This window comes from Geodermatophilus arenarius, from assembly GCF_042654585.1.
Lineage (GTDB): Bacteria > Actinomycetota > Actinomycetes > Mycobacteriales > Geodermatophilaceae > Geodermatophilus > Geodermatophilus arenarius.
In genome coordinates this window covers 1-56,694 of the sequence record NZ_JBHSGR010000017.1, presented here as the reverse complement: position 1 = coordinate 56,694, position 56,694 = coordinate 1, and the positions used below count along the sequence as shown (strand labels likewise).

Annotated in this window: 51 protein-coding genes and 1 tRNA gene (1 of these 52 only partly in view); 31 read left to right on the top strand and 21 right to left on the bottom strand. The window is 76.2% G+C overall.

Translation table 11 applies throughout. The annotated features are described in order from the left end of the window. From serS to ACFO3M_RS15560, 4 genes are all read left to right on the top strand, one after another. Positions 1-408, top strand: the final stretch of a protein-coding gene (serS, locus tag ACFO3M_RS15575; RefSeq protein WP_387990550.1) for a serine--tRNA ligase. The gene continues 885 nt to the left of window position 1, outside the view; 408 of the gene's 1,293 nt are visible here — the last part of the coding sequence; the start codon falls outside the window, past its left edge; it ends in the stop codon at positions 406-408. After that, a complete protein-coding gene (locus ACFO3M_RS15570; RefSeq protein WP_387990547.1) occupies positions 405-1,331 on the top strand; it encodes an HAD family hydrolase in 927 nt (308 codons plus the stop codon). The genes serS and ACFO3M_RS15570 overlap by 4 nt, the downstream gene beginning before the upstream one ends. Then, a complete protein-coding gene (locus ACFO3M_RS15565) occupies positions 1,324-2,127 on the top strand; it encodes a Cof-type HAD-IIB family hydrolase (RefSeq protein WP_387990545.1) in 804 nt (267 codons plus the stop codon). The genes ACFO3M_RS15570 and ACFO3M_RS15565 overlap by 8 nt, the downstream gene beginning before the upstream one ends. Positions 2,128-2,196: 69 nt before the next feature. Continuing rightward, complete coding sequence (locus tag ACFO3M_RS15560) at positions 2,197-3,837, top strand: methyl-accepting chemotaxis protein (RefSeq protein ID WP_387990542.1); 1,641 nt, start codon at positions 2,197-2,199, stop codon at positions 3,835-3,837. Between the two features lie 72 nt (positions 3,838-3,909). Here the strand turns inward: ACFO3M_RS15560 and ACFO3M_RS15555 are convergent, their stop codons facing one another. After that, entirely contained in the window at positions 3,910-4,449 is a 540-nt protein-coding gene (locus tag ACFO3M_RS15555) for a bacterial proteasome activator family protein (protein ID WP_387990539.1), read from the bottom strand. A gap of 98 nt (positions 4,450-4,547) precedes the next feature. Between ACFO3M_RS15555 and ACFO3M_RS15550 the strand changes: the two genes are divergently transcribed. Beyond that, positions 4,548-5,777 carry a cysteine desulfurase-like protein gene (locus ACFO3M_RS15550; RefSeq protein ID WP_387990536.1) on the top strand — a complete coding sequence of 410 codons (1,230 nt, stop codon included), beginning with the start codon at positions 4,548-4,550 and terminating at the stop codon, positions 5,775-5,777. Positions 5,778-5,786: 9 nt separating this feature from the next. Here ACFO3M_RS15550 and ACFO3M_RS15545 read toward each other — a convergent pair whose 3' ends face one another. Further along, positions 5,787-6,779, bottom strand: a complete 993-nt coding sequence (locus ACFO3M_RS15545; RefSeq protein ID WP_387990533.1) for an NAD(P)H-quinone oxidoreductase — start codon at positions 6,777-6,779, stop codon at positions 5,787-5,789. Positions 6,780-6,817: 38 nt separating this feature from the next. Next, positions 6,818-7,495, bottom strand: a complete 678-nt coding sequence (locus ACFO3M_RS15540) for an NAD(P)-dependent oxidoreductase (RefSeq protein ID WP_387990531.1) — start codon at positions 7,493-7,495, stop codon at positions 6,818-6,820. 154 nt (positions 7,496-7,649) lie between these two features. On the opposite strand from ACFO3M_RS15540, the gene ACFO3M_RS15535 reads away from it, so the two are divergent. Both ACFO3M_RS15535 and ACFO3M_RS15530 read left to right on the top strand, forming a co-directional pair. Continuing rightward, a complete protein-coding gene (locus ACFO3M_RS15535; RefSeq protein ID WP_387990528.1) occupies positions 7,650-8,624 on the top strand; it encodes an AraC family transcriptional regulator in 975 nt (324 codons plus the stop codon). A 68-nt stretch (positions 8,625-8,692) separates the two neighbouring features. Then, on the top strand, positions 8,693-9,454 hold the full coding sequence (locus ACFO3M_RS15530; protein WP_387990525.1) for a hypothetical protein: 762 nt from the start codon (positions 8,693-8,695) through the stop codon (positions 9,452-9,454). Between the two features lie 60 nt (positions 9,455-9,514). Here ACFO3M_RS15530 and ACFO3M_RS15525 read toward each other — a convergent pair whose 3' ends face one another. The 4 genes from ACFO3M_RS15525 to folP all read right to left on the bottom strand — a co-directional run bounded on the left by ACFO3M_RS15525 (position 9,515) and on the right by folP (position 13,206). Continuing rightward, complete coding sequence (locus ACFO3M_RS15525) at positions 9,515-11,113, bottom strand: AMP-binding protein (RefSeq protein ID WP_387990522.1); 1,599 nt, start codon at positions 11,111-11,113, stop codon at positions 9,515-9,517. A gap of 79 nt (positions 11,114-11,192) precedes the next feature. Further along, positions 11,193-11,615: a PaaI family thioesterase gene (locus ACFO3M_RS15520; protein WP_387990519.1), complete on the bottom strand. Its 423-nt coding sequence runs from the start codon at positions 11,613-11,615 to the stop codon at positions 11,193-11,195. 43 nt (positions 11,616-11,658) lie between these two features. Next, the gene (locus tag ACFO3M_RS15515; RefSeq protein WP_387990515.1) at positions 11,659-12,237 is read right to left on the bottom strand and encodes a universal stress protein; all 579 of its coding nucleotides are present in this window, start codon (positions 12,235-12,237) and stop codon (positions 11,659-11,661) included. 108 nt (positions 12,238-12,345) lie between these two features. After that, positions 12,346-13,206, bottom strand: a complete 861-nt coding sequence (gene folP / locus ACFO3M_RS15510; protein ID WP_387990512.1) for a dihydropteroate synthase — start codon at positions 13,204-13,206, stop codon at positions 12,346-12,348. Positions 13,207-13,292: 86 nt separating this feature from the next. On the opposite strand from folP, the gene ACFO3M_RS15505 reads away from it, so the two are divergent. Next, positions 13,293-13,754: a MaoC family dehydratase gene (locus ACFO3M_RS15505; RefSeq protein ID WP_387990510.1), complete on the top strand. Its 462-nt coding sequence runs from the start codon at positions 13,293-13,295 to the stop codon at positions 13,752-13,754. Between the two features lie 57 nt (positions 13,755-13,811). Here the strand turns inward: ACFO3M_RS15505 and ACFO3M_RS15500 are convergent, their stop codons facing one another. The 3 genes from ACFO3M_RS15500 to ACFO3M_RS15490 form a co-directional block, all read right to left on the bottom strand. Further along, positions 13,812-15,068, bottom strand: coding sequence for a serine hydrolase domain-containing protein (locus ACFO3M_RS15500; RefSeq protein ID WP_387990507.1), 1,257 nt, complete (start codon positions 15,066-15,068; stop codon positions 13,812-13,814). Positions 15,069-15,185: 117 nt separating this feature from the next. Then, positions 15,186-15,470 (bottom strand): HU family DNA-binding protein, encoded by a 285-nt coding sequence (locus ACFO3M_RS15495; RefSeq protein ID WP_387990504.1) that lies wholly within the window; start codon positions 15,468-15,470, stop codon positions 15,186-15,188. Positions 15,471-15,916: 446 nt separating this feature from the next. Further along, the gene (locus ACFO3M_RS15490; protein ID WP_387990502.1) at positions 15,917-17,029 is read right to left on the bottom strand and encodes an EAL domain-containing protein; all 1,113 of its coding nucleotides are present in this window, start codon (positions 17,027-17,029) and stop codon (positions 15,917-15,919) included. Between the two features lie 146 nt (positions 17,030-17,175). Here ACFO3M_RS15490 and ACFO3M_RS15485 point away from each other — a divergent pair, with 146 nt between their 5' ends. Next, entirely contained in the window at positions 17,176-19,908 is a 2,733-nt protein-coding gene (locus tag ACFO3M_RS15485; protein WP_387990499.1) for a SpoIIE family protein phosphatase, read from the top strand. A gap of 73 nt (positions 19,909-19,981) precedes the next feature. Here ACFO3M_RS15485 and ACFO3M_RS15480 read toward each other — a convergent pair whose 3' ends face one another. Both ACFO3M_RS15480 and ACFO3M_RS15475 read right to left on the bottom strand, forming a co-directional pair. Further along, entirely contained in the window at positions 19,982-21,205 is a 1,224-nt protein-coding gene (locus ACFO3M_RS15480; protein ID WP_387990496.1) for a saccharopine dehydrogenase family protein, read from the bottom strand. Positions 21,206-21,233: 28 nt separating this feature from the next. Next, the gene (locus tag ACFO3M_RS15475; protein WP_387990493.1) at positions 21,234-21,965 is read right to left on the bottom strand and encodes a trimeric intracellular cation channel family protein; all 732 of its coding nucleotides are present in this window, start codon (positions 21,963-21,965) and stop codon (positions 21,234-21,236) included. A gap of 103 nt (positions 21,966-22,068) precedes the next feature. On the opposite strand from ACFO3M_RS15475, the gene ACFO3M_RS15470 reads away from it, so the two are divergent. Both ACFO3M_RS15470 and ACFO3M_RS15465 read left to right on the top strand, forming a co-directional pair. After that, positions 22,069-24,066, top strand: a complete 1,998-nt coding sequence (locus ACFO3M_RS15470; RefSeq protein ID WP_387990490.1) for a putative bifunctional diguanylate cyclase/phosphodiesterase — start codon at positions 22,069-22,071, stop codon at positions 24,064-24,066. After that, on the top strand, positions 24,063-24,968 hold the full coding sequence (locus ACFO3M_RS15465; RefSeq protein WP_387990487.1) for an ABC transporter substrate-binding protein: 906 nt from the start codon (positions 24,063-24,065) through the stop codon (positions 24,966-24,968). Before ACFO3M_RS15470 ends, ACFO3M_RS15465 begins: the two co-directional genes overlap by 4 nt. Before the next feature lie 12 nt (positions 24,969-24,980). On the opposite strand, the gene ACFO3M_RS15460 is transcribed toward ACFO3M_RS15465, so the two are convergent. Continuing rightward, a complete protein-coding gene (locus ACFO3M_RS15460) occupies positions 24,981-27,041 on the bottom strand; it encodes an acyl-CoA dehydrogenase family protein (protein ID WP_387990484.1) in 2,061 nt (686 codons plus the stop codon). Next, positions 27,038-27,700 carry a TetR family transcriptional regulator gene (locus ACFO3M_RS15455; RefSeq protein ID WP_387990481.1) on the bottom strand — a complete coding sequence of 221 codons (663 nt, stop codon included), beginning with the start codon at positions 27,698-27,700 and terminating at the stop codon, positions 27,038-27,040. The genes ACFO3M_RS15460 and ACFO3M_RS15455 overlap by 4 nt, the downstream gene beginning before the upstream one ends. Before the next feature lie 90 nt (positions 27,701-27,790). On the opposite strand from ACFO3M_RS15455, the gene ACFO3M_RS15450 reads away from it, so the two are divergent. The 4 genes from ACFO3M_RS15450 to ACFO3M_RS15435 are packed head-to-tail and all read left to right on the top strand — an operon-like array spanning position 27,791 to position 32,517. Continuing rightward, entirely contained in the window at positions 27,791-29,080 is a 1,290-nt protein-coding gene (locus ACFO3M_RS15450; RefSeq protein ID WP_387990478.1) for an acetyl-CoA C-acetyltransferase, read from the top strand. 14 nt (positions 29,081-29,094) lie between these two features. Continuing rightward, complete coding sequence (locus ACFO3M_RS15445) at positions 29,095-30,435, top strand: 3-oxoacyl-ACP reductase (RefSeq protein ID WP_387990475.1); 1,341 nt, start codon at positions 29,095-29,097, stop codon at positions 30,433-30,435. Continuing rightward, positions 30,435-31,286: a MaoC family dehydratase gene (locus ACFO3M_RS15440; protein ID WP_387990472.1), complete on the top strand. Its 852-nt coding sequence runs from the start codon at positions 30,435-30,437 to the stop codon at positions 31,284-31,286. The genes ACFO3M_RS15445 and ACFO3M_RS15440 overlap by 1 nt, the downstream gene beginning before the upstream one ends. Positions 31,287-31,302: 16 nt before the next feature. Further along, complete coding sequence (locus ACFO3M_RS15435; protein WP_387990469.1) at positions 31,303-32,517, top strand: acyl-CoA dehydrogenase family protein; 1,215 nt, start codon at positions 31,303-31,305, stop codon at positions 32,515-32,517. 6 nt (positions 32,518-32,523) lie between these two features. Here ACFO3M_RS15435 and ACFO3M_RS15430 read toward each other — a convergent pair whose 3' ends face one another. Continuing rightward, positions 32,524-33,705: a hydroxymethylglutaryl-CoA reductase gene (locus tag ACFO3M_RS15430; RefSeq protein WP_387990466.1), complete on the bottom strand. Its 1,182-nt coding sequence runs from the start codon at positions 33,703-33,705 to the stop codon at positions 32,524-32,526. A gap of 208 nt (positions 33,706-33,913) precedes the next feature. On the opposite strand from ACFO3M_RS15430, the gene ACFO3M_RS15425 reads away from it, so the two are divergent. From ACFO3M_RS15425 to ACFO3M_RS15410, 4 genes are read left to right on the top strand one after another with little or no spacing between them, the layout of a single operon-like run. Then, complete coding sequence (locus tag ACFO3M_RS15425; RefSeq protein WP_387990463.1) at positions 33,914-34,882, top strand: ABC transporter substrate-binding protein; 969 nt, start codon at positions 33,914-33,916, stop codon at positions 34,880-34,882. Further along, a complete protein-coding gene (locus ACFO3M_RS15420; protein WP_387990460.1) occupies positions 34,879-35,739 on the top strand; it encodes an ABC transporter permease in 861 nt (286 codons plus the stop codon). The genes ACFO3M_RS15425 and ACFO3M_RS15420 overlap by 4 nt, the downstream gene beginning before the upstream one ends. Further along, positions 35,736-36,509, top strand: a complete 774-nt coding sequence (locus ACFO3M_RS15415; protein WP_387990458.1) for an ABC transporter permease — start codon at positions 35,736-35,738, stop codon at positions 36,507-36,509. The genes ACFO3M_RS15420 and ACFO3M_RS15415 overlap by 4 nt, the downstream gene beginning before the upstream one ends. Positions 36,510-36,547: 38 nt before the next feature. Beyond that, positions 36,548-37,369 (top strand): ABC transporter ATP-binding protein, encoded by an 822-nt coding sequence (locus tag ACFO3M_RS15410; protein ID WP_387990456.1) that lies wholly within the window; start codon positions 36,548-36,550, stop codon positions 37,367-37,369. Here ACFO3M_RS15410 and nagA read toward each other — a convergent pair. Then, complete coding sequence (gene nagA / locus ACFO3M_RS15405) at positions 37,366-38,499, bottom strand: N-acetylglucosamine-6-phosphate deacetylase (protein ID WP_387990453.1); 1,134 nt, start codon at positions 38,497-38,499, stop codon at positions 37,366-37,368. The two genes, ACFO3M_RS15410 and nagA, sit on opposite strands and share 4 nt — an antisense overlap. 186 nt (positions 38,500-38,685) lie before the next feature. Between nagA and ACFO3M_RS15400 the strand changes: the two genes are divergently transcribed. The 6 genes from ACFO3M_RS15400 (at position 38,686) to ACFO3M_RS15375 (ending at position 46,052) form a co-directional block, all read left to right on the top strand. After that, on the top strand, positions 38,686-40,449 hold the full coding sequence (locus ACFO3M_RS15400; RefSeq protein ID WP_387990450.1) for a glycoside hydrolase family 2 protein: 1,764 nt from the start codon (positions 38,686-38,688) through the stop codon (positions 40,447-40,449). A 117-nt stretch (positions 40,450-40,566) separates the two neighbouring features. Further along, positions 40,567-42,096, top strand: coding sequence for an ABC transporter substrate-binding protein (locus tag ACFO3M_RS15395; RefSeq protein WP_387990447.1), 1,530 nt, complete (start codon positions 40,567-40,569; stop codon positions 42,094-42,096). Beyond that, a complete protein-coding gene (locus tag ACFO3M_RS15390) occupies positions 42,093-43,037 on the top strand; it encodes an ABC transporter permease (protein ID WP_387990698.1) in 945 nt (314 codons plus the stop codon). Before ACFO3M_RS15395 ends, ACFO3M_RS15390 begins: the two co-directional genes overlap by 4 nt. Further along, the gene (locus ACFO3M_RS15385) at positions 43,034-43,972 is read left to right on the top strand and encodes an ABC transporter permease (protein ID WP_387990445.1); all 939 of its coding nucleotides are present in this window, start codon (positions 43,034-43,036) and stop codon (positions 43,970-43,972) included. The genes ACFO3M_RS15390 and ACFO3M_RS15385 overlap by 4 nt, the downstream gene beginning before the upstream one ends. Next, positions 43,969-44,988, top strand: a complete 1,020-nt coding sequence (locus tag ACFO3M_RS15380; protein WP_387990442.1) for an ABC transporter ATP-binding protein — start codon at positions 43,969-43,971, stop codon at positions 44,986-44,988. Before ACFO3M_RS15385 ends, ACFO3M_RS15380 begins: the two co-directional genes overlap by 4 nt. Then, positions 44,985-46,052: an ABC transporter ATP-binding protein gene (locus ACFO3M_RS15375; RefSeq protein WP_387990439.1), complete on the top strand. Its 1,068-nt coding sequence runs from the start codon at positions 44,985-44,987 to the stop codon at positions 46,050-46,052. Before ACFO3M_RS15380 ends, ACFO3M_RS15375 begins: the two co-directional genes overlap by 4 nt. Positions 46,053-46,056: 4 nt before the next feature. On the opposite strand, the gene ACFO3M_RS15370 is transcribed toward ACFO3M_RS15375, so the two are convergent. Then, a complete protein-coding gene (locus tag ACFO3M_RS15370; RefSeq protein ID WP_387990437.1) occupies positions 46,057-47,820 on the bottom strand; it encodes a helicase-related protein in 1,764 nt (587 codons plus the stop codon). Between the two features lie 214 nt (positions 47,821-48,034). On the opposite strand from ACFO3M_RS15370, the gene ACFO3M_RS15365 reads away from it, so the two are divergent. From ACFO3M_RS15365 to ACFO3M_RS15355, 3 genes are all read left to right on the top strand, one after another. After that, positions 48,035-48,121 (top strand) — tRNA-Ser (locus tag ACFO3M_RS15365). Positions 48,122-48,212: 91 nt separating this feature from the next. Next, on the top strand, positions 48,213-50,771 hold the full coding sequence (locus tag ACFO3M_RS15360; protein WP_387990434.1) for an EAL domain-containing protein: 2,559 nt from the start codon (positions 48,213-48,215) through the stop codon (positions 50,769-50,771). Between the two features lie 103 nt (positions 50,772-50,874). Beyond that, positions 50,875-51,915, top strand: coding sequence for a GGDEF domain-containing protein (locus tag ACFO3M_RS15355; protein ID WP_387990431.1), 1,041 nt, complete (start codon positions 50,875-50,877; stop codon positions 51,913-51,915). Positions 51,916-51,922: 7 nt separating this feature from the next. Here ACFO3M_RS15355 and ACFO3M_RS15350 read toward each other — a convergent pair whose 3' ends face one another. Then, positions 51,923-53,032, bottom strand: coding sequence for an NAD(P)/FAD-dependent oxidoreductase (locus tag ACFO3M_RS15350; RefSeq protein WP_387990429.1), 1,110 nt, complete (start codon positions 53,030-53,032; stop codon positions 51,923-51,925). 80 nt (positions 53,033-53,112) lie between these two features. On the opposite strand from ACFO3M_RS15350, the gene ACFO3M_RS15345 reads away from it, so the two are divergent. Next, complete coding sequence (locus tag ACFO3M_RS15345; RefSeq protein ID WP_387990427.1) at positions 53,113-53,661, top strand: mycothiol transferase; 549 nt, start codon at positions 53,113-53,115, stop codon at positions 53,659-53,661. Here ACFO3M_RS15345 and ACFO3M_RS15340 read toward each other — a convergent pair. Next, entirely contained in the window at positions 53,658-54,227 is a 570-nt protein-coding gene (locus tag ACFO3M_RS15340) for an LOG family protein (RefSeq protein WP_387990424.1), read from the bottom strand. The two genes, ACFO3M_RS15345 and ACFO3M_RS15340, sit on opposite strands and share 4 nt — an antisense overlap. Positions 54,228-54,237: 10 nt before the next feature. Beyond that, complete coding sequence (locus tag ACFO3M_RS15335; RefSeq protein WP_387990421.1) at positions 54,238-54,696, bottom strand: MaoC family dehydratase; 459 nt, start codon at positions 54,694-54,696, stop codon at positions 54,238-54,240. A gap of 93 nt (positions 54,697-54,789) precedes the next feature. Here ACFO3M_RS15335 and ACFO3M_RS15330 point away from each other — a divergent pair, with 93 nt between their 5' ends. Then, complete coding sequence (locus tag ACFO3M_RS15330; RefSeq protein WP_387990418.1) at positions 54,790-55,269, top strand: NUDIX domain-containing protein; 480 nt, start codon at positions 54,790-54,792, stop codon at positions 55,267-55,269. A 2-nt stretch (positions 55,270-55,271) separates the two neighbouring features. On the opposite strand, the gene ACFO3M_RS15325 is transcribed toward ACFO3M_RS15330, so the two are convergent. Beyond that, the gene (locus tag ACFO3M_RS15325; protein ID WP_387990415.1) at positions 55,272-56,075 is read right to left on the bottom strand and encodes an endonuclease/exonuclease/phosphatase family protein; all 804 of its coding nucleotides are present in this window, start codon (positions 56,073-56,075) and stop codon (positions 55,272-55,274) included. Positions 56,076-56,239: 164 nt separating this feature from the next. On the opposite strand from ACFO3M_RS15325, the gene ACFO3M_RS15320 reads away from it, so the two are divergent. After that, on the top strand, positions 56,240-56,694 hold a 455-nt coding region (locus ACFO3M_RS15320), incomplete at its 3' end, for a hypothetical protein (RefSeq protein ID WP_387990412.1).

Sequence of the window (56,694 nt, the reverse complement as noted above, 5' to 3'; positions counted from 1 at the left end):
CTGCGGCTGCTCGCCTGGGAGGAGGAGTTCCTCCAGGCGCTCGAGCTGCCCTACCGGGTGGTCGACATCGCCGCCGGCGACCTGGGCACCAGCGCCGCCCGCAAGTACGACATCGAGGCCTGGTTCCCCAGCCAGGGCACCTACCGCGAGCTGACCAGCACCTCGGACTGCACCACCTTCCAGGCCCGCCGGCTGGCCATCCGCCACCGCGACGAGGACGGGCGGCCGCGGACGGCGGCCACGCTCAACGGCACGCTGTGCGCCATCGCCCGCACCATCGCCTGCCTGCTCGAGGTGCACCAGCGCGCGGACGGCTCGGTGCACGTGCCGGCGGCGCTGCGGCCGTGGCTGGGCGGCCACGAGGTCCTCGCCCCCGGCATGACCCTGGCCGCGCCGGTGCCCGCGTGAGCAGCCAGCCGCCGGCCGCGCTCCCGGTCCCCGGGGCGGCGGTGCCGGAGGCCGGTGACGTCGTCGACCTCGGCGGCGTGCTCGACGAGCTCGGGACGTGGCGGCCACGCCTGGTGGCCACCGACCTCGACGGCACCCTGCTCGACTCCTCCGGCGAGGTCAGCCCCCGCACCCGCGCGGCGCTGGACGCCTGCTGGGCCGCCGGCATCCCCGTCGTCGGGGTCACCGGCCGCGGGCCGCGGCTGGTCGACAGCGTGCGGGCGGCGCTCGGCGGCCGCGGCATCGCCGTCCTCGCGCAGGGCGGCTACGTCGTCGACCTCGAGCGCGACGAGGTGCTGCGCACCGTGGGCCTGCCGCGCTCGCAGGCCGAGGCCGTCGTCGCCCGGATCGAGGAGGTGGCGGGGGACCTCGTGCTCGCCGTCGAGGACGCCGCCGAGCAGGCCGAGGCCCGGGCGGCGCTGCGCGTGCAGCACGGCTTCGACTGGCCCTACCCCGAGCCCGCGCACCTGCTGCCCCGGCACTCGGTCCTCCCCGAGGGGGCGGTGCTCAAGGTGTTCCTCCGCTCGTCCACGCTCGGGCAGGACGAGCTGCTGGCCCGCGCCCGGCGCGTCGTCGACCCGGCCGAGGCCGAGCTGACCCACGCCGGCCTCGGCTTCATCGAGGTGCTGCCGCCGGGCGTCACCAAGGCCACCGGCCTGGCCGTCGCCCTCGACCACCACGGCGTGGACCTGGGCGACGTCCTGGTCTTCGGGGACATGCCCAACGACCTGCCGATGATCGGCGCGGTCACCGACGCCGGCGGGCACGCGGTCGCGGTGGCCAACGCGCACCCGGCCGTCCGCGCGGCCGCCCGGGGCCGCACCGGCGGGCACGACGCCGACGGCGTGGCCCGCTACCTCGAGGCGGTGCTGGCCGGTGTCTGACTGGCGCCCGCGGCTGATCGCCAGCGACATGGACGGCACGCTGCTGCGCTCCGACGACACCGTGAGCCCGGCGACCGTGGCCGAGCTGGAGCGGTGGCGGGCCGACGGCGTCCCGGTCGTCCTGGCCACCGGCCGCCCGCCGCGGTGGATGCACCGCATCCGTCAGGTCCTGGGCCGGGGCACCGCGGTGTGCTGCAACGGCGCGGTGCTGCTGGACCTGGAGACCTTCGAGATCCTCGAGGAGGAGGCGCTCCCGCCCGCCGTGCTCGCCGACGTCACCGAGGGCCTGCGCCGGGTGCGGCCGGACACCTGGTTCGCCGTCGAGTACGGCCTGGAGTTCCGGCACGAGCCGGTCTACCGGCCGCGCTGGGACGTCGACGCGCCCGGCGTCGCCGAGGCGCCGCTGGAGGAGATCGTCGCCGTGCCCGCGGCCAAGCTGCTGGCCCGCCACGAGGACATGGGCCGCGACGAGTTCGTCGCCCTGGTCGAGGACGTCGTCGGCGACCGCGCGACGGTCACCAACTCCTCGTCCGACGCGCTCGCGGAGATCTCCGCCCGCGGCGTCACCAAGGCCACCGGGCTGGCGCGGGTCGCCGCCCGGCACGGCGTCGGCCCGGGCGACGTCGTCGTGTTCGGGGACATGCCCAACGACATCGCGGCCTTCGACTGGGTCCGCGAGGGCGGCGGCCGGGCCGTCGCGATGGCGCACGCCCACCCGGACCTGCTCGCCGCCGCCACCGACGTCACGGGCACCAACGACGACGACGGCGTGGCCGCCTTCCTCGCCTCGCTCTGAGCCGGCTCAAGCCCGCGGCCGGGCTGCCGATGTGGAACGCGACCGATCGCGCGCCACGGAGGGCAGCACATGAGCACCACCCCGACCCGCGTCCCGCAGACGCCTCCTGCCGAGTCCGTGACGGGAGGGTGGGGGCTGCGCACGCGACTGCTGGGCGCGATCCTCGTCGTCGCCCTGACGACGATCGGCATCGGTGCCTTCGGTATCGACCGGATGGCCAGCCTCAGCGACCGGGCCGACCGGGTCTACAGCGACGGCGCGCTGCCGGTGGCCGGCCTGCAGCAGCTGCAGGTCGACTGGTGGCAGCTCATGACCCACACCGCGCGGGCCAACATCGTGACCCTGCCGGCCGAGAGCCGCGCCTCCGCGCAGCAGAAGGCCGGTGAGACCGCGCAGACGCTCACCGAGGACACCGCCGCGGCGGCCGAGCTGCCCATGTCGGCGGAGACCCGCGCGTCCTACGAGGAGTTCGTCGGCGCCTCGCAGGCCTACCTCGCCGACCTGCAGCTGCTGGTCGCCGGCGCGACCCCGACCGGCAGCACCCTGCCCCTGGCGGAGCAGCAGGCGATCATCACCCGCCTCAACGCCAACGAGGCCGTGATCGCCGACTCCCTCGCCGCGGCCACCGAGACCGCCCGGGTCGACGCCGAGGCGACCGCCACCGACGCCGCCGACGCCTACGCCGCCGCCCGCACCCTGACCCTCGTGATCATGGCCCTGGGTCTGGTCGTCGCGATCGTGCTCGCGGTCCTCGTCGCCCGCAGCGTCACCCGGCCGGTCGAGCGGATCCGCGAGGTGCTCGGCAAGGTCGCCGGCGGCGACCTGCGGGTCCGCGCCGGCGAGGCCGGCGGCGGCGAGCTCGGCGAGGTCGCCCGCTCGCTGGACCGGACGCTGGACTCCCTCAGCGGCGTGCTCGTGCTCGTCCGCGACTCCGCCGGCCGGCTGCAGGGTGCCTCCACCCGGCTCGACTCCGCCGCCAGCGGCATCGCCGAGTTCTCCCGCGCCGCCTCCGACCAGACCGACGCCGTCGTCGCCTCCGCCGGTGAGGTGGCCGCCAGCGTCGACACCGTCGCCACCGGCTCCTCGCAGATGGAGACCGCGATCCGGGAGATCGCGCACAACGCCGCCGAGGCCGCCCGCGTGGCCGGTCAGGCCGTGGACGTCGCCGAGACGACGACCCGCACGGTCGGCAAGCTCGGCGACTCCTCGCAGGAGATCGCCACGGTCGTGAAGCTGATCAACGGCATCGCCGAGCAGACCAACCTGCTGGCGCTCAACGCCACCATCGAGGCCGCGCGCGCCGGGGAGGCCGGCAAGGGCTTCGCCGTCGTGGCCAGCGAGGTCAAGGAGCTCGCGCAGGAGACCGCCCGGGCGACCGAGGACATCTCCCGCCGGGTCGAGGCCATCCAGGCCGACACCGCCGGCGCCGTCGAGGCGATCAGCCGGATCAGCGCCGTCATCGGCGAGATCAACGACTTCCAGGCCACGATCGCCGCGGCGGTCGAGGAGCAGACGGCGACCACCAACGAGATGAACCGCAACGTGGCCGAGGCCGCGGGCGGCTCGCGGGACATCGCCACCGCGATCGGCGGGCTGGCCGCCGGCACCCAGCAGACCGGCGCCCGGGTCGCCGACGCCCAGCGCGCCGCGGCCGAGCTCGCCCGCATGAGCGGCGAGCTGCAGGAGGCGGTGGCCCGCTTCGCGGTCTGACCCAGGGCCCGCACCACAGCGGCCCGGTCCCGCCGTCCGCGCGCGGACGGCGGGACCGGGCCGCTGTCGCGTCTAGAGGTACTGGCCGCCGCCGGGGCGGTGCTCGGACGTGCCGCCGGGCAGCGCCCGCCCGCGCCGGATCTCCTCCAGCTGGGCCCGGGCGGCCATCTGCTGGGCGAACAGCGCCGTCTGGATGCCCTGGAAGACGCCCTCCAGCCAGCCGACGAGCTGGGCCTGGGCGATCCGCAGCTCGGCGTCCGACGGGGTCTCGCCCTCACCGAAGGGCTGGGTGATCCGGCGCAGCTCCTCGGACAGCTCGGGCGCCAGGCCCTGCTCGAGCTCCTGGACCGACGAGGTGTGGATGTCCCGCAGCCGGGCCCGGCTGGCGTCGTCGAGGGGCGCGGCGCGGACCTCCTCGAGCAGCTGCTTGATCATCGTGCCGATCCGCATGACCTTGGCGGGCTGCTCGACCATCTCGCCGACGGTGGGCGGGCCGTCGCCGTCGCCGTCCGGGCCGCCGGTGGGCACGGGCATCGTGCCGACCGGACGCCCGTCGGGACCCACGACGACGACCTGCTGCGGACGCTCCATGCCGTTCCCCGGTGCCGTCATGCCTCCATCCTGCCCCTCGCCGTCACCGGCTGAACGCCGGGCGGCGGGGGCCGGGTGCGGCGGCGGTCCGGGTGCGGCGCCCAACTAGGGTCGCCCGCATGCACCCGGGGGAACCACGGCTGGACGTCGCGCGCGTCCGCGGCCTGTTCCCCGGCCTCTCCGACGGCTTCGTGCACACCGACGCCCCCGGCGGCACGCTGATGCCCGAGAGCGTCGTGCACGCCGTCTCCTCGGCGATGCGGGTGCCGGTGGCCAACCGCGGCGGGGTCTTCCCGTCCTCGGCGCGCACCGAGGGCCTGGTGGCCGCGGCGCGGTCCGCCGTCGCCGACCTGGTGGGCGGGGTGTCCACCGGCGTCGTCCTGGGCCCGAACACCACCTCGCTGGTCTACGCGGTCGCCCGCGCGCTGTCCCGCACCTGGCGCTACGGCGACGAGGTGGTGGTCAGCCGCCTCGACCACGACGCGAACATCCGGCCCTGGCTGCAGATGGCCGAGCAGGTCGGCGCCGTCGTCCGCTGGGCCGAGGTGGACATCGAGACCGGCGAGCTGCCCGCCTGGCAGTACGACGACCTCATCACCCCGCGCACCCGCCTGGTGGCGGTGACGGCGGCCAGCAACGCCATCGGCACGCGCCCCGACGTCGCCGCGATCGCCGCCCGCGCGCACGCCGTCGGGGCGCTGGTCTTCGTCGACGCCGTCCAGGCCGCGCCGCACGTGTACCTCGACAAGGCCGCCCTGGGCGCGGACTTCCTGGCCGTGTCGGCCTACACCTGGTGCGGTCCGCACGTGGGCGCGGTGGTGGCCGACCCGGCCCTGCTCGCCGAGCTCGCCCCCGACCGGCTGCTGCCCACGCCCGACCGCGTCCCCGACCGGTTCGAGACCGGCACGCCGCCGTTCGAGCTCTACGCCGGGGTCACCGCCGCCGTCGACCACCTCGCCGGCCTGTGCGACGACGCCACCGGCAGCCGCCGCGACCGGCTGCGCGCCTCCATGGCCGCCGTCGCCGCGTACGAGACCAGCCTGTTCGACTGGCTGGACCAGGCGCTGCGGGCCATGCGGCACGTCCAGGTGGTCGGCTTCCCCGAGCACACGACGCCGACGCTGTCGTTCACCGTGCCCGGCATGCGCCCGCGGCAGGTGGCCGCCGAGCTGTCCCGGCGCGGCATCTGCGCCTGGGACGGCGACTTCTACGCCCGCGAGCTGTTCGACGCGCTCGGCGTCAACGAGCTCGGCGGCGCCGTCCGGCTCGGGCTGGTGCACTACAACACCGCCGAGGAGGTCGGCTACGTGGTCGACTCGGTGGCGGCGCTGCGGGGCGCGCTGCTCTAGGCGCCGTCCCTACGCGTCGGGGAGCAGCAGCACCTTGCCGATGTGCTCGCTGGCCTCGACGACGCGGTGCGCCTCCGCCGCCCGCGACATCGGCAGCCGCCGGTCGACGATCGGCCGGACCACCCCGCGCTCGACGTCGGGCCACACCTGCGCCCGCACCGCGGCGACGATGTCGGCCTTGCCGCCGGGGCCGGTCGGCGGGCGCGAGCGCAGCGCGGTGGCCGCCACCGACGCCCGCTTGGCCAGCAGCTTCGCGATGTCCAGCTCCGCCCGCGTGCCGCCCTGCATGCCGATGACCACCAGCCGCCCGCCGACGGCGAGGGCGTCGACGTTGCGGGCCAGGTACTTCGCGCCCATGTTGTCCAGCACGACGTCGACGCCCGCGCCGTCGGTCTCCTCGCGCACCCGCTGGACGAAGTCCTCGGACCCGTAGTCGATCGTCACCTCGGCGCCGAGCTCGCGGCAGAACTCGAGCTTGGCCGCGCTGCCGGCGGTGGTGAACACCCGCGCGCCGGCCCGGACGGCGAGCTGGATCGCCATCGTGCCGATCCCGCTGGACCCGCCGTGCACCAGGAAGCTCTCGCCCCGGCGCAGGCCGGCGAGCTGGAAGACGTTGGACCAGACGGTGCAGGTGACCTCGGGCAGCGCGGCCGCGGTGGCCAGCTCCACGCCGGCGGGGCGGGGGAGCAGCTGCACCGCCGGGACGGCGACCCGCTCGGCGTACCCGCCGCCGGCCAGCAGCGCGCACACCTCGTCGCCCACCGACCAGCCGGTCACGCCCTCGCCGACCTCGCTGACGATCCCGCTGCACTCCAGGCCGAGGACCTCGCTGGCGCCCCTCGGCGGCGGGTAGTGGCCGGCCCGCTGCAGCAGGTCGGCCCGGTTGACGGCGGTGGCCGCGACGTCGACGACGACCTCGCCGGGACCGGCCACCGGGTCGGGCACCTCACCCCAGCCGAGGACCTCGGGGCCGCCCGGTCCACTCGCGATCACCGCACGCATGCCCCCGACCCTAGGAGGACCCTCCCGCGAGCCCGCTCTCAGGAGCTCGGTGCGGGCGCCACCGACGCCGTGGCGCCGGAGACGGTGAGGCAGCGCCCGCGCCCGGGCTCGGCCACCAGGTCGGCGAGCACCCCGCCCAGCGCCCGCCGCGAGACGTGCATCCCCCCGGTGTCCCCGGCCGGCGAGGTCGCGGCCGGCTCGTCGCCGTCGGTGAGGTACACCGGCTGCACGATCGTCCAGTCCAGGCCGCTGTCCCGGACGACCCGCTCCTGCCGCTCGTGGTCGGCGATCTGCGGCCGCAGCAGGAGGGCGAACACCAGCCGGGCCGACAGCGGCAGCCGCCCCCGCGTCTCCCCGACGCCGTAGGAGGACTGGACGACCAGCCGCGGGACGCCGTGCTCCCGCATCGCGGCGACCACCGCGGCCGTCCCCCGCGAGCGGACGTCGAGCGGGGTGCCGCGGCTGCCCAGCAGGCGCACCCGCAGCGGGTGCTCGCTGATGCCGAGGGCCACCACCACGGCGTCCTGCCCGCGGACCGCCCGCGCCACGTCCCCGGGCGCCGTGGCGTCGCCGTCCACGGCCCGGACGCCGCGACGCCCCGCGTACGCCGCCGACGCCCGCCGGGCGAACGCGGTCACCTCCCGTCCCTGCCCGGCCAGCGCCTCCACGGCCGCCCGTCCGGATCCACCCGTCGCACCCACCACCAGAACGCGCACGTCCCTGCTCCTCCCGGTCCCGCCGGCGCCCGTCGCCGGTCGCCGTCGACACTGGCGGCCGGGGCGGCCGGAGCCCATGACCGCGCGTCCGCGGACGGTGCCCGTTCGTCCGGCGGACCTGGACGCCCGGTGCGGACGCCAGCAGGCTGGGACCGTGCACGCGGACGCCGTGACCGACGGGGACCACGCCCGGCCCTGGGCGCCGGTCGACCCCCTCGGCGGCGTGCTGGCCGACCTCCGCATCCGCGGCACCTTCTACTGCCGGGCGGAGGCGACCGCGCCGTGGGGCCTGGAGATGCCCGCCCTCGCCGGGTGCATGAGCTTCCACGTCGTCACGCGGGGCAGCTGCCTGCTCGAGGTCGACGGCGAGCGGCGCGAGCTCGGCGTCGGGGACCTGGCCCTGGTCCCGCACGGGCGCGGGCACCTGCTGCGCAGCGGCCCCGGGGCGCCGGTCGCCGGGCGCGCCGACCTGCTGCCGCAGCGGTACCTGGGCGACCACTGCTCCGTCCTGCGGCTCGACGGCGGCGGCCCACCGGCGGCGATGGTGTGCGGGGTGGTCGAGCCCGACCGGCCGGGCGCCGCCCACCTGCTCGGCCTGCTCCCGCCGGTCCTGGTGGTCGACGGGTCGGACCCGGCCCGGACCGGCTGGCTGCCGCTGCTGCTCCGGGTGCTCGCCGACGAGGCCGCGGTGGACCGGCCCGGCGCCGAGGCCGTGATCACCCGGCTGGCCGACGTCGTGGTCGTCCAGGCCGTCCGGGCGTGGCTGGACACCGCGGCCACGGGCCCGGGGTGGCTCCGGGCCCTCCGCGACCCCCAGGTGGGGCGGGCCGTGGCGTCGCTGCACCGCGAGCCCGGCTCGGCCTGGACCCTGACCCGGCTGGCGCGGGAGGCCCGCATGTCGCGCTCGTCGTTCGCCGCCCGGTTCACCGAGCTGGCCGGCGAGCCGGCGATGCACCACCTGGCCCGCTGGCGGATGCACCTGGCCACGGTCGCGCTGGGGCAGGGGGCGCGGGTGGGCGAGCTGGCCGGGAGCCTGGGCTACGAGTCGGAGGCCGCGTTCTCGCGCGCGTACAAGCGGATCGTCGGCGTCCCGCCGACCGCGGCCGGGGCGGCCGCGCGACGCTCCTGAGGTCGGTCCCGGCGCCGTCCAAGCTGGCCACAAGCCCGTTGCAGGGGCCCGGCGGCACCGTCCCCACCGTGACCACGACGAGCACCCCTCCGACGAGCACCCCTCCGACGAGGACCCCTCCGACGAGCACCTCCACGACGACGTCCCCCGCCCCCGTCCGCCGCCCGCCCGCCCGCCGCGGCCCGGTCCGCTCCCTGGGCGACCACGCGCTGCTGCACCGGGCGCTGCGCTCGGGCACCCGGGTGGTCGCCGAGGCCCTGACCGGCATCGCCTTCGACGAGTCCTGCTGCCCCGAGCGGCAGCGCGAGCTGGTCCGCTGGACGAGCGGCGTGCTGGCCGAGGTCCGGGCGCACGCGGTGCTGCGCCGGCGGCTGGAGGCCGCGGTGTCGCGCGTCGTGCTGCCCGGCGGGGGCCCGGACGTGCGCCGCCCCGGTGGTGACGCCGCCCTCGACGAGGCGCTCACGCGGGCCGTCCTGGCGCTGCCGCTGTTCGCCCGCGACGTGAGCGCCGGCGCTCCCGCCCTGGCTCTCGCGCTGACCGACCTCGCCGACCTGGTCGCCGCCCGGCTGGACGCCGAGGAGGCCGTCGTGCTGCCGCTGGTCGACGAGCACGTGTCGGCCGCCGAGCGCGGCCGCGCCGAGCGGGCCGCTCGCCGGGGCCTGCCCGCCGGTCAGGCGCTGTTCACGCTGCCGTGGCTGCTGGACGCCTGCCACCCCGCCGAGCGGGTCACGGTGCTGGAGACGGCCTCCCGCCCGGCCCGGCTGGTCCTGCGGTTCGCCGGCGCACGCCACGGGCGCACCCGCGACGCCGTCCTCGGCACGCCCTGGTGACGCCGGGGACGGCAGCGGGCCGGCTCCCCGGGAGGGGAGCCGGCCCGCTGTGGACGACCGCTAGGCGCGGGCCTTGAGGTCCTTGCGCAGGATCTTGCCGGCCGCGGACTTGGGCACCTGGTCGATGAACTCCACCGCGCGGATCTTCTTGTGCGGGGCGAGCCGGCTGCCGGCGAAGTCCATGACGTCCTGCTCGGAGATCTCCGCGCCGGGCGCCTTGACGACGAACGCCTTGGGCAGCTCCTCGCCGCTCTCCTCGTCCTTGACGCCGATGACGGCGGCGTCGGCGATGGCCGGGTTGCTCAGCAGCACGGCCTCGAGCTCGGCCGGGGCCACCTGGTAGCCCTTGTACTTGATCAGCTCCTTGACCCGGTCGACGACGGTGTAGCAGCCGTTCTCGTCGACGACCGCGACGTCGCCGGTGTGCAGCCAGCCCTCGTCGTCGAGGGTCTGGGCGGTCGCCGTCGGGTTGTTGAGGTAGCCCTTCATGACCTGCGGGCCGCGGACCCACAGCTCCCCGCGCTCATCGGGGGCGGCGTCCGTGCCGGTCTCCGGGTCGACCAGGCGGCACTCGGTGTTGGGCAGCGCCAGGCCGACCGAGCCCTTGGGCACCTCGGTGACGCCCTCGGGCAGCCGGGTGGCGTCCGGGGTGGTGTGCGAGACCGGCGACAGCTCGGTCATGCCGTAGCCCTGCGCGACGACGACGCCGTCGGCGGCGCCCTTGCGCAGCCGGTCCTGGGCGGCCTGGGCCAGCGCCTCGTCCAGCGGCGCGGCGCCGGAGGTGATGCTGCGCAGCGAGGACAGGTCGAACTGGTCGACCATCGGGTGCTTGGCCAGCGCCAGCACGATGGGCGGCGCCACGAACGCGCGGGTGATCTTCTGGTCCTGGATCGTGCGCAGGAACTGCTCGAGGTCGAACCGCGGCAGGGTGACCACGGTGCCGCCCCACTGCAGGCCCTGGTTCATGAGCACGGTCAGGCCGTAGATGTGGAAGAACGGCAGGACGGCGATGATCCGCTCGTCGCCCTCGACCAGCTCCACCAGCGGGCGGGACTGGCTGACGTTGGCCACCAGGTTGCGGTGGGTGAGCATGACGCCCTTGGGCAGGCCCGTGGTGCCGCTGGAGTAGGGCAGCGTGACCAGGTCGTTCGCGGGGTCGATGTCGACCTCGACCGACGGGGCGTCGCTGGTGATGAGGTCCAGCAGCGAGGCGTGGCCCTCGGCGCCGTCCATGACGATGACCTCGTCGACCGGCGTCTGCTCGGTGGCCTCGAGCGCGCGGTCGAGGAACGGCGAGACGGTGACGAGCACCTTCGCGCCGGAGTCCTTGAGCTGGTAGGCGACCTCGTGGGCGGTGTAGAGCGAGTTGATCGGGCTCATCACCAGGCCGGCGCGGGCGATGCCGTGGAAGACGACCGGGTACCACATGGTGTTCGGGCACAGCACCGCGACGACGTCGCCCTTGCGCAGGCCGCGGGCGGCGAGGGCGGCCGCGACCCGGTCGACGTAGGTCGCCAGCTGGCCGTGGGTGATCGAGTCACCGGTCAGCCCGTCGACCAGAGCAGGTGCGTCCGGCCGCGACGCCCCGCCGGCGAGGACGAACTCGGGTACCGACTGGTCGGGGATCTCGACGTCGGGGTAACGACTGGCCAGAGCCACGGTGCTCCTCCTCAGGGGTGCGTAGTGGCGCCAGTCTCACACCCCGGGTGTGTCGCGCGACACGCGGGTTACTCGCCGGTCACCTCGGCCAGAGCACCGACTGGGTGCACCGGAACAGGGCGAGGGTCCTCCCGGCGTCGGAGGCGACGACGGCGTCCCAGACCTGCGTGGTCCGGCCGGCGTGCACGTTCGTCGCCACCGTGCGCAGCCGGCCCTCGCGGAGGGTGCCGAGGAAGTTGCTCTTCAGCTCGATGGTCGTGAAACCGGCCGACCCGTCGGGCAGCAGGGCGCGGGTGGCCAGGCCGCAGGCGGTGTCGGCCAGGGCGACGACGGTGGCCGCGTGCAGGTAGCCGTTGGGCGCGAGCAGCTCGGGGCGGACGTCGAGGGCGGCCTCGAGCCGGCCCGGCTCGTGCGCGGTGACGGTCAGCCCGATCAGCCCGGGCAGGGTGCCCGGCAGCAGCGCGTTCAACTCGTCGGCGGTGAGGAACCCGGGAGCGGCCACGGCCGCGACCGTAGCGCCGCGCGAGCGGGGGGACCCGGCCGCGTCAGGGGGCGGCGGAGTCGGTCCTCGCCCGGCGGAAGCGGCGGCGGTGGGTGCGGACCCGCTCGCCGTCGGGGCGGCGGCGCAGGTGCAGCCGCTCGCGGTGCGCCTCGGCCGAGTGGACGACGGTGACCGGGCACGGCGCGTGCAGGACGCACTGCAGGCCCGTCGAGCCGAGCAGCACGCTGGAGAACCCGCCGTGCCCCCGGCTGCCGACCACCAGCAGGTCCGCGCCCACCGACTCCCGGACCAGGCCCTCGGCCGCCGAGCCGAGCACGGCCGTCACGTGGATCACCGGGTGCGGCTCCGGCACCTCGCGCAGCACCTCCTCGACGAACGCCTCGGCCCGCTCCACCGCCGCGGCCTCGGCCCGCTCGTAGTGGACGTCGCCGACGACGTCGAAGTCCATCCACGCCTCGGGCGGGCGGTACACGGTGACCGCCTCGACGGGAACGCCCCGGCGGACGGCGTCGTCGAGGGCGAACCGCAGCGCGGCCCGCGCCCCCGCCGACCCGTCGACGCCCACCACCACCCGCGGCCCGTGGGCCCGGGACTCCTCGACGCCTGCGACCTGCTCGGTCATGACGGCCTCCCCGGCACCGTCCCCGCGGGACCCGGCGCCCCGGCGGGCGACCCGAGCATGATCCGTCCGGCCGCCCGGCGGAAGGGCCCTCCGCCGCGCCCGGTCGGCTCAGGCCAGGCCGCGGGTGGTCCGCGCCGGCGGACGGTCGCCGCGGATGGCGGCGACCATGTCCAGCGTCTGGCGGGTCGCGGCGACGTCGTGGGCGCGGAACACGCGGGCGCCCAGCCACGCGCTGACCGCCGTCGCGGCGAGCGTGCCGGTCAGCCGCTGCTCCAGCGGGACGTCGAGGGTCTCCCCGACGAAGTCCTTGTTCGACAGCGCCACCAGCACCGGCCAGCCGGTGGCCACGAGCTCGCCGAGCCGGCGGGTGGCCTCCAGCGAGTGCCGGGTGTTCTTGCCGAAGTCGTGGCCGGGGTCGACCAGCACCCGCTCGCGGTCCACGCCGGCGGCGACCGCGGCCTCGGCCAGCGCCGTCGTCCGCGCCACGACGTCGGCCACCACGTCGTCGTACCGGACCCGGTGCGGCCGGGTCCGCGGCGGCAGCCCGCCGGCGTGCGTGCAGACGATGCCCGCGCCCGCCTCGGCCGCGACCTGCGCGAGCTCGGGGTCGACCCCGCCCCACGCGTCGTTGACGACGTCCGCCCCCGCGGCGAGCACCTCCCGGGCCACCTCGGCCCGCCAGGTGTCGATCGAGATCGGCAGGTCCGGGTGGGCGGCGCGGATGGCGGCGACCAGGTCCACGGTGCGGCGGATCTCCTCGGCGGGGGAGACCTCCGCGCCCGGGGCGGCCTTCACCCCACCGACGTCGACCACGTCCGCGCCCTCGGCCACCACCCGGTCCACCCGCTCCACCGCGGCGGCGAGCTCGTAGGTCGCCCCGCGGTCGTAGAAGGAGTCCGGCGTGCGGTTGACGATCGCCATGACCACCAGCCCGCCGTCGGGCACGTCCCGCCGGCCCAGTCGCAGCACCCCGTCGCCTCCGTCCCGGCCGATGTGGTGGAGTCAGCCAACCAGACCACCGGCGGTCCGGACCGAGGGACACAGGAGGACAGGCGATGGCGCAGACCACCGTGGACGGGGTCGAGGGCGTGCAGGGGCTCGTGGGGCGGCACCTGGGCCACAGCGACTGGGTCGAGGTCACCCAGGAGCAGGTGCAGCAGTTCGCCGACGCGACCGGCGACCACCAGTGGATCCACGTCGACGTCGAGCGCGCGAAGAAGGAGAGCCCGTTCGGCGGGCCGGTGGCGCACGGCTACCTGACGCTGTCGCTGGTCCCGTCACTGCTGCCGCAGATCGTCGAGATCACCGGCTTCCGGATGGGCGTCAACTACGGCACCGAGAAGGTGCGCTTCCCCTCGCCGGTGCCGGTGGGCAGCCGCGTCCGCGCCGGCGCGACGCTCGCGTCCGCGACGCCCTTCGACGGCGGGATCGCGATGAACATGGACGTCACCGTCGAGGTCGAGGGCCAGACCAAGCCCGCGATGGTCGCCACCGTCGTCTACCGCCGCTACCTGTAGGCCGGGCGGTGCACTCCCGCGGACGTGCCCGGGGCACGTCCGCGGGAGCGCACCGCCTCAGGCGACGATCGACTGGTTGACCAGGGCGCGCAGGTAGGCCCGGATCGGCAGCGTGCTCGAGGGCAGCAGCTGCGTGTAGAAGCTGACGACGACGTCCTCGACCGGGTCGACGTAGAACGCCGTCGACGCCGCCCCGCCCCAGCTGTAGTCGCCGACGCTCGCGACGCCGCCGTAGCGCGCCGGGTCCAGCACCATCGAGAAGCCCAGCCCGAAGCCCACCCCGCGCAGCGGCGTCTCGGCGAACAGCGGCCGCCCGAACGTCTCCAGGTCGGCGTTGCCGGGCAGGTGGTTGCGCACCATGTGCGCCAGCGTCCGCGGGCCGAGCAGCCGCCCGCCGTCGTAGGAGCCGCCGCGGCGCAGCATCTCGCAGAAGCGCAGGTAGTCAGCCGCCGTCGAGACCAGCCCGCCGCCGCCGGACAGGAACGTCGGCTTGCGGTGCGCCGCCTCGCCCATGGCGTCGATCGGCGCGAAGGAGGTGGCCGGGCCGCCGGGCTGCCCGGGGACGGCGGCGTAGAGCCGGGCGAGGGAGTCGACGTCGTCGTCCTCGCGCAGGCCGAAGGAGGTGTCGGTCATGCCCAGCGGGCGGAAGACCCGCTCCGCGAAGAAGACGTCGAGGGTCTGGCCGGAGACGACCTCCACGAGCCGGCCGAGGACGTCGGTGGAGACGCCGTAGTTCCACTCCGACCCGGGCTGGAAGACCAGCGGCACCGACGCCCACTGGCGGCACGCCTCGGCCGAGTCGACGCCGGGCGGGGTGCCCCACTCGTGGCCCATCGCGCGGTACATGGCGTCGACCGGGTGGGCGTGGTGGAAGCCGTAGGTGAGCCCGGAGGTGTGCGTGAGCAGGTGCCGGACCCGGATCGGCTCGACCTGCGGCTGGGTGACCGGCTTCTGCGCCGACCCGGCGACGTACACGCGGGTCTCGGCGAACTCCGGCAGCCACTTCGCGATCGGGTCGGTGAGCTCGAAGGCCCCCTCCTCGTACAGCATCATCGCCGCCACCGAGGTCACCGGCTTGGTCATCGAGAAGATCCGCCAGCGGGTGTCCTCCTCGACCGGGAGGCCGTTCTCGACGTCGCGGGAGCCGTACCGCCCGACGTGGGCCAGCCGGCCGTGCCGCGACACCGTGACGAGGAAGCCGGGCAGCTGCCCGTCGTCGACCCAGCGGGCCAGCCGCCTGTCCAGGCGCTCCAGCCGGCCGGCGTCGAGGCCGACCTCGGCCGGGTCGGTGTCCAGGGTCAGTCCGCTCGCCACGTGCTCCTCCGTCCCGGCACCGCCGCCCTCGGGCGGCGCCTGCCTGCGCATCCTGACCCACGGGACGTGGGCGGGGTCACAGGGGGCAGGCGCCGCCCCGGCGGGGGGCCCGGCGGGTCAGACCGGCACGTTGCTCGCGGCCTTCTTCAGGTTGGAGCCGGCGGTCACCTTGACGGTGTTGGCCGCGGGGATCTCGATGGACTCACCGGTCTGCGGGTTGCGGCCGGTGCGCGCCGAGCGCTGGGTCCGCTCGACGGTGATGAGACCGGAGACGGCCACCTTCTCGCCGCGGGTGATCGCCTCGACGAGCTCCTCCTGCAGGCCGCTCAGCACGGCGTCGACGGTGGAGCTGGGGACGTCGGCGCGCTTCGCGATGGCGGAGACGAGTTCGGCCTTGTTCACGGGGTTCCTCTCAGACGTCGGGGCCCGCGCGGTCTCGGCGGGCCGCCGGGTGGGGTGCCGGCCGCGGGTCCGCGGCGGCGGTCCCGGGCGGGCGCCCGGGACGGACCGGTCCCCGTCGGGGGTCCGGCCCGGGGCACCGTGACACGCCGACGGGGCATCTGGCCAGTGCACGGGCCTGATCACGACCCTACGGACCCGCCGGTACCACCCGTCCCGGGGAGGGGTGGCCCCCCGCGACACGGCGGGAGCCGCGTGCCGCAGGTCCCCCGGGACCGACTCCGCCGTCGGCGACCCGTGCCCGGGCGGTGACGTGTCGGGCCGGAGCGGCGACCCGGCCGGGGTCCCGGCGTCGTCGGCGGCGGTGACGAGGCGGTGCGGCCGGGGACGACGTCCCCCGCGGGTGGAGGTCTCCACCGGGCGGTTCCTCCCGGTGGTCCGGGGTGCGGTCAGCGGGCGGCGGCCGCGGAGGCCAGGTCCTCGACGCGCAGCAGGCCCACCACGGCGCCGGCCGCGTCGGTGCAGACCACGGGGTCGAAGCGCTGGGCCGGCGAGCGGGTCAGCGCCCGCTGCAGGGTGGCGGTGACGTCGTCGGTGGGCTCGGCACGCAGCGACACGGGGGCGGTGTGCGCCTGCCCGGTGCGCGGGTCGGTCAGCCGCAGGGCCAGCGGCTCGCCCTGCGGGCCCACCAGGACGACCGGCGGCACGCCGGGGAAGGCCTCGGTGACCTCGCACTGGCGCACCGGCCGCAGCAGGCCCGCGACGGTGGACGCCGTCCGCGCGCGGGCGGCGCAGCCGCGGACCAGCGCGGCGACGTCCGGGTCCAGCGGCGCGAACCCCGGCGTGGGCCGGCCGAGCAGCCACCCCTGGGCCAGCGGTACGCCGAGCCGGCAGAAGGCGGCCAGCTCGCTCCGGGTCTCGATGCCCTCGGCGAGCAGCCAGGCGTCGATGCGGCCGGCGAACTCGCCGACCATCTCCGCCAGCGCCATCCGCACCGGGTCGGCGTCGGCGCCGGCGACCAGGGACCGGTCGAGCTTGACCAGCTGCGGCCGCAGGGCGGCCAGCTGCTGCAGGCCCGACCAGCCCGAGCCGGTGTCGTCGAGGGCGACCAGCGCACCCCGCGCCCGCAGCGCGGCGACCTGGAGCCGCAGCGCGCCCAGGTCGTCGACCGGCGCGTGCTCGGTCAGCTCGACGACGACGCGGTGCAGGTCCGGGCGGGTGGCCAGCGCCTCCTGCACCGGCGCCGTCCCGAGCAGGTGTGGACCGACGTTGACGGTGAGGAAGGTGTCCGCGGGCAGGTCCGGGATGGCGGCCAGGGCCTTGTGCAGGGCCAGCGCCTCGAGCTCCGCGGCGATCCCGGCGTCCGCGGCCGCGGCGAACCACACCTCCGGGCCGGCGGTCCCCGGGAACCGGGACAGCGCCTCGTACCCGGCCACGCGGGCCCGCGCGAGGTCCACGATCGGCTGGAAGACCAGCGTGAGGTCGTCGGGATCGGCGAGCAGGGGGCGGCAGTCCGGCAGCCGCCGCGTCAGCATCCCCGTCATGGCGAGGGGATCGGCCACCGACGCCGTCCGCCCGACCCGTCCGGCGGCGTCCCTCACCCGGGCGGGGGACCCTGGCGCCACTGCGGACGGCGTGGTCCGCCCGGCCGCCGCCCGTGGCACCATGGACGGCTGCGACCGCCCGGTCGCGTGAGGACAGGAGGGCCGTGACCGTCCCCCTGCCGTCCGCGCCCGACGACGTCCTGCAGGACCCGCACCGCGTCGCCGCCGCCCGCCGCCTATTCCTCGAGGTGCCGGACCCCGCCGCCTACGACCGGCTGTCCGGGCTGGCCGCGCGGCTGCTCGACGTCGACCACGCGAAGGTCACCCTGTTCATCGAGCGGGACACCGTCGTCGGCGGGCACGGCCTGCCGCCCGGCGTGGTCGGCGGGCGGGCCCTGCTCACCGGGGCCTTCTCCGAGCGCGTCGTGCGCGAGGGGCGGGCCCTCGCGGTGCCCGACGCGCGGGCCGACCGCGTGCTGGCCGCGCTGCCGGCCGTCACCTCCGGCGAGGTCGTGGCCTACCTGGGCACGCCGCTGCTGTCCGCGTCCGGCTTCGTCGTGGGCGCGCTCGCCGTCTACGACCCCGAGCCGCGCACCTGGCAGCCCGACGACGTCGCGCTGCTGGAGCACCTGGCCGCCTCGGTGGTGGCCGAGCTGGAGCTCTCGGCCGCCCGCTCCGCCATCGGCGTGTCCCGCACCCGGCTGGAGGTCGCCCTCGAGGCCAGCGAGATCGGCATCTGGGAGTACGACCTGCGCAGCGGGGCGCTGCACTGGGACGAGCGGTGCGCGGCGGTGCACGGCCTCGACGGGCCCCTGGACATCGCCGACGTCGACCGGATGCTCGCCGAGCGGATCCACCCCGACGACCACGCCGCGGTGCGGGCGGCGATGGCCTCCGCGCTGTCCGGCGCCGGCGAGTACGCCGTCGAGGCCCGCGCCCTGCACGCCGACGGCAGCGTGCGCTGGACGGTGTCCCGCGGCCGCGTGGTGCGCGACTTGCGCGGCGAGCGGGTGCGGGTCCTCGGCACCGTCCTCGACGCCACCGAGGCCCGCGAGCAGGCCACCCGCCGGATGGCGGCGGTGCAGCGGGCCGCCGCCGTCGCCGAGGTCGCCGCGGAGCTGGCGAACGCGACCGCGCTGTCGCAGCTGGCCGAGATCGCGCTGCGGGGCGCCCGGGTGCTCGGGGCGTCCTCCAGCGCGCTGGCCGCGTTCGACGGCGACGGCGCGCTGCGGCTGCACCTCGCCCGCGGCCTGGCCGACACCGTGGCGAGCGCCGCCGCGGAGGCCGACGTGGAGCTGTCGCCCGAGGCCATGGTGGTCGAGCTCGACGACACGCTGCCCACCCAGTACGCCGCCCGGCACGGCGAGCGGCTGGTCTTCGCCGACCTCGACGAGGCGGTGGCCCGGTTCCCGCAGATGGCCGAGGTCGGCGCCGCGCTCGGCCTGCGCGCGCTCGCCGCGCTGCCGCTGCGGGTCGAGGGCCGGCTGCTGGGCAGCTTCGTCGTCCTCTGGGACACCGAGCACGTCTTCGTCGACGACGACGTCGAGCTGCTCGACGCGCTGACCGCGCAGATCGCGCTGAGCGTCTCCCGGCTGCGGTCCCAGGCCGAGCGCGCCGAGGCCGTGCGGGCCATGTCCCGGGCCAACCAGCGGCTGCAGCTGCTGGCCGACGCCGGCCGCGTGCTCTCGGGCAGCCTCGACATCGGCGAGCAGCTCGGGCAGCTCGCCGACCTGGTGGTGCCGGCGCTGGGGGACTGGTGCTGGATCGTCGTCACCGAGGAGCAGGGCCGGCTGCACGAGGTGGCCTGGGCGCACCGCGACCCGGCCCGCCGGGACGACGTCGCCGCCTACGTGCACACGATGGCGACCGGGATGAGCGACGAGCACGCCGCACGGGTGGTCACCCGCACCGGCCGCCCGCTCGTCGTCCCGGAGCTGGACGCCGCCCGGATCGCCCGTTCGCTGCCCGACCCGGCGGACCAGGAGACGCTGCTGCGGCTGGCGCCCCGCTCGGCGCTCGTCGTGCCGCTGGTGGCGCGGGGGCGGGTCATCGGCGCCCTGGGCACCGCCAACGACGCCGCGCGCGGGCCGCACACGCCGGGCGAGGTCGACACCGCGATCGAGGTCGGCCGCCGGGCGGGGCTGGCCCTGCAGGCGGCCCGCCTCTACGAGCAGCAGCGCGACCTCGCCGACGCCCTGCAGCACAGCATGCTCACCGCGCCGCCCCGGCCCGAAGGCTGCGAGATCGTCGTCCGGTACGTGCCGGCGTCGGAGGGCGCCGAGATCGGCGGCGACTGGTACGACGCGTTCGTCGAGGCCGGCGGCGCGGTGGTCCTCGCGATCGGCGACGTCGTCGGGCACGACCGGCACGCCGCCGCGGCGATGGGCCAGCTGCGCGGGCTGCTGCGCGGCATCGGCTACGCAGGCGGGGGCTCACCGGCCGAGGTGCTCGCCGGGCTCGACCGCGCCGCGGCCGGGCTGGCCCTCGGGGCGATGGCCACCGCGGTCCTCGCCCGGCTGGAGCGCACCGACGGCGGGGGCGTCCGGCTGCGCTGGTCCAGCGCCGGGCACCCACCGCCGGTCGTCGTCCTGCCCGGCGGCGGCGTGCGCGTGCTGGACGAGGGGACGGCCGACCTGCTGCTGGGCGTCGACCCGCGCCGCCCGCGCACCGACCACGACTGCGAGCTGCCCGTGGGCAGCACGGTGCTGCTCTACACCGACGGCCTGGTCGAGCGGCGGGACCGCGACCTCGACGCCGGGACCGCCGCCCTCACCGCCGCGCTGGGCGAGTTTGGCCACCTCCCGCTCGAGGAGCTGTGTGACCGGCTGCTCGGGCGCATGGTCCTGCCCGGCGCCGAGGACGACGTCGCGCTGCTCGCCGTCCGCGTCGAGGGATGACACCGCGGTCCTCCGGACCGCACCGCGGCCACGTGCCGCCCACGGGCTGGGATGTGCCGGAAGGAGGCCCTCCCTAGAGGGCCGTGACCTCGTAGGTGTGCCCGGCGGCGCGCAGCCGGTCGACCAGCACGCCGTCCAGCGCCGTCGCGGGGGTCAGCGACCCGGCCCGGTCCGGCAGCCGGTCCTCGTCGAGGGCCAGCCCCAGCGCCGCCTCGCCGAGCATCACCGACGTCGCCTTGTAGCCGGGGTCGCCCTGCCCGGCCACGGTGGCCCGGTAGCGGCGGCCGCCCTCGGTGTCGGCGTCGACGACCATCCGGAAGAAGCCCCTCTCCCGCACCGACTCGCTCGGCCCGCTCCCGGGTGCCGGGAGCACCCGGTCGAGCAGGGCCCGGGTGGGCGGGAAGGCGATCGCGCCGAGCGCCGCGGCGAGACCGGTGGTGACGCCGGCGGCGGCGAACGCGCCGGGGATCCCGCGGCCGGTGCTCATCGACTCGCCGTAGCGCAGGCCCCGGCCGTAGGCCCAGTCCTGCAGCGCGTTGCTGCGGCGCACGATGCGGGTGTTGAACGGCGCCATCACGAACGGGGCGGTCCACCGGCCCCCGGCGGCGAGCGAGGGCGGCATGGCGTCCGGCGGCTGCTTCGTGTCCGGCTCGGCGGCGCGGTCGGGGGAGAGGGCGTACGGGTCGGCGATCACCCTCCGCACCGCCCGGTCGGTGGCCATCGCCTCGACCTGCGCGCGCATCGAGTCGACCGTGCCGCCGCTGAACCCGCCGCGGACGGTGGCGACGAGGCGGACGTCGGTGAGCCCGCCCGCGCCGTCGGCCCGGGCCCGCTCGGCCAGCAGGAACACCGACAGGTCCGACGGGATCGAGTCGTAGCCGGCGGCGTGCACGAGGCGGGCGCCGGTCTCCCGGGCGACGGCGTCGCAGCGGTCGATGGCCTCGCGGACGAACAGCACCTCGCCGGTGAGGTCGGCGTAGTGCGTGCCCGCCCGCGCGCAGGCCTCCACCACCGGCAGGCCGTAGCGGTGGTAGGGACCGACCGTGGTGGCCAGCACCCGGGTGGTCTCCGCCATCCGGGCCAGGGACGCCGGGTCGCTGCTGTCGGCCTCGAGCAGCGGCCAGTGGCGGGCCGTCTCCGGCAGGTCGGCCGCGGCGGCGGTCAGCCTCTCCTTCGACCGGCCGGCCAGGGCGACGCGCAGGCCGGGCGGCGCGGCCTGGGCCAGGTAGGCGGCGACCAGGCGGCCCACGAAGCCGGTGGCGCCGAAGAGGACGACGTCGTGCTCCCGCTCGGGCATGCGGCTCATCCTGCCGGGCGGCTCCGGCTCACCGCATCCGGCGGCGGAGGACCCGGCGGCGCCCGTCCGGCCGCCGGGACCGGTCGCGGGCCGCGAGCCGGCTGCGGGCGCGGCCGGGGAGGTCCACGGCGACCGGCGCCTCCCACCCGCGCCACACCGACAGCACCCGCAGCGCCGCCACGAAGGCGATCACCAGCAGCGCCACCGGGATGGGGTCCACGCCGAGCGGCCCGGCCAGCAGCGTGAGCAGCGTGGCGCCGAGCAGCGCGGCGACGGCGTTGTAGGGCCCGGGCTGCACGATGTCGGCGCGCTGGGCGAGCAGCACGTCGCGGATCACCGCCCCGCCGACCGCCGTCAGCGTCCCGATGAACACCACCGAGGCGCTGGGCAGGCCGGCGAGCTGGGCCTTCTGCGCGCCGATGACGGTGAACAGGCCGAGGGTGAGCGCGTCGAGCACCACCAGCAGCGCGGTGAGCCGGGACAGCCAGCCGGAGAAGAAGAAGGTGACCGCCGCGGTGATGGCCACGGCGGGCAGGTAGGCGCGGTTGGTCAGCGCCACCGGCGGCCCCTCGGCGAGCAGCACGTCGCGGATCAGCCCGCCGCCGAGGCCGCCGCTGACCGCCAGCAGCAGGACACCGGAGACGGCGAAGCCCTCCCGGGCGGCCAACAGCCCGCCGGTCAGCGCGCCGACGACGATCGCGGCGAGGTCGACCGCGGCCGGGACGCGCAGCGTCTCCGTGGCCGCCGCGAGGGTGCTCACGAGGGTCCATCCTCCCGCCCGCCCCCGCGCCGCCCGGGACCTGGCCCCCCGGACGGGTGAGACGGCGCTCGACCGGCGGCCCGGTCCGTCCGATGAGGCAGCCATGAGCAGGTCCCGGAGCGCGACGGCGGCCGGCACCCGGCTGTTCGCCGCCTACGCCGCGGCCAGCCTGGTGCCGGTGGTCGTGCTGGGTGCGGTCCTCGCGGCGGGCATCCGGCAGGACGCCGTCGACCGCGCGCTGGAGTACGGCCACGCGCAGGCCGCGGTGGTCGAGGAGATGACCATCGCCCCGGCGCTGCGCGGGCAGGACCTCGGCACCGGGCTGACCGGGGCCGAGCGCGAGCGGCTGCAGGCGGCCACCGACCTCGCCGTCTTCCGAGGCTCGATCCTGCGGCTGCGGCTGCGCGACTTCGCCGGCGCGGTCGTCTTCGCCGACGACGGCGCCACCGGTCCCGAGACCGCGCTGCCCGACTACCCCGCCGGTGAGGACGTCGTCCCCGCCGCCGGCGCCGCGTTCGCCACGGCCGCCGCCGGCGGGACCGACGTCGCCCTCCTCGACGACGACGGCCTCGCCGTGGGCCGGATGATCCGCGTCCTGCAGCCCATCGTCGCCGACACCTCCGGCCGCTCGGTCGGCGTGCTCGAGCTGCTGCTGCCCTACGACACCGTCGCCGCCCGGGTCGAGGCGGCCACCACCCGCACCCACTGGCGGCTGGGCGCCGGCCTCGGCGCCCTCTACCTCGTGCTCGCCGGGATCTCCTGGTCGACCACCCGCCGGCTGCGCCGCCAGGCCGCGCAGGCCGCCCACGACGCGCTGCACGACCCGCTGACCGGCCTGGCCAACCGCGAGCTGTTCGCCCGGCGGGTGGCCGCCGAGGTGGGCCGGGGCGCCCCGGCCGCCGTCGTCCTCCTCGACCTCGACCGGTTCAAGGAGGTCAACGACACCCTCGGCCACCACGCCGGCGACCAGTTGCTGCGCGAGGTGGGCCGACGGCTGTCGGCGACCGTGCGGGCGGAGGACACCGTGGCCCGCCTCGGCGGCGACGAGTTCGGCCTGCTGCTGCCCGGCATGGACGACGCCGGCGCCGCCCGCGAGCTGGTGCAGCGGGTCAGCGACGCGCTGTCGGTGGAGACCGTGGTCGAGGGCGTGCCGCTGGCGGTGGAGGCCAGCTGCGGCATCGCCATGCACCCGGCCGACGCCACCGACGTCGAGACGCTCATGACCTGCGCCGACGCCGCCATGTACCAGGGGAAGCGCGGCGCGACCGGCGTCGTCGTCTTCGACCCCCGCGCCACCGCGCCCTCTCCGCACTCGCCGGCGCTGCAGCACGACGTGCGGCGCGCGCTGGAGGACGGCGACCTGCGCCTGCACTACCAGCCGCAGGTGGACCTGGCCTCCGGCGCCACCGTCGGCGTGGAGGCGCTGCTGCGCTGGCAGCACCCGCAGCGCGGGCTGATCGGCCCCGGCGAGTTCCTGCCGGCGCTGGAGCAGTCCGGCGTCATGGGCGTGCTCACCGAGTGGGTGCTCCGGCAGGCGCTGGCCGACTGCGCCGCCTGGACGGCCGCCGGCGAGGACTGGACCGTCTCGGTCAACGTCTCGGTGCGCAACCTCGAGGCGCCCGGGTTCGCCGCCACCGTCGCCCGGCTCGCCGCCGCGGCCGGGGTGCCGCCGGCGAAGCTGGTCCTCGAGGTCACCGAGACCGCGCTGCCCGCCGACCTCGCCGCCGCCTCGGCCTGCCTGGCCGAGCTCGCCGCGCACGGGTTCGGCGCGGCGCTGGACGACTTCGGCGTCGGCTACGCCAGCCTGTCGCACCTGCGCTCGCTGGCGCTGGCCGAGGTCAAGGTCGACCGGGCCTTCGTCACCGGGGTCGACCTCTCGGCCGAGGACGCCGCCGTCGTGCGGTCGCTGGTCGAGCTCGCCCACGGCCTGGGGCTGTCGGTGTGCGCCGAGGGCGTCGAGACGCCCGAGGTCGCCGCCTGGCTGCGGGCGGTCGGCTGCGACCGCGCCCAGGGCTGGCTGTTCTCCCGGCCCCGCCCGTGGCCGGAACTCACCTGCGCGGCCCGCCCGGCGTCCGCGCCCGCCCAGGAGGTCCTCGCGTGACCCGCACCCGCCGTGCCGTCGCCGGCACCGCCGTCCTCGCCGCCGCCCTGGTCGCCGCCGGGTGCGGGGCAGCCGCCCCGGAGACCGCCGCCGGCCCGGCCGCCGCCGTCGCCGTCGACGAGGAGCTGCACGCCGCGCTGCCCGCCGACGTGCGCGCGGCCGGCGTCCTGACGGTGGCCAACGACCCGTCCTACCCGCCGGCGTCGTCGTTCGGCCCCGACGGGCGCACCATCGTCGGCTTCGAGCCCGACCTCGGCGCCACGCTCGGCGACCTGCTCGGCGTGGAGGTGCGCTTCGAGGCCGCGCCGTTCGACACGCTCCTCGACGACCTCGCCGCCGACCGGTTCGACCTGGTCATGAGCGCGGTCACCGACACCGCCGAGCGCGAGCAGCAGGCCGACTTCGTCAACTACTTCCGCGCCGGCTCCTCGATCGTCGTCGCGCGCGGCAACCCGCTCGGCATCCACGAGCTGGCCGGTCTGTGCGGCCGCAGCGTCGCCGTCGAGGCCGGGACCGTGCAGGTCGGGCTGCTGGAGCGGGCCCAGGCCTCGTGCGCGCAGCGCATCGACCTGCACGAGCTGCCCACCAACGACGACGCCCTGCTCGAGCTGCGCACCGGCCGCGCCGACGCCGTCGTCGCCGACTACCCGCCGGCGGTCCACGTGACCACCGACCCGCGGACGCAGAACAGCTACCAGCTGGTCTCCGACACCCAGTACGAGCCCGGGCTGTACGGCATCGCCGTCGCCCCGGACCGGACCGGGCTGCGCGACGTGCTCACCGAGGCGCTGCAGCGGCTGGTCGACGACGGCGTCTACCAGGAGCTGCTCGACCGCTGGGAGGTCGGGCACGGCGCCGTGGACGCGATCACGGTCAACGGCGCCCTGCCCGCCGGCAGCTGACCCGGGCTCCCGCTACTGAGCGGGCGCGACCTCCACCGAGGTGGCGCTGTCGTCCGGGGCGACGACGGCGGTCCGCAGCCGGGCGTCTGCGGCGGCCCTGTCCTCGAGGTGCATGGCCTCCTGCCGGTCCGCCTCCTCCTCGAGGATCGCGGCGGCCTTCCACTCCCGCGGGATGGCGAACCCGTCGACGAGGGTGACCATGTGCGGCCGCAGCTCGGCCAGCAGGGTGTTCACCGTGGCGGTCAGCGCCTTCGACCGGGCCGGGGTGAGCTGGCCGTGCTCGAGGAACCAGCCCTTGTCCGCCTCGATGGTCGACAGCGCGTAGAGGTCGCACAGGGCCTCGAGCAGCGCCTTCGCGTCCGGGTCGGTCGTCCGCTCGATCCCGGCGACGAACGCCTCGAGCACCACCCGGTCGATGTGGGTCGACGCCGTCCGCAGCACGTGGTCCTGGACGCTGTTGAACACCTGGAAGGGCTCCATGCCCTCGTTCGCGGCGTTCCGGCGGAGCCGGCGGATGGCGCCCTCGAGGGTGTGCTTCTCGCGGAACTCGAACACCTTCAGCTGCCAGCCGCGGTCGCGCAGCGGCACGTCCTCGTCCCGGCCGGGGACGGCGTCGACGAGCCGGGCGATCAGGCCGCGGGCCGCCGTCCGCTCGAGGACGGTCTCGCGGACCATGTCGGCGACGAACGCGACCCGGCCCCAGCCGTCGAGGGAGCCGAAGGCGTCCCGGTAGCCGGTGAGCAGGCCCTTGGCGACCAGCTGCAGCAGGACGGTGTTGTCGCCCTCGAACGTGGTGAACACGTCGGTGTCGGCCTTGAGCTGGGGCAGCCGGTTCTCCGCCAGGTAGCCGGCGCCGCCGCACGCCTCGCGGCACGTCTGGATGGTGCGGGTGGCGTGCCAGGTGTTGGCCGCCTTGAGCCCGGCCGCGCGCGACTCGAGCTCCCGCTGGGCGGCCTCGTCGACGGCCTCGCCGTGCTCGTGCACCGCCGTCTGGACGTCGTGCATCGTGTTGACCAGCTCCTCCTGGGCGAACGCCAGCGCGTAGGAGGTGGCCAGGGCCGGCAGCAGCTTGCGCTGGTGGACCAGGTAGTCGTTGAGCACGATCTCCCGGTCGCGGCCGGGGGCGGCGAACTGGCGGCGGACGTCGCCGTAGCGGACGGCGATGTCGAGGGCCAGCTTGGTCGCCGAGCCGGCCGAGCCGCCCACGCTCACCCGGCCGCGGACCAGCGTGCCGAGCATGGTGAAGAAGCGGCGGGTCTCGTTCTCGATGCTGGAGGTGTAGGTGCCGTCCTCGGCCACCTGCCCGTAGCGGTCGAGCAGCATCTCCCGCGGCACGCGGACGTGGTCGAAGGACAGCCGGCCGTTGTCGACGCCGAGCAGGCCCGCCTTCGGGCCGTCGTCGCCGATGGTGACGCCGGGCAACGGGTTGCCGTCCTCGTCGCGGATCGGCACCAGCCAGGCGTGCACGCCGCGCGGCTCGCCCTGCGTCACCAGCTGGGCGAAGACGACGGCCATCCGCCCGTCCTCGGCCGCGTTGCCGATGTAGTCCTTGCGCGCGGCCTGGTGCGGGGTGTGCAGGTCGAAGGTCCGCGTCCCGGCGTCGTAGGTGCAGGTGGTGCGCAGCTGCTGGACGTCGGAGCCGTGGCCCGTCTCGGTCATGGCGAAGCAGCCGGGCAGCGCGAAGCTCATGATGTCGGGCAGGTAGGCGTCGTGGTGCCGCTGCGTGCCGAGCAGCTGGACGGCGCCGCCGAACAGGCCCCACTGGACGCCGGCCTTGACCATCAGCGACAGGTCGCCGAAGGCCAGCATCTCGATGGAGGTCACGGAGCCGCCGGCGTCGGCCTCGCCCCCGTACTCCTTGGGGAAGCCCAGGCCGACGCGGCCGGTGGCGGCGAGCTCGCCGGCCAGCCGGGTGATCCGCTCGCGGGCCTCCTGCACCGACTCGCCGTACACCGGGGCCCACTTCGGGTCGCCGAGCTGCTCGCGGGCGTCGCGGCGCACGTGCGCCCACCGTCCGTCGAGCACCTCCTGGAGGCGCGCCGGGTCCACGGTGCGGGGGAGGGTGGAGGTCACTTCGTCTCCTCGGGGGTCGGTCCAGCGGGGGCGAGGCTCGAGAGCCCGGCCCAGGCGAGGTCGGTGAGGTGGGCGGCCAGGTCCGCCCGGGGCATCGGCCGGTCGGCACGCAGCCACCAGTCGGCGGCGGCGCGGACCAGCCCGACCAGGCCGTGCCCCCAGGGCGCGGCGGCCGCGGGGTCCCGGCCGGCCTGCTCGAGGGCGACGGACACCAGCGCGGCGGCCTGGTCGCCGACCAGGTCCGACAGCGTGCTGACGGGGTCGGCGTCGACCGGCCTGTCCAGCAGCGGGTGGGCGACGACGAAGCGGTAGAGCTCCGGGTCGGCCTCCAGGAACGCCAGGTAGGTCTCGACGGCGGCGGCCACCATCCGGCGCGGGTGGTCGGTGCTGGTCATCGCCGCGCGCAGTTTCTCGGTCAGCTGCGCCGCGACCCGGTTGCAGACGGCGACGTAGAGCTCGCTGCGGTCGGCGAAGTGCCGGTAGACGACGGTCTTGCTGGTGCCGGCCTCGGCGGCGATCTCGTCCATGCCGACGCCGGCGCCGTGCTTGCCGACCGCGGCGACCGTGGCGTCCACCAGCTGCTCGCGGCGCGCGCGGCGGTGCTCGTCCCACCGCGAGTCCCGGCGGTCGCGCCGCCGGGAGGCCGTCTCGGCTTTCATGTAACCCACGGTACCGTGTACCGTCGGTACCGGCCACTCCGTCAGCCGTTCGCGCGCGAATGGCGCACCAGGGACCCCTGGAGGTCACCGATGAGCCCGACCCAGCCCCGCCGGGCCGCCGTCCTCGGCGGCAACCGCATCCCGTTCGCCCGCTCGAACTCCCGATACGCGCAGGCGTCCAACCAGGACATGCTCACCGCGACGCTGGACGGCCTGGTCGCCCGCTTCGGGCTGCAGGACGAGCAGGTGGGCGAGGTCGTCGCCGGCGCCGTCCTCAAGCACTCGCGCGACTTCAACCTCACCCGCGAGTCGGTGCTCGGGTCGCGGCTGTCGGCCGCCACCCCCGCCTACGACGTGCAGCAGGCCTGCGGCACCGGTCTCGAGGCCACCGTGCTGGTCGCCAACAAGATCGCGCTGGGCCAGATCGAGTCCGGCATCGCCGGCGGCGTGGACACGACGTCGGACGCCCCGCTGGCCGTGGGCGACGACCTGCGCCGGGTGCTCATCGAGCTCAACAACGCCAAGACGATCGGCCAGCGGCTCAAGGCGCTCTCGCGCATCCGCCCCGGCTCGCTCGTGCCCGAGATCCCGCGCAACGCCGAGCCGCGCACCGGCCTCGCGATGGGCGAGCACCAGGCGATCACCGCACGGGAGTGGGAGATCGGCCGGGAGGAGCAGGACGAGCTCACCGTCCGCTCGCACCGCAACCTCGCCGCCGCCTACGAGCGCGGCTTCCTCGACGACCTGGTCACGCCCTACCTGGGCCTCACCCGCGACCAGAACCTGCGCCCGGACACGACCGTGGAGAAGCTGGCGAAGCTCGAGCCGGTCTTCGGCAAGGACGACCCCGCAGCCACGATGACCGCCGGCAACTCGACGCCGCTGTCCGACGGCGCCTCCGCCGTCCTGCTGTCCTCCGACGAGTGGGCCGCCGAGCACGGCCTGCCGGTGCTCGCCCACCTCGTCGACGCGCAGACCGCCGCCGTCGACCACGTGCACGGCGGCGAGGGCCTGCTCATGGCGCCGGCCCACGCGATGCCGGTGGTGCTCGCCCGCAACGGCCTGACGCTGCAGGACTTCGACTTCTACGAGATCCACGAGGCCTTCGCCTCCACCGTGCTCGCCACGCTCAAGGCGTGGGAGGACCCGGCGTTCTGCAAGGAGCGCCTCGGCCTCGACGCCCCGCTCGGGTCGATCGACCGGTCGAAGCTCAACGTCAACGGCTCCTCGCTCGCGGCCGGGCACCCGTTCGCGGCGACCGGCGGCCGGATCGTCGCCTCGCTGGCCAAGCAGCTGCACGAGGCCGGCCCCGGGAAGCGCGGGCTGATCTCCATCTGCGCGGCCGGCGGCCAGGGCGTCGTCGCCATCCTCGAGTCCTGAAGGAGCTGCACCCCGTGAGCGACTGGTACACGACCTTCGCCAACTCCGGCGTCGGGTCCTCCCTCGTCAAGCAGCTCGGCCTGCCCCGGCCGGCCGTGCTGCGCCGGTACGAGCCGGGGCAGCCGCTGCTGCCCGGCCCGGCCGTCGTCGGGACGGCGGGGGAGGGCCGGCTGGGCGGGACGCTCGCCGCCGTCCTCCGCGACGCCGGCGTGACCGTCCCGGCCGGCAACGACGGCGGCGAGCGGCCCGCCGCCGTCCTGCTCGACGCCACCGGCCTGACCGGGCCCGGGCAGCTGGCCGGGGCGCACGCCTTCCTCGCCCCGGCGGTGGAGCGGCTGCGGCCCACCGGCCGGGTGCTCGTGCTCGCCGACCCGCCCGCGGCCGCGGACTCCCCGGCGCAGGCCGCGGCCCGGCAGGCCCTGGAGGGGCTGGTCCGGTCGGTGGCCAAGGAGCTGCGCGCCGGGTCGACGGCCAACCTGGTGGTCGTGCCGGAGGGCGCCGAGGCGTCGGCCGGCAGCGCCGTGCGGTTCTTCCTCTCCGGCCGGTCGGCCTACGTCGACGGCCAGGTGCTCACCGTGTCGGCGGCCGACGTGCCCGCGGACGAGGACCCGGTGCGCCCGCTGCAGGGCAAGGTCGCCGTGGTCACCGGGGCCGCGCGCGGCATCGGGGCGGCGATCGCCCGGGTCGTGGCCCGCGACGGCGCGCACGTGGTCGCCGTCGACGTGCCGGCGGCCGGTGAGTCGCTGGCCGCGGTGGCCAACGAGGTCCGCGGGACGGCGTTCCAGCTCGACGTCACCGCCCCCGACGCCGCCGGGCGGCTGGTCAGCCACCTGCGCGGACGCCACGGCGGGGTCGACGTCGTCGTGCACAACGCCGGCATCACCCGTGACAAGCTGCTGGTCAACATGGACGCCGCCCGGTGGGACTCCGTCATGGCGGTCAACCTGCAGGCGCAGCTGGACCTCACCCGCGCGCTGCTGGACGCCGACGGTCTGCTCCGGCCGGGCGGCCGCGTGGTCGCGGTCAGCTCGCAGTCGGGCATCGCCGGCAACCGCGGGCAGACGAACTACGCGGCGAGCAAGGCCGGCGTCATCGGGATGGTGCGGGCGTGGGCGCCGGAGTTCGCCGCGCGCGGCGCCACGATCAACGCCGTCGCGCCGGGCTTCATCGTCACCGAGATGACGGCGAGGATGCCCTTCGGCGCCCGCGAGGTCGGCGCCCGGATCAACTCGCTGCAGCAGGGCGGCCTGCCCGTCGACGTCGCCGAGACCATCGCCTGGCTGTCCTCGCCCACGGCCGCCGGCGTGAACGGGCAGGTCGTGCGCGTGTGCGGCCAGTCCGTGCTGGGCGCCTGATGGTCACCGTGCTCGGGTCGGCGCCGTCGATGGCGCCGCTGTTCGTGCGGGCCGCGCTCACCGCGCGGGGCCGCGGCGGCGACCTGCCGGACACCCGGCTGGCCCGCCGCGGCGTGACCGTGGACCCGGCCGGGGTGGCCGCCTACGCCCGGGTGTGCCGGCTCCCGCTGGCCGACGCGCTGCCGGTGACGTTCCCGCACGTGCTGGCCTTCCCGCTGCAGGTCGCGCTGATGAGCGACCGCGCCTTCCCGCTGGCGCTGCCCGGCCTGGTGCACGTCCGCAACCGGATCGACGTGCTGCGCCCGGTCGGGCAGGGGGAGGCCCTCGACCTCGAGGTGTGGGCCGAGCGGTTCGCCGTCCACCCGCGCGGCGCGACCGTCGACCTGTGCGCGTCGGCCTCGGCCGGCGGCGCCGAGGTGTGGCGCGGCCGCTCCACCTACCTCGCCCGCGGCGCGCGGGCGCCGGAGGGGGCACCTCCCTCCGACGTCGACGTCGCGGTCGGGGAGCTGCCGGCGGGGACCGTCCGCTGGCGGGTGCCCGGCGACGCCGGCCGCCGCTACGCCCGGGTCTCCGGCGACGTGAACCCGATCCACCTCTCGGCCCTCACCGCCCGCGCCTTCGGGTTCCCGCGGGCGATCGCGCACGGGATATGGGTGGAGGCGCGGGCGCTGGCCGCGCTGTCGGGCCGCCTGCCCGGGGCGCTCACCGTCGACGTCGGGTTCCGCAAGCCGCTGCTGCTGCCCTCGACGGTCACCCTGGCGGCCGCGCCGGCCGACGGCGGCTGGGACCTCGCGGTGCGCGGCGCGCAGAACGGGTCCGACCACCTCGTGGGCACCGTCCGCCCGCTCTGACCGGAGGAGATGCACCGTGGCCGTGTCGTTCGCGCTGACCGAGGACCAGGTCGAGCTGCAGCGGTGGCTGCACGGGTTCGCGGCGGACGTCATCCGTCCCGCGGCCGCCGAGTACGACGAGCGCGAGGCCTTCCCGTGGGAGGTCCTCCAGGAGGCGGCGAAGACCGGGATCTACTCGCTCGACTTCTTCGCCACCCAGTGGTTCGACGAGTCCGGCCTCGGCATCCCGCTCACCATGGAGGAGCTCTTCTGGGGCGACGCCGGGATCGGGCTGGCGATCGTCGGCACCACGCTGGCGGCCGCGTCCGTGCGCGCCAACGGCACCGACGAGCAGGTGGGCCGGTGGATCCCCGCCATGTTCGGCACCGAGGCCGAGCCGAAGGTCGCCGCGTTCTGCTCGTCGGAGCCCGACGCCGGATCCGACGTCGGGGCGATGCGCACCCGCGCGGTCTACGACGAGGCGACCGACGAGTGGGTGCTCACCGGCACCAAGACCTGGGCCACCAACGGCGGCATCGCCGACGTCCACGTCGTCACGGCCGTCGTCGACCCGGAGCTCAGGGCCCGCGGCCACGCCAGCTTCGTCGTCCCGCCGGGCACGAAGGGGCTCACCCAGGGGCAGAAGTTCCTCAAGCACGGCATCCGCGCCTCGCACACCGCCGAGGTCGTGCTCGACGGGTGCCGGGTCCCCGGCGACTGCCTGCTCGGCGGCCGCGAGCGGCTCGAGGAGCGGCTGGCGCGGGCGCGGGAGGGCGTGCGCAGCGGCCGCACCCAGCCCTCGATGGCCACCTTCGAGCGCACCCGGCCCGGCGTCGGCGCCCAGGCGGTCGGGGTGGCGCGGGCGGCCTACGAGTACGCGCTGGACTACGCCGGGCAGCGGGTGCAGTTCGGCCGGCCGATCGTCGAGAACCAGGCGATCGCCTTCGCGCTCGCCGACATGAAGACGTCCATCGACGCCGCCCGTCTGCTGGTCTGGCGGGCCGCGTGGATGGCGCGCACCGGCCAGCCGTTCACCTCCGCCGAGGGCTCGATGAGCAAGCTGGTCGCGGGCGAGACGGCGGTGCGGGTGACCGAGCAGGCCATGCAGATCCTCGGCGGCAACGGCTACACGCGCGACTACCCCGTCGAGCGCATGGCCCGCGACGCGAGGATCTACACGATCTTCGAGGGCACCTCGGAGATCCAGCGGCTGGTCATCGCACGGGCGATCTCCGGCGTCCAGATCCGTTGAGCCGGGTCAGCGGTTGCGGCCCAGCGCGTCGTGGCTGGTGACCCAGTCGCCGGCGAGGATCGCCGATGTCAGTGACACGTCGCCGGCCAGCACCACGCCGGCGCAGATCTCGGCGAACTTCTGCACCTTGCCGGCGCCGTAGCAGCCGAGCAGCTCCAGGCACTCGCGCTGGGTGGGCAGCCCGGTCCCGCCGCCGTAGGTGGCCACGATCAGCGACGTCAGCGTGGTCGACCAGTAGTAGTCGCCGTTCTCCAGCAGCTGGGTGTAGGTGACCCCGGAGTGCGACTCGCTGACGTTGGCCACGTCCTGGCCGGTGGCGATGAACAGCGCCGTCAGCCCGTTCGCCGCGTGCGCGCCGTTGTAGGCCGCCCCGGACATGAACGACCCGGCCATGCCGATCTGCCGGTACTCGAACAGCTCCCGGGTGTCGACGCCGGTCAGCCGACGCAGCACCTCCTTCGGGATGGTGGCCTCGGCGACGACGCGCTTGCCCCGCGTCATCAGCATGTTGATCTGCGAGTGCTTCTTGTCGGTGTCGATCGCGCCGGAGAGCACGAAGCGCGGGTGGTCGGGGTGGTTCGCGCGGATCCACTCGCAGGCGGCCAGCGTCGCCTTGCCGGTCATGTTCTGCCCGGCGGCGTCGCCGGTCGTGTAGTTGACCCGCAGGTACCGCAGCGGCCCGATCTGGTGCTGGCCGATGTAGGTCAGCCGGCCCGAGCGGGTGGTGGACTCCGCGGCGGCGCGGATCTCGTCGAGGTGCTCGTCGACCCAGCGGCCGAACTCCCGGGCCTGCAGGGCGTCGTCGAGGATGAACGCGGGGGCCCGCTGCATGTGGTCGTCGACGACGGTGGTGCGGATGCCGCCGCTCTCGCCGAGCACCCGCATGCCGCGGTTGTAGCTGGCCACCAGCGTGCCCTCGGTCGTGGCCAGCGGGACGAAGAAGTCGCCCTGCGCGTGCTCGCCGCGCAGGGTCAGCGGGCCGGCCAGCCCGATGGGCACCTGGGCGACGCCGGTGAAGTTCTCGATGTTGCCGGGCAGGACGGCGGGGTCGAAGGAGTACCGGCGGATGTGGTCGAGGCCGGCTCCGGTGCGCTCGGCGACGAAGGCCTGGCGCTTGTCGGCCATCTCGCGGGTGTAGTCGTGCTCGCGGTCACGGGGGATGCGGGTGCGGTGGGTGGTGTCGGTCATGAGGCACCTCGGTGTGAGTGCTGACAGGGCGCTGAGTGTGACTCGGCTCACCCTATTTCACCCGATAGATACAGAGCGTGACGAGAGTGATTGACGGGGCGCGCGCCACCCTGCGAACTTGCGGGCACAGACCTCCACCCCGAGACCCCTCGGTGCGCAACAGCCCGGTGAGAGCTGTCCGGGAGGCCCCTGAGGTGAAGGAGACCCGATGCGTCGCCACGTGGCCGCTCTGCTGGCCGTTCCCGTGCTGTTCCTCGCCGCGTGCGGGGGGGCCGAGCCGTCGGCGAGTGCGAGCGGCGGGGCCGCGGACGGCGGGCCGACCCCCGTCACGGTCGGTGTCGTGCCGATCGTCGACGTCGCGCCGATCTACCTGGGTGTGCAGCAGGGCTTCTTCGAGGAGGAGGGCATCGACCTGACCCTCGAGACCGCGCAGGGCGGGGCGGCGATCGTCCCGGCGGTCCTCAACCAGGAGTACCAGTTCGGCTTCAGCAACATGACCTCCCTGCTCACGGCCGCCTCGCAGGGGTTGCCGCTGGAGGTCGTGGTCGCCGGCGCCGCCTCGACCGGCGAGCAGGGTGCCGACTACAGCGCCGTCCTCACCCGGCCCGACAGCGGGATCACCGACGCCGCCGACCTGGCCGGCCGGACGGTGGCGGTCAACACGCTCGGCAACATCGGGACGACGACGATCAACGTGTCCGTCCGCGCGGCCGGCGGCGATCCCGCCACGATCAACTACGTCGAGCTGCCGTTCAGCGAGATGCCGGCGGCCCTCGAGCAGGGCGACGTCGACGCCATCTGGGGGACCGAGCCGTTCCTGACCATCGGCACCCGGGCGGGCGCCGTCGTCGTCGCGTCCAACTTCGTCGACGCCGCGGACGACCTGACCGTCGCGGGGTACTTCACCAGCCGGCCCTTCGCCGCGGAGAACGCCGACGTCGTGGAGCGCTTCACCGCCGCGATGGAGCGGTCGCTGGAGTACGCCTCGGCCAACCCCGAGGCGGCCCGGGCGGTGCTCTCCGAGTACACCGAGATCGACCAGGCGGTCATCGACACCATGGTCCTGCCGGCCTGGGGGCCGGAGGTCAACCGCGCGTCCGTCGAGCGGCTCGCCGAACTGGGCGTCCAGGACGGCCTCCTCGACGACGCTCCGGACCTGGACGCGCTCCTGCCGTGAGCGGCGCACCCGCGGCGGCCCGGGAGGACGTCCCGGCGGTCCCCGCGGCCGGCCGCGCGGCGCCCACGCCGCGCGGCCGGCGGCGACGGGTGCCGCAGGCCGCGCTGGGACTGGCCGGACTGGCCGGCCTCGTCCTCCTGGTGGAGCTGCTGCCACGGACGGGGCTCGTGCCGTCCCGGTACTTCCCGCCCGCCTCCGAGATCGCCGTGGCGCTGGCCGAGCTCACCGGCCGCGGCGCGTTCTGGACCGCGGTGGGGGACACCCTCCGCGGGTGGGCGATCGGGTTGTCCGTCGCGGCGGTGGCCGGCGTCGTCGTCGGCCTGCTGATCGGCAGCTCGCGGCCGGCGCGCGAGCTCACCGACTCGACGATCGAGTTCCTGCGGCCGATCCCGTCGGTCGCGCTGATCCCGCTGGCGATCCTCGTGTTCGGCAGTGACATCGAGAGCAAGCTGCTGCTCGTCGTCTACGCCGCCTTCTGGCAGGTCCTCGTCCAGGTCCTCTACGGCGTCGCCGACGTCGACCCGATCGCCCGGGACACCGCGCGCGCCTACGGCCTGGGCGCCTGGGCGCGGGCCCGGCACGTCACCTGGCCGACGACGCTGCCGTACGTGATGACCGGCCTCCGGTTGGGCGCCGCGGTCGCCCTCATCCTCGCCGTCACCGCCGAGCTCGTCATCGGCGTGCCCGGGCTGGGCGAGTTGCTCAACACCGCGCAGAGCAGCGGCGCGGTCGCGCAGACCTACGCGCTCGTGGTCGTCACCGGGATCCTGGGGGTGCTGGTCAACGTGGTCTTCCGGGCCGTGGAGCGGCGGGCGCTCGCCTGGCACCCGTCGCAGCGTGCCGAGGTGCCGGTGTGACCGTCCTCCGCCGGATCGGCACGACCCTCGCCCTGCCGGCCGTCCTGTTCACGGTCTGGTGGGTCCTGTCGGCGGACTCCACCGACTACTTCTTCCCGCCGCTGTCGGGCATCGTCGAGACCCTCGGCGACGAGTGGCTGGGCTCGCGGCTGACCGCCGACGTGCTGCCCAGCCTGCTGCGGCTGACCGCCGGCTTCGCCCTGGCGGCGGTCGTCGCCGTGGCCCTCGGGATGGTCATCGGCCTGTCGCGGACGGTCCGCGGGGTGCTCGAGCCGGTCCTGGAGTTCTTCCGGGCCATCCCCCCGCCCGTCCTGGTGCCGGTGTTCATCCTGTTCCTGGGCATCGGCGACGGCATGAAGGTGGCCGTCATCGCCTTCGGCTGCACCTGGCCGGTCCTGCTCAACACCGTCGAGGGCGTCCGCGCGGTCGACCCCGTGGTGGCCGACACCGCGCGCGCCTACCGGATCGACGGGATGGCGCGGCTGCGGCACGTCGTGCTGCCGGCAGCGAGCCCGCAGGTGTTCGCCGGGCTCCGCCAGGGCCTGTCCGTGGCGATCATCCTCATGGTCATCAGCGAGCTGTTCGCCGCGTCCAACGGGCTCGGGTTCGCGATCGTCCAGGCCCAGCGGACCTTCGCCATCACCGAGATGTGGGCCGGGATGCTCGTGCTGGGCCTGCTCGGGCTGCTGCTCGCGCTGCTGTTCCGGGTCGTGGAGAACCGGGTGCTGGCCTGGTACCACGGCCTGCGCCGCGCGCACCGCGCTCCCTGACCTCCCACCACCCGTCCCCTCCGCTCGGAAGGCACCTCATGACCGACCTCGACGTCCGGGGCATCCGCAAGGTCTACGACGGTCGGACCCGCACCGTCGAGGCGGTGCGCGACCTGACCTTCACCGTCGCGACCGGTGAGCTCGTGTGCCTGGTCGGGCCCTCGGGGTGCGGCAAGACGACGCTGCTCAAGATCATCGCCGGCCTGCTCGAGCCGACCTCGGGGGAGGTCTTGCTCGAGGGGCGGCGGGTCGACGGCCCGCCGCCGGACATGGCGGTCGTCTTCCAGGAGTACGGCCGGTCGCTGTTCCCCTGGAAGACCGTGCGGGACAACGTCGAGCTCCCGCTCCGGCAGAAGAAGGGGCTCACCGCCGCCCGCCGCCGGGAGCTGGTGGAGGAGTCGCTGGCCGCCGTCGGCCTGGCGGAGGCCCACGCCGCCTATCCGTGGCAGCTGTCGGGCGGCATGCAGCAGCGGGTGGCGATCGCGCGGGCGATCGCCTACGAGCCGCGTGTCCTGCTCATGGACGAGCCCTTCGCGGCCGTCGACGCCCAGACCCGGGCGGACCTGGAGGACCTCATCCGGGACCTCTGGCACCGGTTCCGGGTGACCACGCTGTTCGTCACGCACGACATCGACGAGGCCGTCTACCTCGGCCAGCGGGTGCTGATCCTGTCGCAGTCGCCGACCGTCGTCCGGCAGGACCTCGTCATCGACCTGCCCGACCAGCGGGACCAGCTGCACACGCGGTCGTCGCCGCGGTTCGCCGAGCTGCGGGCGCAGGTCTACTCGCAGATCCACCGGCCCCGGACCGACCCGGCCGTCCCCGAGGAGGTCCCCGCGGGTCGGGGCCCGCGCCCCTAGAGCACCCGCCGGCCGGCCGCCCAGACGGCCGTGGCGGACCGGTCCGCGCCGAGGGCGACGACGTCCGCGGCGGCGCCCGGCGCCAGCCGGCCCAGCCGGTCGCCGAGGCCCAGCGCCCGCGCCGGGGCGGCGGTGAGCGCGGTGACGGTGGCGACCGGGTCGACGCCGGCGGCGAGGGCGGTGCGCAGCGCGGCGTCCTGGGTGAGCGTCGACCCGGCGATCGTGCCGGTGCCGGCCAGCACCGCCCGGCCGCCGCGCACGGTGACCGCCTGCCCGCCCAGCCGGTGCTCGCCGTCCCCGGCGCCGGCGGCGGCCGTCGCGTCGGTGACCAGCGCGACCCGCCCCGGCGCGCCGTCCATCAGCAGCCGCGCGACGACCGGGTGCACGTGCACGCCGTCGAGGACGAGCTCCAGGGTGACCCGCGGGTCGGCCAGCGCGGCGCCGACCGGGCCGGGCGCGCGGTGGTGCAGGCCCGGCATGGCGTTGAGCGCGTGGGTGAGCAGCCGGGCGCCGGCGTCGAACGCGGCCGCGGTGAGCGCGGCGTCGGCGTCGGTGTGCCCGACGGCGACGACGACGCCCGCCGCGGTGAGGTCGCGGACCGCCTGCAGCGCGCCGGGCAGCTCGGGCGCGACGGTGACCTGGCGGAGCGTGCCGCGGGCCGCGGTGAGCAGCCGGTCGACGGCGTCGGGGGTGGGTGCCCGCAGGTGGCGGGGGTCGTGCGCGCCGCAGCGGGCCGGGGCCAGGAAGGGGCCCTCCAGGTGGGCGCCGAGCACGGTCGGGTCCGCGGCGGCCACCTCCGCGATGCCCGCCAGCGACGCCTCCAGCGCCTCCAGCGGCGCGGCGACCAGGCTGAGCACCGAGCGCGTGGTGCCCGCGGCGCGGTGCACGGCCAGCGCGGTGCGGATCGCGTCGGGGCCGTCGTCGAAGGCCGCGCCCCCGCCGCCGTGCGCGTGCAGGTCGACGAAGCCCGGGGTGAGCTCCGCGCCGGCCAGGTCGACGGTCTCGCCGGCGTGCCCGGGCGGCGGGCCGGTGCCGGTGGCGGCGATCGTGTCGCCGTCGAGCAGCACCCAGCCGCCGTCGGTGACGCCGCCGGCGTCGAGCAGCCGCGCGCCGGCCAGCAGGGTGCTCATCCGCGCAGGCCCGGGACCACCCGCCGGCACACGTCGGGATCCTCCTCCACACGGGGCGGGAACGGCGACGACCCGTGTGTGCGTCCGTTGCCGACCCGCGGTCGTCTCGCGGGGCCCGGGACGGCCGCAGGTCGACGTCGGGCGGCGTGCCGTGCAGGGCGGCTCCGGGTCCGGTGAGGTGGGGGCGTGCCCGTCGCCGACGACCCGACCGCCCACCCCCGCCCGCTGCTGCGCCGGCCCTGGCGCCCGCTCGACGGGGACTGGCAGTTCGCGGCGGACCCGGACCGCGCCGCCACGCCCGGCACCGTGCGGTTCGACCGCACGATCCGCGTCCCCTACGCCCCGGAGACCCCGGCCAGCGGCATCGGGTGGACCGGCCCGCTGCACCGCGCCTGGTACCGCCGCCCGCTGCCCGCCCGGCAGGGCGACCGCCGCACGGTGCTGAACCTCGGCGCGGTCGACCGCGTGTGCGACGTCTGGGTGGGCGGCGTGCACGTCACGCGGCACGAGGGCGGCTACACGCCCTTCCGGGTCGACGTCACCGACTCCCTGGGCGACGGCGCCGACCTCCTCGTCCGGGCCGACGACGACCCCCGCGACCTCGAGGCGCCGCGCGGCAAGCAGGACTGGCGCGACCAGCCGCACGAGATCTTCTACCCGCGCACGACCGGCATCTGGCGCACGCCGTGGCTGGAGTCCGTGGCGCGGGAGCACGTCACCGACGTCGTCTGGCGCGGCGACCCGCGCACGCTGCGCGTCGACGTCCGGGTGGAGCTGTCGGTCCCCGTCACCCGCGCCCGGCTGCACCTGCGCCTGTGGGCCGGCGAGCGGCTGCTGGCCGACGACGCGGTCCGGGTCGACGGCGCGGTGGTCGAGCGGACGCTGCAGGTCGGCGACGGCGGCACCGACGACCGCTGGCACCTGACCTGGGAGCCCGGCCCGTCCCCGGTGCTGGTCGACGCCGAGGTCGCGCTGGTCCGCGACGACGGCGAGGTCCTCGACGAGGTCGCGAGCTACACCGCGCTGCGCTCGGTCGAGGTCGACGACGGGCGCCTGCTGGTCAACGGCCGGCCGGTGCCGCTGCGCCTGGTGCTGGACCAGGGCTACTGGCCGCACACCGGCGCCACCCCGCCCGACGTCGCCGCGCTGCGCCGGGACCTGGAGCTCACCCGCGCGCTGGGCTTCACCGGCGCCCGCAAGCACCAGAAGACCGAGGACCCCCGCTACCTCGCCCTCGCCGACCGGATGGGCCTGCTCGTCTGGGCGGAGATGCCCGCGGCCCACCGCCCCGGCCCGACGGCGGCCGCCCGGCTGCTGCGCGAGTGGGCCGACGTGGTGGTCGCCCACCGCGGGCACCCGAGCGTGGTCGCGTGGGTGCCGCTCAACGAGTCCTGGGGCGTGCAGGAGGCGGCCGCCGACCGCGCCCAGCGCGGTCTGGTCACCGCCCTGGCGGCCACCGCCGACGCGCTCGACGGCACCCGCCCGGTCTCGGCGAACGACGGCTGGGAGGCCCTCGGCGGGGCGATCCTCGGCGTCCACGACTACGAGCAGGACCCGGCGGTGCTCGCCGCCCGCTACGCCACCGCCGCCGACCTCGAGCGCCTGGCCGGCGGACGGCGTCCCGACGGCCGGCTGACCGACCTCGACCGCGCGGGCGTCGCCGGGCGCGCCGTCGTCCTGTCCGAGTTCGGCGGGATCGCGCTGAACGCCGGGCGCTCCGACGCCGACCGTACCGAGCCGTGGGGGTACGCCGACGCCCGCTCCCCGGAGGACCTGCTCGCCCGCTACCGCGACCAGTGGGCCGCCGTGCACGCGAGCACCGCGCTGGCCGGCGCCTGCTGGACGCAGCTCACCGACACCTACCAGGAGGTCAACGGGCTGCTGACCGCGGACCGGGTGCCCAAGTGCGACGTCGAGGCGATCCGCCGCGCCACCACCGGCGCCGGGTGACGGCCGGGTCGAGGAAACGTAACGATCACCGTCTCGAACTGCGGGGACGGCGGGACAGGGCCAGGGTCGGGGCGGAGACGACACCGAGCGACGACACCGAGCCCCGCGGAGGTCCCCGTGCGCACGAACCGGCTCCTGCCCCTCGCCGCCGCGGCGGCCCTCGTCCTCTCCGCCTGCGGCGGCGGGGAGAGCGTCGACACCGGAGGAGGAGGCGGCGGCGGGGGAGGCGACGACGTCCTGGTCGCCGCGGTGAGCGCCGAGCCCGACCAGTTCGACCCGCACGTCACCAACGCCTACGCGAGCTTCCAGGTGCTGGAGAACGTCTACGACACCCTCGTCGTCCCCAGCGCCGAGGACCTCACGATGCAGCCGAGCCTGGCCGAGTCGTGGACGACCAGCCCCGACGGGCTGACCTGGACCTTCACCCTCCGGGACGGCGTCACCTTCCACGACGGCAGCGAGTTCGACTCCGCCGACGTCGTCTACAGCTACCGGCGGATCATCGACGAGGAGCTGTCCAACGCCTACCGCTTCGCCACGGTCGCCGACGTGCAGGCGCCCGACCCGCGGACCGTCGTCATCACCCTGACCCGGCCGACGCCGAACCTGCTCGAGCTCATCGGGTCGTTCAAGGGCATGGCGATCGTCTCGGAGAACGCCGCCGAGGAGTTCGACCTGCAGAGCGAGGCCAACGGCACCGGCCCGTTCCGGCTGGAGAGCTCCGACGCCAACGCCACCACCCTCACCACCTTCGACGACCACTGGGGCGGGGCGCCGGCCATCGACGGCGTCGAGTTCCGCTACATCGCCGAGCCCAGCTCCGCGCTGACCGCGCTGCGCAACGGCGAGGTCCAGTGGACCGACAACGTCCCGCCGCAGAACGTGGCGGACCTCGAGGACGACGAGGCGGTCGAGCTCGGCTCGGTCACCAGCGTCGAGTACTTCTACCTGTCGATGAACTACGCCGTCCCGCCGTTCGACAACCGGGACGTGCGCCGGGCGATCGCCACCGCGCTGGACCGCGACGAGATCACCCAGGCCGCCCGCTTCGGCGCCGCGCAGCCCAACCAGACGGCCATCCCCGAGGGCAGCCCCTGGTACCTGGACTACGCGCCGTTCACCCCGGACGAGGAGGCCGCCCGGCAGCTGCTGGCCCAGGCCGGCGTGCAGACGCCGCTGACGATGGGGCTGATGGTCACCGACGAGTACCCGGAGACGGTGGCCGCCGCCCAGGTGATCGCCAGCGAGCTCGAGCCGATCGGCATCCAGGTGGAGATCCAGGAGGAGGACTTCGCCACCTGGCTGGACCGGCAGTCCCAGGGCGACTTCGACGCCTTCATGCTCAGCTGGATCGGCAACATCGACCCGGCCGACTTCTACGAGAACCAGCACCTGTCCACCGGCGGCAGCAACTACCAGGGCTACAGCAACCCGCAGGTCGACGACCTGCTCACCCGCGCCGCCACGGAGCCGGACCAGGCCACCCGCAAGGGCCTCTACGACGAGGCCGCGCGGATCATCGTCGACGACGTCAGCTACCTGTACCTCTACAACCCCGACGAGGTGCAGGCCTGGGTGCCGGGGCTGACCGGCTACCAGGTGCGGGCCGACGCGGCGATCGACTTCGAGAACGTGGAGCTGCCCTGACCGGGTACCTGCTCCGGCGGGCCGGCCAGGCGATCGTGGTCCTGGCCGGCGTGAGCGTCCTGGTCTTCTCCCTCATCCACCTCGTGCGGGGCGACCCGATCCGCCTGGCCCTCGGCACGCGGTTCTCCCAGGAGACCTACGACGCCCTGCGGGAGCGCAGCGGGCTGGACCTCCCCCTGGTCCAGCAGTACTTCACCTGGGCCGGGCGGGCGGTCACCGGTGACCTCGGGGTCAGCTTCCGCAGCGGCGAGACGGTCACCTCGCTGATCGCCGAGCGGCTGCCGGCCACGCTGACGCTGGCCTTCGCGTCCCTGCTGGTCGCGCTGGTCATCGCGCTGCCGCTCGGGATGCTCTCGGCGCTGCACCCGCGGTCGTTCGTCGACCGGCTGGCCACCGTCGTCAGCCAGTTCGGCATCTCGGTGCCGGACTTCTGGCTGTCGATCATGCTGATCCTGGTGTTCGCCGGGACGCTGGGCTGGCTGCCCTCGGGCGGTTACGTCCCGCTGACCGAGGACCCGCTGGGCTGGGCGCAGCGGCTGGTGCTGCCGGCGGTCGCCACCGGCGTCGTCTCGGGCTCGGTGATCACCCGGTTCGTCCGGTCGAGCATGCTCGAGGCGCTGGGCTCCGACCACGTGCGGACGGCGCAGGCCAAGGGCGTCGGGACCCGCCAGGTGCTGACCTGGCACGTGCTGCGCAACGCCCTCCTGCCCCTGGTCACGGTCACCGGCGTGCAGCTGGCCTACCTGCTGTCCGGCGTCGTCGTCGTGGAGATCGTCTTCTCCTGGCCGGGGCTGGGGCAGCTGGCCTACCAGGCGGTGCGCGACCGGGACTTCCCCGTGCTGCAGGGCGCCGTCCTCCTGTTCGCCCTGGTCTTCCTCGTCATCAACCTGCTGGTGGACCTGCTCTACAGCCGCATCGACCCGAGGATCGCCCGCCGATGACGCAGCTGCCGACGCCGGGCGCCACCCCGGCCGCCCCCCCGCCCGCCGAGCCGCTGCCGACGGCGGCCCCGCCACGCCCCCGCTGGCGGGAGACGCTCGGCCTGCTGGCCCGCAACCCGACCGCCGCCGTCTCGGCCGTGGTCCTGCTCCTGATCGTGCTGATGGCGGTCTTCGACGAGACGCTCGCCCCCGACGGTCCCAACGAGCAGGACCCGTCGCTGCAGCTGCAGCCGCCGAGCTGGGACCACCCGTTCGGCACCGACGAGTTCGGCCGCGACATCCTCAGCCGGGTGATCCTGGGCGCGGCGACGTCGCTGCGGGTCGGGTTCCTGTCGGTCGCGTTCGCCCTGGTCGTCGGCACGCTCATCGGCCTGCTCGCCGGCTACTACGGCCGGTGGGTCGACGACACGCTGATGCGGCTGATGGACGTGCTGTTCGCCTTCCCGGCGGTGCTGCTGGCCATCGCGATCGTGGCCATCCGCGGCGCCGGGCCGGCCAACGCGATCCTCGCGATCGGCATCGTCTACGTGCCGATCTTCGCCCGGGTCACCCGCGCCAGCGTGCTCGGTGTGCGCGAGGAGGTGTACGTGCGGGCCTCGCGCTCGGTCGGCGCCTCGGACTGGCGGCTGATCACCCGGCACGTGCTGCCGAACGCCGCGCCGCCGATCATCGTGCAGACCTCGATCAGCCTGGCCTTCGCGGTGCTGGCCGAGGCGGCGCTGTCCTTTCTCGGCCTGGGCCCGCGCCGGCCCAACCCGTCGTGGGGGCTGATGCTCGCCGACGGCCGCGGCTTCATCGAGCAGGCCTGGTGGTACACGGTCTTCCCGGGCCTGGCGATCGTCGTCACGGTGCTGTGCTTCAACCTGCTCGGCGACGGGCTGCGCGACGTCCTCGACCCGCGGCAGCGCACCCTCATGGCCGGAGGCGGACGGTGAGCGCCCTGCCCGAGCCCGCGGTGGAACCGGTCCTGGAGGTCGAGGACCTGCGGGTGGACCTGCGCACCCCGCGCGGGACGGCGCACGTCGTCAACGGCCTGAGCTACACCGTCGGGCCGGGTGAGACGGTGGCCGTCGTCGGGGAGTCCGGCAGCGGCAAGAGTGTCTCGGTGCTCGCGCTGATGGGCCTGCTGCCGGCGCGGACGGCCACGGTGACCGGCCGGGCGCTGCTGCGGGGCGAGGACCTGCTCACCATGTCCCCCGACCGGCTGCGGCAGGTCCGCGGGCCCGGCGTCGGCATGGTCTTCCAGGACCCGATGACCTCGCTCAACCCGGTGCTCACCGTGGGCCGCCAACTCACCGAGGGCATCCGCGCGCACGGGGCGGTGTCGAAGGCCGCGGCCCGGGCGCGCGCGGTGGAGCTGCTCGGCGAGGTGGGCCTGCCCGACCCGGACCGCGCGGTGGACCGCTACCCCCACGAGCTGTCCGGCGGCATGCGGCAGCGGGTGGTCATCGCGATCGCGCTGGCCAACTCGCCGTCGCTGCTCATCGCCGACGAGGCGACGACGGCGCTCGACGTCACCGTGCAGGCGCAGATCCTGGACCTGGTCGAGCGGCTGCAGGCCGACCACGGCACCGGCGTCATCTGGATCACCCACGACCTCGGCGTCGTCGCCGGCGTCGCCGACCGGGTGCTGGTCATGTACGGCGGGCGCTGCGTGGAGGACGGCACGGTCGACGACGTCCTCGAGCGGCCGGTGCACCCCTACACCCGCGGCCTGCTCGGCGCGCTGCCCGACCTCGCCGCCGACGACGGCGGTGACCTGGCCACCATCCCCGGGACGCCGCCCGCGCCCACCGACCTGCCCGCCGGCTGCGTGTTCTGGCCGCGCTGCCCCGTGCGCGGCGACGCCCGCTGCGAGACCGAGCAGCCGCCGCTGGCCGTCGTCGGGTCCGGGCGCGCGGGGCTGCCGCACCGGGCGGCCACCTGGTGTGCGGAAGGGGAGGCGTCGTGACGTCGACGACGAAGCGGGAGGTCCTGGTCTCCGCGCGGGGCCTGGAGGTGCACTTCCCGGTCCGCTCGGGCGGGGTGCTGCGCCGCACCACCGGCGTGCTGCGCGCCGTCGACGGCGTGGACCTCGACGTGTACCGCGGCGAGACGCTGGGCCTGGTGGGGGAGTCCGGCTGCGGGAAGTCCACGCTGGGCAACGCGCTGCTGCGGCTGGTCCCGCCGACCGGCGGCACGGTCACCTTCGACGGCACGGACGTCACCGCGATGGGCAGGAAGGAGCTGCGCGAGCTGCGGCGCCGGGCCGGGATGGTGTTCCAGGACCCGTTCGCCTCCCTCGACCCGCGGCGCACGGTGGCGCAGACGGTGGCCGAGCCGCTGGAGGTCCACGGCCTGCACCCGGGGCGGCAGGCGCGGGCCGCGCGGGTGCGCGAGCTGCTCGAGCTGGTCGGCCTGGACCCGGCGGTGGCCGCCCGCTACCCGCACGAGTTCTCCGGCGGCCAGCGGCAGCGGGTCGGCATCGCCCGCGCACTCGCTGGCGAGCCGGACTTCCTGGTCTGCGACGAGGCGATCGCCTCCCTCGACGTCAGCGTGCAGGCGCAGGTGCTCAACCTGCTGCGGCGGCTGCAGCGGCAGCTCGGCCTCACGCTGCTGTTCGTCTCGCACGACCTGTCGGCGGTGCGGCACGTGTCCGACCGGATCGCGGTGATGTACCTGGGCCGGGTGGTCGAGGTCGGGCCCGCGGCCGCCGTCGCCGCCGAGCCGCAGATGCCCTATACGCGGGCGCTGCTGTCGGCGGTGCCGCTGCCGCACCCGGCGCTGGAGCGGTCCCGGCAGCGGATCGTGCTGCGCGGCGACGTCCCCTCACCGGCGCGGGTGCCCAGCGGCTGCCGGTTCCGCACCCGCTGTCCCGACGTGTTCGAGCCCTGCCCGGACGTCGACCCGGCGCTGCAGCCGGTCGGCTCGGCACCGGGGCACGTCGCCGCCTGCCACCTGCACGGCGTCGTCGGGAAGCCGGTGCAGCGCGAGCGGCCCGACGAGCCGGTCACCGCGGGCGACCCGGCGACCTGACCCGTCAGCCGCGGCCGCTGCGGGTGGGGCGCCGGCCCTGGCGGGAGCCCGAGCGGGGAGCCCGCCGCCCGTCCCGGCCGCCGGCGCGGGGGTGGCCGTCCCGGCCCCGCCCGCGCGGCGCGCTGCACGGGCGGCAGGTGGAGAACCACGGGGCGATGGCGGTGCCGCACTCGGCGCAGGCGCTGGACCGGCTGACCGCGATGGCGTCGGGCAGGAGCTCGCTGATCGCCTCGGCGCACTCCTCCTCGACCCAGGCGGCGTCGTCGGCGTCCAGGTCCGCGACCCCGGGGAACTGCCGCAGCAGCGCCTGGGCGTCGCGCGCGGCCGCGGCGGCCTGCTCGAACTCCTCGACGCTCCCGCCGACCGGGACGTCGGGCAGCACCAGCTCCGGCCGCACCGGCAGGCCCGCGGCGTGCCGCAGCGCGGCGCGGGCGAGCACCAGCCAGCGGGTGCGCCGCGGCGGCTCGTAGTCGATCGGCAGCTGCACCAGGCGCCAGACGGTGCGCAGGTCGCCCACGGCGCCGAGCGGCCCGCGCAGCAGCGGCAGCAGCGCCCGCACCCGCAGCACCAGCTCGCCGACGTCGTCCGGGGTCATCGCCCGGTCGCGGGTCGCCGTGTGCGCCCAGGCCTCCCAGCGGACCAGCGCCTCGGGCAGGTCGGCCGCCTCGAAGGCGCCGAGGTCCTCGAGCTCCGGGCGCAGCCGCGCCCCGCGGGCCGGCAGGTCGCTGACCCGCTCGCCGCGGGCCACCTCGGCGCCGACGGCCACGAGCGCCGCCGACGGCCGCAGCCCGGGCACGCCGGCCAGGACGCCGACCGTCCCGTGCCCGGTCAGGCCGTAGCGGCCGGCCCGCCCGGCGATCTGCGCGGCCTCCCAGCTGCGCAGCGGCCGCAGCTCGGTGCCGTCGAACTTCGTCGTCTCGGCGAACAGCACGGTCGTCGCGGGGACGTTGATGCCGTGGCCGATGACGTCGGTGGTGACGAGGACGTCGAGCTCGCCGGTGGTGAACCGCTCGATGACCTCGCGCCGGGTGGCCGGGGGCAGCGCGCCGTAGAGGACGCCCACCTTCCCGGGCCGGTGCCGGTCGAGCTCGGCGGCGACGGCGTAGACGGTCTTGCGGGAGAAGGCGACGACGAGGGTCTGCGGGCGGACGCGCGGGGTGCGCACCGGCGCGCGCAGGACGTCGAGCCGGGACAGCCGCCGGTGGTGGACGACCTCGACGTCGCCGGCGTCGGACACCAGCGGCGCCAGCTGCGGGTGGGCCTCGGCGGCCGCGATCAGGTGCATCTCGCGGTACTCGCCGGTGAGCAGCAGCCGGGCCCAGTGGTGGCCGCGGTCGGGGTCGGCGATCCAGTGCGACTCGTCGAGGACGAGCAGCTCGCCGCGCATCGGCGCCTTCTCCACCGTGCAGCAGAGGATCGCCGCCTGCGGGTGGACCTCCTCCTCGCCGGTGGACAGGCCGACGGCGCCCTCGGGCAGGCCCGCGGCGAGCTTGGCGTAGGCCTCGTGGGCGAGCTGGCGCAGCGGCGCGGCGTAGACGCCGGAGCCGGTGGCGGCCAGCGCCTGCAGCGACTCGTGGGTCTTGCCCGAGTTGGTCGGGCCGAGGTGGAACACGACCCGCCGCGGCGGGGTCGTGCGGACGGGCAGTTCCGGCGCGGCGTCCTCGACCCACAGCTGCTGGGCGCGCCGCTCGGCGCGGGCGGCATCGCGCTCGGCGGCGCGGTCCGCCGTCGTGGGGACGGGAGGGCGCTCGACGGCGGGGCGCCGCACCCGGCGGCGGGTGGACGGCGGGGGAGCGGTCTCGGGCAGGGGGTGTCCTTCGATCGGCGTGCGGGGCGGGGTCGACGCGACGGAGCCGCGGACCGGGTCGGGGGGACAACACCGTCCGGTCCCGGATCATGCCCGGCGCGGCCGCGGCGGGGCGCACAGCGCGGGGCGTCCCGGGTGGGTCCGCCCGGCGGGGCGGGTTAGCCTCCACCTGCCGGGAGGGCTCGCCTAGTGGCCGATGGCGGCGGTCTTGAAAACCGCTATGGGGTCAAACCCATCGTGGGTTCGAATCCCACGCCCTCCGCTCGCGCGCACCGACCGGGTGCTGCGCGCCCCTCCGTCCCTTAACCTGCCCCTCCGCACGAGATCCGAGTCGGACCGGTCCGGGGAGTGGCATGAGCGGAGGCGTGGCGCCGGAGGACCCCGCGCCCGAGGACCCCGCGCCCGAGGACCCGGTCCTCGCGCTGGCCCGCAGCCGGCGCTGGCTCGCCGAGGCGCAGCGGCTGGCCGCGATGGGCAGCTGGGAGTGGGACGTCCGCACCGGCGCGGTGACCTTCAGCGACGAGCTGTTCGCCGTCTACCGGCTCGACCCCGCCGTGGTGACGCCGACCTTCGAGCTCTGCATGCAGATGGTGCACCCCGACGACCGGAGCCGCGCCGAGCAGGCCATCCTCTCCGCCCTCGGCGCGGGCGGGGTGTTCGACTTCGACCACCGGGTCGTCTGCGGCGACGGCGCGCTCATCTGGGTGCGCGCCCGCGGGTCGGTCACCCGGGACGAGGCGGGCGACGCCGTGCTCCTGGTCGGCACGGCGCAGGACATCAGCGAGCGGGTGGCGATCGAGGCGCGCCTGCAGGAGAGCGAGCGGCGGCTGCTGGAGGCGCAGCGGGTGGCGCGGCTGGGCCGGTGGGACTGGGACGTCGTCACCGACACGGTGACCTGGTCCGACGAGATGTACCGCATCTTCGGCGTGCCGCCGGACGCGCTGGTGCCCACCGTCGAGGGCTACCTGGCGCGGGTGCACCCCGAGGACCGGGCCGAGCTGGTGCGGCTGCTCGCCGACGTCCGCGCCGGCCGGGAGGAGTACGGCCTCGAGCACCGGGTGCTGCGCGCCGACGGCACCACCGGCTGGGTGGCCTGCCGCGCCGCCGTCGAGCGGGACGCACACGGCGCGGAGGTGCGCGTCCACGGCACCGCCACCGACGTCACCGAGCGCAAGGCGGCCGAGCTGGCGGCCGCCCGGGCCGCCGCGGAGCAGGCCGCGCAGGCCGAGCAGCTGCGCCGGCTGGCCTTCACCGACCCGCTCACCGGCCTGGCCAACCGGGCGCTGTTCGCCGACCGGCTGGCCCACGCCCTCGAGGCGCGGTCGCCCGCCGGCGTGAGCGTGCTGCTGATCGACCTCGACGACTTCAAGGACGTCAACGACGTGCTGGGCCACCAGGCCGGCGACCGGCTGCTGGTCGAGGTCGCCGAGCGGCTCACGCGGTGCGTCCGACCCGAGGACACGGTCGCCCGCCTCGGCGGGGACGAGTTCGCCGTCGTCCTGGCCGAGGCCGACCACGGCGAGCAGGTGGCCCGGCGCATCAGCGCCGCCCTCGACGCCCCGGTCCGGTTCGGCGACCGGCAGCTGGTGCCCAGCGGCAGCATCGGCCTGGCCCGCAGCGCCGGCGGCGAGCACGTCCCCGCCGAGGCGCTGCTGCAGCAGGCCGACATCGCGATGTACGCCGCCAAGCAGGCCGGCAAGGGGCGGCACGCGGTCTTCGACCCGACCATGTCGACGGCGGTCCTCGCCCGCGCCGACGTCGAGAACGGCCTCCGGCAGGCGCTCGAGGACGACGGGTTCGTCGTCCACCTGCAGCCGCTGGTCGACGTCCGCACCCGCGCGGCCACCCGGGTCGAGGCGCTGGTGCGCTGGCCGCGCCCCGGCGGCCTGGCGCTGCCGGCGGAGTTCCTGCCCGTCGCCGAGCGCAGCGGGCTCGTGCGCGCGCTCGGCCAGCGGGTGCTGCGCACCGCGTGCCTGCGGCTGTCCGGCTGGCTGGCGGCGGACCGGCGCCGGTCGGTGTCGGTCAACGTCTCGCCGGTGCAGCTGCGGGAGCCGGACTTCGCGACGACGGTCCTCGGCGTCCTGGCCGGCACCGGCGTGCGCCCCGGGCAGCTGCTGCTCGAGGTGACCGAGACGGTGTTCCTCGAGGCCGGGCCCCGGGTGGTCGGCCAGCTCGACGAGCTGCGGGCGGCGGGCATCCGGGTGGCCATCGACGACTTCGGGACCGGCTACTCCTCCCTGGGCCGGCTGCAGGCCCTGCCCGTCGACGGCATCAAGATCGACCGCTCGTTCGTGCAGCAGATCGGCGACGGCGCCGACGACCAGCCGATCCTCACCGCCATGGTCACGCTCGCGCACTGCCTGGGCCTGGAGGTCACCGCCGAGGGCGTGGAGACCGGCGTGCAGGCGGCCCGGCTGGTCGAGCTCGGCGTGGACCACTTGCAGGGCCACCACCTCGCCCGTCCGGTGCCGCCCGAGGACCTGGCCGGCGCGGTCGCCGCCGCCGGCGCCGTCCTGCAGGCCGCCGGGGACCGGTCCGCGGGGCGGGGCCGGGAGCCCGTCGTGCTGCTCGCCGCGCCCGACGACGCCCGCAGCCGGGCGCTGCGCGGCGTCCTGCTGCGCGACGGCCTCCCCGTCGTCGTGCCGGGGGCGGCCGCGCCGGAGGCCGACGCCGTCCTGCTCGTGACCGGCCGGGGCCGGGACGCCGTCGACCGGATGGCGGAGCTGGGCGCCGTGCCGGGGACCGCCGTCCTCGTGCTCTGCGACGACGCCGACCGGGCCACCCGGGCGCGGCTGCTCACGGCCGGCGCCGACGACGTCCTCGTCGACCCCGACTGCTGCCCGCCCGGCCTGGCCGACCGGCTCCGGGCGGTGGTGCGGACGGCGGCCGCCGAGGCGCACCGGCGCGACTGACCCCGCGGAGGTGCGCGGCGCGTCCCGCGGACCCGCCGGGGTTCCTCTCACCCCTGTGGGTGGGTCGGCTCATCCCGGGGGCCGCTGCTGCCGAAGAGCGGGTGTGGCCATCCACCGGGGACTGAGAGCCCGGCAGCCGCGCGCCGCCGCCCGCTCGCTGGTCCTCGTGCTGGGCATCTCCGCGGGCGCCCTCGCCGCGGTCAACGGTTTCGGTGCGAACGCCGCCTCGCCGCTGACCCTGGCGGCGTGCTGGATCGTCGTCGCCGTCCTCGTCGCGAGCGCCGTCGCGTGCCGTCGTCTCGCGCCCGAGCGGCTCGACCGCTCTGGCGTGTTCCCCCTGCTCGCGGTGACCGGGGTCCTGCTGGTCGCGGGGCTGAACCTCGTGACCGAGGACCCGTCGGCCGGCGCCCAGGCCTTCCTCGCGTTCCCGGTGCTGTGGGCGGCCGCCCACCTCCGGCGGGCGGCCGTCACGCTGGTCACGGCCCTGGCCGTGGCGGCGAACGCCACCGTGCTGCTGCACCTGGTGCCGGTCGAGAACGCGGTCAGCGACGCCCTCCTCCTCGGCACCGTGCTCGCCGTGGTCGCCGTGATGCTGGAACGGGCCGGCGCGGTGCAGGAGCGGCTGGTCGAGGCCCTGGAGCAACAGGCCACCGTGGACACCCTCACCGGCCTGGTCAACCGCCGGGTCTTCGACGACGCGCTCGCCGTCGCGCTCACCGGCCCCGCCGGCGCCGACGGCACCGCCCTGCTGCTGCTCGACGTCGACTCGTTCAAGCAGATCAACGACCAGCACGGCCACCCCGTCGGCGACGACGCGCTGGTCCACCTCGCCGGGATCATCCGGCGGCAGATCCGCGCCGGCGACGCCGTCCTGTCCCGGCTGGGCGGCGACGAGCTCGCCGTCCTGCTGCCCGGGTGCACCGCCGAGGTCGCCGTCGCCCGCGCCGAGTCGGTGCTCGGGACGGTGCTGTCCACGCCGCTCGCGCTCCCCGACGGCAGCCTGCTGGCGATGTCGGTGAGCGTCGGGGTGGCGCACGCCCGCGGCGCCGCGGTCGGGATGCGCGAGTTCTACGCCGCCGCCGACCGGGCCCTGTACCGCGCCAAGCGCGCCGGCCGCGGCCGCGTCGAGGTCGCCCCCGCGTAGCGGCGGCTCAGCGCAGGTGCCGGGCCGCGGCCGCCAGCGTGCGGGCGGTGAGCCGGCCGTCGGCCAGGCCCAGCGCCACGACGTCGTCGAACACCCGCTGGTCGCCCGCCGCCGCGCGGAACGCCGCGTCCATCACCCGGGGCCACCGGCTGACCCACGACGCCGCCGACGCCGACCGGTGGTGCGCGCCCAGCCGCCGCCGCAGCGCCCTCCGGTGCACCGCGCCCGCGGCCGCCCCCGCCGACGCGGCCGCCCCGGCCAGCGCCCCGGACAGCACCGCGTAGAAGATCCCCTCGCCGGTCATCGGGTTGACCAGCGACGCCGCGTCGCCGGCCAGCAGCACCCGCCCGTCGGGCTGCCGCGGCCGGCCGGTGGACAGCGGCAGCCGGTGCGCCCGCAGCCCCCCGGGCTCGACCCCGGGCAGCAGCCGGTGCAGCCCCTCCACCAGCGCCGCCCGGGTGGCCCCGCCGGAGACCAGCTCGCCGTAGCCGACGTTGGCCCGCCCGTCGCCGAGCGGGAACGACCACGCGTAGGCAGGCCAGCGCTGCTCGGTGGTCACCAGCACCTGGGTGCCGCCCTGGCCGGACAGCTCGGGCGCGTAGCCGCGCAGCGCCACAGCCATCCGGTCGTCGGGGTTGCGCGGCAGGCCCAGCGCCCGCCGCACGACGGACTCCGCGCCGTCGGCCCCGACCAGCACCCCGGCGGTGAGCACGCCGTCGACGTCGACGCCGTCCGGTCCCGGCGTGACCCGGCGGACGGCGTGCCGCCGGAACACCGCCCCCGCGTCGAGGGCCGCGGCGAGCACGCGGGCGTCGAACACCGCGCGCGGCACCACCGACGACGGCCGGTGCGTGGCCCGCTCCACCGCCGCGCCCCCGGGCGAGCGCAGGGACAGCCGCGGCGCGGGCGCGTAGCCGGCGGTCAGCGCGGCGACGTCGGCGCCCAGCCCGGCGAGCACGTCGAGTGCCTCGGGGGCGATGCCGTCGCCGCAGACCTTGTCGCGCGGGAAGTCGGCCCGGTCGAGGACGAGCACCGAGGCGCCGTCGCGCCGCGCGGCCAGCGCCGCCGCCGCGCCCGCCGGGCCGCCCCCGACCACGACGACGTCCCAGCGCTCCACGGGGGCGACGCTAGGCAGCGCCGCGGCCGGCGGCCAGCCGGGCGCTGTCCCGCCGCCCGGTCCCGGCGCAGGGTGGCCGGGTGACCGCACCCGACGAGCGCGAGCTGCTGCTGCGCCTGCTGGCCGACCAGCGCACCGCGCTGCGCAACGCCCTGTACGGGCTCACCGAAGAGCAGGCGCGCGCGACCCCGAGCGCCAGCGAGCTGTCGCTGTCCGCGCTGCTCGAGCACGTGACCCAGGGCGAGCGGGCCGACCTGGCCGGGCGGGTCGGGCGCCGTCCGCACGCGGTGGAGGGCGATCCGCGGGCCGAGTGGATGGCCGGGTCCACCGTCGTCCCCGGCGAGACCGTGGAGGTCCTGCTGCACCGGCAGGCGGAGGTGGCGCGCGAGACCGAGGAGGTCGTGCGCGCCGAGCGCGACCTGGACCGGGTGGTCGCGGTCCCCGACGGCGTCGCGCGCTGGCTGCCCGGGGGCACCGTGTCCACCGTCCGCTGGCTGCTCCTGCACCAGATCGCGGAGCAGGCCCGGCACGCCGGCCACGCCGACGTCGTCCGCGAGTCGATCGACGGCAAGGGCGCCTGGCAGCTGGAGGCCGAGGCGCAGGGCACCGCCGCTCCGACCTGGACCTAGGGCGGGGTGGGCGCCCACTTCCGCGGCGGGTGCTGGTAGCCCTCGACGAAGGCGAGCAGCCCGGCCGCGTCGGTGACCACACCGAGCGCGTCGAGCCGGCGCCGCTCGAGGTAGCCGTCGTCGGCCATGCGGCCCAGCTGGGCGAGCAGCGGCTGCCAGAACCCGTCGACGTCGAGCAGCACCACCGGCTTGGCGTGCAGGCCGAGCATCCCCCAGGTCCAGGCCTCGAAGAGCTCCTCGAGCGTGCCGGCGGCCCCGGGCAGCGCGACGAAGGCGTCGGAGAGCTCGGCCATCCGCGCCTTGCGCTCGTGCATGGAGGCCACGACCTCCAGCCGCGGCAGGCCGGGGTGGGCCAGCTCGTCGTCGACGAGGTGCTGGGCGATCACCCCGACCACCTCGCCACCGGCGGCCAGGGCGGCGTCGGCGACGACGCCCATCAGCCCGACGTGCCCGCCGCCGTAGACGACCCCGACGCCGGCCTCGGCCAGGCCCGTGGCCAGGTGCGCGGCGGCCCTCCGGTGCGACTCCGGCCCGGGCCGGCTGCCGGTGAAGACGGCGATCCGCATGCGCTGGTGGCTAGCCGCCGTAGTAGCGGTAGACCGGCTCGGCGGTGCAGGCCGGCTTCTCGCTGCCCTCGCGCTCGACGACGGCGGAGAAGGTCAGCTGCAGCCCGCCGGCGACCTGCTCGACGTCCTTGAGGGTGGCGGTCAGCCGCACGCGGGAGCCGACCGGCACCGGCGAGGGGAAGCGCACCTTGTTCAGGCCGTAGTTGACGCCCATGGCGGTGTCGGTGACCGCGAAGACCTGCGCGAACAGCGGCACGAGCAGCGACAGCGTGAGGTAGCCGTGCGCGATCGGCCCGCCGAAGGGGCTCTCGGCCTTCGCCCGCTCGACGTCGACGTGGATCCACTGGTGGTCGCCGGTCGCGTCGGCGAAGGTGTCCACCCGGTCCTGCGTGACCTCGAACCAGTCGCTGGTGCCCAGCTCCTGCCCGATGAGGCCCGGGACCTCGGCCATCGTCGTCGTGGTCGCCATGCGGGGTGCCTCCGTCGTCGTCGCCGGTCGTCCTCCCGGATCCTGCCAGTGCGGTTCACCGGCTCCCCCGCCGGCTGCGGTTCACTTGTCCGGGTGGCGACCATCCGTCTGACCCCCACCGACGGCTGGACCACCTGCTCCCTGGGCCACCGGCACTGGGGCCGGGCCGGCGCGGCCGGCCTGCTGGTGCACCGCGACGGCGGCGACGGCCCCGAGCTGCTGCTGCAGCACCGCGCCCTGTGGTCGCACCACGGCGGGACGTGGGGGACGCCGGGCGGGGCGCTGCACGTGGACGAGACGCCCGAGCAGGGCGCGCTGCGGGAGGTCGAGGAGGAGCTCGGGCTGGCCGCCGCCGACCTCGTGCTCGGCGCCCGCTCGGTCGACGACCACGGCGGCTGGGCCTACACGACCGTCCTGGCCCGCCCGGTCGGCGACCTCGACCCGTCGCGGCTGCGGCTCGACGGCGAGAGCACCGGCGTCGCGTGGGTGCCGCTGGCCGCGCTGCACCAGGTCGCGCTGCACCCAGGGCTGGCCGCCTCGATGGACCGGCTGCGGCCGCTGCTCGCCGCCTGAGCTCAGCCGACCGTCACGGTCAGCGCCCGGTGGTCGCCCACGCCCAGCCGGTGGGCGGCGGCGTCCCGGGCGGTCACCCGGCCCAGCGCGAGCAGGTGGTCCAGCTGCAGGCGCGGCCCGTGCGCCGGGAAGCTCGCCTCCCGCACGAGTGCGGTCGCGCCGAGCAGCCGCGCCGGCAGCCCGCCGGGCAGGTTGAGGTCGCCGGCGACGACCACCGGCCCGGGCAGGGACGTCACCCAGCGCCGCAGCCGGCGCAGCTGCCGCACCGCCGTCGGCGGCGAGAACGACAGGTGGGTGGCCACCACGGTCAGCCCGTCCAGGCAGGCGGCGATGGCGACCCGCGGCTCGTCGGGCACCCACCACAGCCGCGGCCGGCCGGTGGCCGGGTCCGGCGCCCGCAGCGGCAGCCGGGCGCGGCCGGACCCCAGCCCGAGCACCGCCCAGTCCCGCGCCGGGCGGCGGACCAGCAGCGCGACGCCGTACGCGGGGCCGTCCGGCGCGCGCTCCGGCCCGCGCAGCCCGGGCGGGTCGGCAGCGGACCACGTGCCGCGGAACGGGCTCGGCGTCCCGGTGAGCGTGGCCGCGTGCCGCCAGTCGCCCGCGCCCAGCGCGCCGGCGAGCACCGCGGCCTGGTCGGTGCCGCCCGAGCGGGGCTGGCCGACGTCGACCTCCTGGACGGCGAGCACGTCGACGTCGAACCCGGCGACCGCCGCGGCGAGCGCGGCCGGGGCCAGCGCGCGGCCGTCGGCGCCGCGACCGGAGGCGAGGTTGAGGGTGCCCACGCGCAGGGCGGCGCCGTCGGGCACGGGTCCGACGCTAGCGGCGGCGGGTCGCCCGTGCGCGGGACTCGGCTGGCCAGCGCAACCACCGGGCTGGTACTTCGTTGTACCGGACGTGTGAGGGCAGTCTCACCACCTCGACGGAGAGGGGTCGACCCATGGGCGCGCGGCACCGCGCAACGGAGGACGTCGTGGCAGGGGACCCGGCGGCCGCCGCCGAGCCGGCTCCCGAGACCGCGGGGCAGCGCTTCTGGTGGCGCGTGCTCATGTCCTTCGCCGTCACCGGGATCGTCGTCTCCCCGCTGATGGCCACGGCCGGCGCGGACGTCTCGGGAGCCGTGGCCGGCGACCGCGGCACGGGCGTCTACTCCGGCGACGACGCGGTCGCGCAGCCCCCGACCTACGCCCGGCTGACGCCGTCCTTCGGCGTCCCCGGCACGCCCGACGGCTTCCTCTTCCCGGGCTTCGGCACCACGGTCTCGTCGCAGCGCGCCACCGCGGGCACGGGGCCCTCCGCCGGGCTGACCGGCATCGCCGGCTCGGTCGCGGCCGCGACGACCGGTGCCGCCGCGCCCGCCGCCCCCGCTCCCGCCGCCCCCGCTCCCGCCGACCCCGCCGCCCCGGACCCGGCCGGCACCTCGCGTCC

What these genes read in the sequence shown, in the direction of transcription:
- ACFO3M_RS15550 (WP_387990536.1), top strand. Translation starts at nt 4,548, where the DNA reads ATGCACCCGGGGGAACCACGGCTGGACGTCGCGCGCGTCCGCGGCCTG.
- ACFO3M_RS15340 (WP_387990424.1), bottom strand. Translation starts at nt 54,227, where the DNA reads ATGCGGATCGCCGTCTTCACCGGCAGCCGGCCCGGGCCGGAGTCGCAC.
- ACFO3M_RS15545 (WP_387990533.1), bottom strand. Translation starts at nt 6,779, where the DNA reads ATGCGTGCGGTGATCGCGAGTGGACCGGGCGGCCCCGAGGTCCTCGGC.
- ACFO3M_RS15385 (WP_387990445.1), top strand. Translation starts at nt 43,034, where the DNA reads ATGACGCAGCTGCCGACGCCGGGCGCCACCCCGGCCGCCCCCCCGCCC.
- ACFO3M_RS15480 (WP_387990496.1), bottom strand. Translation starts at nt 21,205, where the DNA reads ATGCCCGAGCGGGAGCACGACGTCGTCCTCTTCGGCGCCACCGGCTTC.
- ACFO3M_RS15440 (WP_387990472.1), top strand. Translation starts at nt 30,435, where the DNA reads ATGGTCACCGTGCTCGGGTCGGCGCCGTCGATGGCGCCGCTGTTCGTG.
- ACFO3M_RS15425 (WP_387990463.1), top strand. Translation starts at nt 33,914, where the DNA reads ATGCGTCGCCACGTGGCCGCTCTGCTGGCCGTTCCCGTGCTGTTCCTC.
- ACFO3M_RS15560 (WP_387990542.1), top strand. Translation starts at nt 2,197, where the DNA reads ATGAGCACCACCCCGACCCGCGTCCCGCAGACGCCTCCTGCCGAGTCC.
- ACFO3M_RS15410 (WP_387990456.1), top strand. Translation starts at nt 36,548, where the DNA reads ATGACCGACCTCGACGTCCGGGGCATCCGCAAGGTCTACGACGGTCGG.
- ACFO3M_RS15455 (WP_387990481.1), bottom strand. Translation starts at nt 27,700, where the DNA reads ATGAAAGCCGAGACGGCCTCCCGGCGGCGCGACCGCCGGGACTCGCGG.
- ACFO3M_RS15335 (WP_387990421.1), bottom strand. Translation starts at nt 54,696, where the DNA reads ATGGCGACCACGACGACGATGGCCGAGGTCCCGGGCCTCATCGGGCAG.
- ACFO3M_RS15450 (WP_387990478.1), top strand. Translation starts at nt 27,791, where the DNA reads ATGAGCCCGACCCAGCCCCGCCGGGCCGCCGTCCTCGGCGGCAACCGC.
- ACFO3M_RS15430 (WP_387990466.1), bottom strand. Translation starts at nt 33,705, where the DNA reads ATGACCGACACCACCCACCGCACCCGCATCCCCCGTGACCGCGAGCAC.
- ACFO3M_RS15555 (WP_387990539.1), bottom strand. Translation starts at nt 4,449, where the DNA reads ATGACGGCACCGGGGAACGGCATGGAGCGTCCGCAGCAGGTCGTCGTC.
- ACFO3M_RS15505 (WP_387990510.1), top strand. Translation starts at nt 13,293, where the DNA reads ATGGCGCAGACCACCGTGGACGGGGTCGAGGGCGTGCAGGGGCTCGTG.
- nagA (WP_387990453.1), bottom strand. Translation starts at nt 38,499, where the DNA reads ATGAGCACCCTGCTGGCCGGCGCGCGGCTGCTCGACGCCGGCGGCGTC.
- ACFO3M_RS15360 (WP_387990434.1), top strand. Translation starts at nt 48,213, where the DNA reads ATGAGCGGAGGCGTGGCGCCGGAGGACCCCGCGCCCGAGGACCCCGCG.
- ACFO3M_RS15515 (WP_387990515.1), bottom strand. Translation starts at nt 12,237, where the DNA reads ATGACCGAGCAGGTCGCAGGCGTCGAGGAGTCCCGGGCCCACGGGCCG.
- ACFO3M_RS15470 (WP_387990490.1), top strand. Translation starts at nt 22,069, where the DNA reads ATGAGCAGGTCCCGGAGCGCGACGGCGGCCGGCACCCGGCTGTTCGCC.